Annotated in this window: 44 protein-coding genes, 1 tRNA gene and 1 pseudogene (1 of these 46 running past the window's edge); 25 read left to right on the top strand and 21 right to left on the bottom strand. The window is 45.1% G+C overall.

Translation table 11 applies throughout. From position 1 onward, the window contains the following. The 7 genes and pseudogenes from DSM107010_RS12110 to DSM107010_RS12080 form a co-directional block, all read left to right on the top strand. Positions 1–77, top strand: partial view of an ATP-binding protein gene (locus tag DSM107010_RS12110; protein ID WP_127023041.1) — the 3' portion only. 3,271 nt of this gene lie to the left of the window's left edge; only the last 77 of its 3,348 coding nucleotides appear in the window; the start codon falls outside the window, past its left edge; its stop codon occupies positions 75–77. Positions 78–90: 13 nt separating this feature from the next. Continuing rightward, positions 91–507, top strand: coding sequence for a XisH family protein (locus DSM107010_RS12105; protein WP_106166573.1), 417 nt, complete (start codon positions 91–93; stop codon positions 505–507). After that, positions 495–833: a XisI protein gene (locus DSM107010_RS12100; RefSeq protein WP_106166572.1), complete on the top strand. Its 339-nt coding sequence runs from the start codon at positions 495–497 to the stop codon at positions 831–833. Before DSM107010_RS12105 ends, DSM107010_RS12100 begins: the two co-directional genes overlap by 13 nt. A gap of 215 nt (positions 834–1,048) precedes the next feature. After that, positions 1,049–1,201 carry a hypothetical protein gene (locus DSM107010_RS38360; RefSeq protein WP_158631775.1) on the top strand — a complete coding sequence of 51 codons (153 nt, stop codon included), beginning with the start codon at positions 1,049–1,051 and terminating at the stop codon, positions 1,199–1,201. Positions 1,202–1,212: 11 nt separating this feature from the next. Beyond that, a pseudogene (locus tag DSM107010_RS42925) lies at positions 1,213–6,945 on the top strand (ATP-binding protein). A gap of 50 nt (positions 6,946–6,995) precedes the next feature. Continuing rightward, positions 6,996–8,237 (top strand): CheR family methyltransferase, encoded by a 1,242-nt coding sequence (locus tag DSM107010_RS12085; RefSeq protein ID WP_106168977.1) that lies wholly within the window; start codon positions 6,996–6,998, stop codon positions 8,235–8,237. 80 nt (positions 8,238–8,317) lie between these two features. After that, the gene (locus tag DSM107010_RS12080; protein WP_106168976.1) at positions 8,318–8,803 is read left to right on the top strand and encodes a sensor histidine kinase; all 486 of its coding nucleotides are present in this window, start codon (positions 8,318–8,320) and stop codon (positions 8,801–8,803) included. 257 nt (positions 8,804–9,060) lie between these two features. On the opposite strand, the gene DSM107010_RS12075 is transcribed toward DSM107010_RS12080, so the two are convergent. The 3 genes from DSM107010_RS12075 to DSM107010_RS12065 are packed head-to-tail and all read right to left on the bottom strand — an operon-like array spanning position 9,061 to position 11,002. Beyond that, a complete protein-coding gene (locus tag DSM107010_RS12075) occupies positions 9,061–9,801 on the bottom strand; it encodes a hypothetical protein (protein ID WP_181246454.1) in 741 nt (246 codons plus the stop codon). Then, entirely contained in the window at positions 9,801–10,571 is a 771-nt protein-coding gene (locus DSM107010_RS12070; protein WP_199755503.1) for a P-loop NTPase family protein, read from the bottom strand. Before DSM107010_RS12070 ends, DSM107010_RS12075 begins: the two co-directional genes overlap by 1 nt. Positions 10,572–10,585: 14 nt before the next feature. After that, the gene (locus DSM107010_RS12065) at positions 10,586–11,002 is read right to left on the bottom strand and encodes a hypothetical protein (RefSeq protein ID WP_106166419.1); all 417 of its coding nucleotides are present in this window, start codon (positions 11,000–11,002) and stop codon (positions 10,586–10,588) included. Positions 11,003–11,372: 370 nt separating this feature from the next. Between DSM107010_RS12065 and mobF the strand changes: the two genes are divergently transcribed. Together mobF and DSM107010_RS12055 are read left to right on the top strand one after the other, a co-directional pair. Continuing rightward, positions 11,373–14,375 (top strand): MobF family relaxase, encoded by a 3,003-nt coding sequence (mobF, locus tag DSM107010_RS12060; protein ID WP_106166420.1) that lies wholly within the window; start codon positions 11,373–11,375, stop codon positions 14,373–14,375. Between the two features lie 232 nt (positions 14,376–14,607). After that, on the top strand, positions 14,608–16,200 hold the full coding sequence (locus DSM107010_RS12055) for a type IV secretion system DNA-binding domain-containing protein (RefSeq protein ID WP_106166421.1): 1,593 nt from the start codon (positions 14,608–14,610) through the stop codon (positions 16,198–16,200). A gap of 36 nt (positions 16,201–16,236) precedes the next feature. On the opposite strand, the gene DSM107010_RS12050 is transcribed toward DSM107010_RS12055, so the two are convergent. Beyond that, the gene (locus DSM107010_RS12050) at positions 16,237–18,099 is read right to left on the bottom strand and encodes a tetratricopeptide repeat protein (protein ID WP_106166422.1); all 1,863 of its coding nucleotides are present in this window, start codon (positions 18,097–18,099) and stop codon (positions 16,237–16,239) included. Positions 18,100–18,384: 285 nt separating this feature from the next. After that, positions 18,385–18,813, bottom strand: coding sequence for a helix-turn-helix domain-containing protein (locus tag DSM107010_RS12045; protein ID WP_106166423.1), 429 nt, complete (start codon positions 18,811–18,813; stop codon positions 18,385–18,387). A gap of 650 nt (positions 18,814–19,463) precedes the next feature. Here DSM107010_RS12045 and DSM107010_RS12040 point away from each other — a divergent pair. Together DSM107010_RS12040 and DSM107010_RS12035 are read left to right on the top strand one after the other, a co-directional pair. After that, the gene (locus DSM107010_RS12040) at positions 19,464–19,772 is read left to right on the top strand and encodes a hypothetical protein (protein WP_199755501.1); all 309 of its coding nucleotides are present in this window, start codon (positions 19,464–19,466) and stop codon (positions 19,770–19,772) included. Between the two features lie 313 nt (positions 19,773–20,085). Beyond that, positions 20,086–22,818 carry a DUF3987 domain-containing protein gene (locus DSM107010_RS12035; RefSeq protein ID WP_127023036.1) on the top strand — a complete coding sequence of 911 codons (2,733 nt, stop codon included), beginning with the start codon at positions 20,086–20,088 and terminating at the stop codon, positions 22,816–22,818. Positions 22,819–22,975: 157 nt separating this feature from the next. Here the strand turns inward: DSM107010_RS12035 and DSM107010_RS12030 are convergent, their stop codons facing one another. Together DSM107010_RS12030 and DSM107010_RS12025 are read right to left on the bottom strand one after the other, a co-directional pair. Then, positions 22,976–24,169 carry a site-specific integrase gene (locus DSM107010_RS12030; RefSeq protein WP_106166425.1) on the bottom strand — a complete coding sequence of 398 codons (1,194 nt, stop codon included), beginning with the start codon at positions 24,167–24,169 and terminating at the stop codon, positions 22,976–22,978. A gap of 176 nt (positions 24,170–24,345) precedes the next feature. Beyond that, positions 24,346–24,416 (bottom strand) — tRNA-Gly (locus DSM107010_RS12025). A gap of 212 nt (positions 24,417–24,628) precedes the next feature. On the opposite strand from DSM107010_RS12025, the gene DSM107010_RS12020 reads away from it, so the two are divergent. Continuing rightward, positions 24,629–25,315 (top strand): GNAT family N-acetyltransferase, encoded by a 687-nt coding sequence (locus DSM107010_RS12020; protein WP_015154079.1) that lies wholly within the window; start codon positions 24,629–24,631, stop codon positions 25,313–25,315. A 467-nt stretch (positions 25,316–25,782) separates the two neighbouring features. Beyond that, positions 25,783–26,346, top strand: coding sequence for a hypothetical protein (locus DSM107010_RS12015; protein ID WP_015154078.1), 564 nt, complete (start codon positions 25,783–25,785; stop codon positions 26,344–26,346). A gap of 95 nt (positions 26,347–26,441) precedes the next feature. On the opposite strand, the gene DSM107010_RS12010 is transcribed toward DSM107010_RS12015, so the two are convergent. The 5 genes from DSM107010_RS12010 to gorA all read right to left on the bottom strand — a co-directional run bounded on the left by DSM107010_RS12010 (position 26,442) and on the right by gorA (position 32,418). Next, positions 26,442–27,587 carry a histidinol-phosphate transaminase gene (locus DSM107010_RS12010; RefSeq protein ID WP_106166426.1) on the bottom strand — a complete coding sequence of 382 codons (1,146 nt, stop codon included), beginning with the start codon at positions 27,585–27,587 and terminating at the stop codon, positions 26,442–26,444. Then, complete coding sequence (locus tag DSM107010_RS12005) at positions 27,587–28,234, bottom strand: YqiA/YcfP family alpha/beta fold hydrolase (protein ID WP_015154076.1); 648 nt, start codon at positions 28,232–28,234, stop codon at positions 27,587–27,589. The genes DSM107010_RS12010 and DSM107010_RS12005 overlap by 1 nt, the downstream gene beginning before the upstream one ends. 144 nt (positions 28,235–28,378) lie before the next feature. Further along, a complete protein-coding gene (locus tag DSM107010_RS12000; protein WP_106166427.1) occupies positions 28,379–29,227 on the bottom strand; it encodes a DUF4388 domain-containing protein in 849 nt (282 codons plus the stop codon). A 303-nt stretch (positions 29,228–29,530) separates the two neighbouring features. Next, positions 29,531–30,910, bottom strand: coding sequence for a glutathione-disulfide reductase (gene gor / locus DSM107010_RS11995; protein WP_015154074.1), 1,380 nt, complete (start codon positions 30,908–30,910; stop codon positions 29,531–29,533). A gap of 158 nt (positions 30,911–31,068) precedes the next feature. Then, the gene (gene gorA / locus DSM107010_RS11990; protein WP_106166428.1) at positions 31,069–32,418 is read right to left on the bottom strand and encodes a glutathione-disulfide reductase; all 1,350 of its coding nucleotides are present in this window, start codon (positions 32,416–32,418) and stop codon (positions 31,069–31,071) included. A 414-nt stretch (positions 32,419–32,832) separates the two neighbouring features. Here gorA and DSM107010_RS11985 point away from each other — a divergent pair, with 414 nt between their 5' ends. After that, on the top strand, positions 32,833–34,635 hold the full coding sequence (locus DSM107010_RS11985) for an ABC transporter ATP-binding protein (RefSeq protein WP_106544766.1): 1,803 nt from the start codon (positions 32,833–32,835) through the stop codon (positions 34,633–34,635). A 91-nt stretch (positions 34,636–34,726) separates the two neighbouring features. Next, positions 34,727–35,107 carry a DUF2237 family protein gene (locus DSM107010_RS11980; protein WP_041462987.1) on the top strand — a complete coding sequence of 127 codons (381 nt, stop codon included), beginning with the start codon at positions 34,727–34,729 and terminating at the stop codon, positions 35,105–35,107. A 16-nt stretch (positions 35,108–35,123) separates the two neighbouring features. Here the strand turns inward: DSM107010_RS11980 and DSM107010_RS11975 are convergent, their stop codons facing one another. From DSM107010_RS11975 to DSM107010_RS11960, 4 genes are all read right to left on the bottom strand, one after another. Then, positions 35,124–35,864, bottom strand: a complete 741-nt coding sequence (locus DSM107010_RS11975) for a DUF4079 domain-containing protein (protein WP_015154070.1) — start codon at positions 35,862–35,864, stop codon at positions 35,124–35,126. A gap of 207 nt (positions 35,865–36,071) precedes the next feature. Next, positions 36,072–37,124 (bottom strand): DMT family transporter, encoded by a 1,053-nt coding sequence (locus tag DSM107010_RS11970; protein ID WP_106168985.1) that lies wholly within the window; start codon positions 37,122–37,124, stop codon positions 36,072–36,074. 40 nt (positions 37,125–37,164) lie between these two features. Then, positions 37,165–37,548, bottom strand: coding sequence for a hypothetical protein (locus DSM107010_RS11965; RefSeq protein ID WP_015154068.1), 384 nt, complete (start codon positions 37,546–37,548; stop codon positions 37,165–37,167). Positions 37,549–37,702: 154 nt separating this feature from the next. Continuing rightward, positions 37,703–38,452 (bottom strand): DUF7482 domain-containing protein, encoded by a 750-nt coding sequence (locus DSM107010_RS11960; RefSeq protein WP_106168984.1) that lies wholly within the window; start codon positions 38,450–38,452, stop codon positions 37,703–37,705. Between the two features lie 289 nt (positions 38,453–38,741). Here DSM107010_RS11960 and DSM107010_RS11955 point away from each other — a divergent pair, with 289 nt between their 5' ends. Further along, positions 38,742–41,015, top strand: coding sequence for a glycosyltransferase family 2 protein (locus DSM107010_RS11955; protein WP_015154066.1), 2,274 nt, complete (start codon positions 38,742–38,744; stop codon positions 41,013–41,015). A 79-nt stretch (positions 41,016–41,094) separates the two neighbouring features. Here the strand turns inward: DSM107010_RS11955 and DSM107010_RS11950 are convergent, their stop codons facing one another. Both DSM107010_RS11950 and sufR read right to left on the bottom strand, forming a co-directional pair. After that, positions 41,095–41,352: a hypothetical protein gene (locus tag DSM107010_RS11950; RefSeq protein ID WP_015154065.1), complete on the bottom strand. Its 258-nt coding sequence runs from the start codon at positions 41,350–41,352 to the stop codon at positions 41,095–41,097. Between the two features lie 140 nt (positions 41,353–41,492). Then, the gene (sufR, locus tag DSM107010_RS11945; protein ID WP_015154064.1) at positions 41,493–42,179 is read right to left on the bottom strand and encodes an iron-sulfur cluster biosynthesis transcriptional regulator SufR; all 687 of its coding nucleotides are present in this window, start codon (positions 42,177–42,179) and stop codon (positions 41,493–41,495) included. 207 nt (positions 42,180–42,386) lie between these two features. Here sufR and sufB point away from each other — a divergent pair, with 207 nt between their 5' ends. From sufB to DSM107010_RS11915, 6 genes are all read left to right on the top strand, one after another. Further along, entirely contained in the window at positions 42,387–43,826 is a 1,440-nt protein-coding gene (gene sufB, locus DSM107010_RS11940) for a Fe-S cluster assembly protein SufB (RefSeq protein WP_015154063.1), read from the top strand. Between the two features lie 79 nt (positions 43,827–43,905). Continuing rightward, positions 43,906–44,694: a Fe-S cluster assembly ATPase SufC gene (sufC, locus tag DSM107010_RS11935; protein WP_015154062.1), complete on the top strand. Its 789-nt coding sequence runs from the start codon at positions 43,906–43,908 to the stop codon at positions 44,692–44,694. Next, the gene (gene sufD, locus DSM107010_RS11930; RefSeq protein ID WP_106167640.1) at positions 44,694–46,097 is read left to right on the top strand and encodes a Fe-S cluster assembly protein SufD; all 1,404 of its coding nucleotides are present in this window, start codon (positions 44,694–44,696) and stop codon (positions 46,095–46,097) included. The genes sufC and sufD overlap by 1 nt, the downstream gene beginning before the upstream one ends. A gap of 105 nt (positions 46,098–46,202) precedes the next feature. Continuing rightward, entirely contained in the window at positions 46,203–47,465 is a 1,263-nt protein-coding gene (locus DSM107010_RS11925) for a SufS family cysteine desulfurase (protein WP_106167641.1), read from the top strand. Positions 47,466–47,514: 49 nt separating this feature from the next. Further along, positions 47,515–48,162 carry a Uma2 family endonuclease gene (locus DSM107010_RS11920; RefSeq protein ID WP_106167642.1) on the top strand — a complete coding sequence of 216 codons (648 nt, stop codon included), beginning with the start codon at positions 47,515–47,517 and terminating at the stop codon, positions 48,160–48,162. 177 nt (positions 48,163–48,339) lie between these two features. Then, positions 48,340–48,603, top strand: a complete 264-nt coding sequence (locus tag DSM107010_RS11915) for a hypothetical protein (protein ID WP_015154058.1) — start codon at positions 48,340–48,342, stop codon at positions 48,601–48,603. A gap of 149 nt (positions 48,604–48,752) precedes the next feature. On the opposite strand, the gene DSM107010_RS11910 is transcribed toward DSM107010_RS11915, so the two are convergent. Continuing rightward, positions 48,753–50,222, bottom strand: coding sequence for a response regulator (locus tag DSM107010_RS11910; RefSeq protein ID WP_015154057.1), 1,470 nt, complete (start codon positions 50,220–50,222; stop codon positions 48,753–48,755). Positions 50,223–50,821: 599 nt separating this feature from the next. Between DSM107010_RS11910 and DSM107010_RS11905 the strand changes: the two genes are divergently transcribed. The 3 genes from DSM107010_RS11905 to DSM107010_RS11895 all read left to right on the top strand — a co-directional run bounded on the left by DSM107010_RS11905 (position 50,822) and on the right by DSM107010_RS11895 (position 54,674). Beyond that, positions 50,822–51,496, top strand: coding sequence for a vWA domain-containing protein (locus tag DSM107010_RS11905; RefSeq protein WP_015154056.1), 675 nt, complete (start codon positions 50,822–50,824; stop codon positions 51,494–51,496). 231 nt (positions 51,497–51,727) lie between these two features. Continuing rightward, positions 51,728–52,549, top strand: a complete 822-nt coding sequence (locus DSM107010_RS11900; protein ID WP_015154055.1) for a PP2C family serine/threonine-protein phosphatase — start codon at positions 51,728–51,730, stop codon at positions 52,547–52,549. Positions 52,550–52,556: 7 nt separating this feature from the next. Further along, a complete protein-coding gene (locus tag DSM107010_RS11895; RefSeq protein ID WP_127023033.1) occupies positions 52,557–54,674 on the top strand; it encodes a tetratricopeptide repeat protein in 2,118 nt (705 codons plus the stop codon). A gap of 158 nt (positions 54,675–54,832) precedes the next feature. Here DSM107010_RS11895 and DSM107010_RS11890 read toward each other — a convergent pair whose 3' ends face one another. After that, positions 54,833–56,668, bottom strand: coding sequence for a TolC family protein (locus tag DSM107010_RS11890; RefSeq protein WP_015154053.1), 1,836 nt, complete (start codon positions 56,666–56,668; stop codon positions 54,833–54,835). A gap of 784 nt (positions 56,669–57,452) precedes the next feature. Beyond that, a partial coding sequence (locus tag DSM107010_RS40905; RefSeq protein ID WP_206751825.1) for a hypothetical protein occupies positions 57,453–57,671 on the bottom strand: 219 nt, incomplete at its 5' end.

Raw genomic sequence — 57,671 nt, 5'->3', positions numbered from 1 at the left:
ACCACGGTACGATCGAAGCAGCGAGCGAGGGAGAAGGACGCGGGGCAACCTTTACCGTCAAGCTGCCATTAGTTTGACAGTGTAGGTAATATGGCAAAAGACATTTTTCATGATACCGTCAAGCTCGCACTGCAAAAAGATGGCTGGATAATTACCCACGACCCCTATCGCCTGCGCTATGGCATTGCCGATATTTACATCGATCTTGCGGCAGAGGAAGCGATCGCTGCCGAAAAAGCAGGGCGTAAAATCGCAGTTGAAGTGAAAAGCTTTGTGTCAGGTTCAACAATCTCCGAATTTCATACTGCCCTTGGACAATTCTTAAACTATCGCATTGCCTTAGAAGCTTCAGAAGAGCCAGACCGCATTCTTTATCTAGCGGTTCCCAGGGATGTATATCAAACTTTTTTGCGCTTCGAGCCAGCCAAAACAGCAATAAACCGCTACGACGTTCGGTTGATTATTTATAATTCAGATCGGGAGGCGATCGAGCAATGGATCGAGTAAACCAATATCGCCAAATTTTACGTGATTTCTTGCAAGATTTTGCCGCTGACGATCCGGAGGCTCAATTGATTTTTGACGAGCAGCGCGATCGCTATCTTGTCATGCACAATGGTTGGCGCAACGACTACCGCATCTATGGTTGTGCCATGCAGCTAGACCTGATTGAGAGTAAAGTTTGGATTCAGCACAACAGCACTGAAATTGTCATCGATCGAGAACTAGTTCAGCGTGGCATTGCACCCCAGGATATTGTTTTAGGATTTCGAGCGCCTAAAGTGAGAGAACGCCTTGCTGCTTTACAAAAAAATATTGGCAGCAAGCCTTGAGATAAGGAGTGATGTTAAATCAAGAGTATGTGAATTAACTGAATGAGTTAGCAAACAGGCAAATTGAGAAAGCAATTTACCTTTTTGCTTGCGGAAAACACAGAAATGAATGCGCAATTTACCTAAGTGAGAAAGCAATTAGACAAATTGAGAAAGCAAGGAGTCTTTTTGCTAAATGCTATTACAGTTTACGTTTAAAGGAAAGGTAGTAGAAGTTGGTTTGTACTACTTTTGATTTTCAAGCGTCCAACAGTAACGGAGATACAATTGAAGTAGCAAGCGATGGAGAAGGGTGCGGCGCAACTTTTATTGTCAAGCTGCCGTTAGTAGCTTCTGCCGAATCGAACGATAACGCCCAAACACTGTAGCAGTAAGAACAATGCAGCGACCTCGACCGGAGACAGTGACGCTAGATGATATTTTAATTACCGAGGAGATATCGCGGCGATCGCCCCGTCCCCCTAATTGGCAGGCAGAAGCCCAGGCGATGCAACCGCTGGCACGGCAGATGGCGCGCGATTCGGAAAGCCTGCTGCAAACTTTGGTAGAAATCACCCTGGAGCTATGTCTGGCGGGGACAGCAGGCGTGAGCTTGCTAGAAACGAGCGACGAGGAAGAAGTCTTTCGCTGGAGTGAATTAGCTGGAAGATTCACACACGATGGCTTGATTCCCCGCAACTTTAGCCCTTGTGGGGTTTGTGTCGATCGCGGCACACCGCAGTTTTTTTCTCATCCTGAACGGTATTTCACGTATCTTCAAGATGCGAACACCCCGATCGTTGAAGCCTTACTCTTGCCCTTGATTGCTGATGACCATGCGTTCGGCGCGATTTGGATTATGTCGCACGACGAGCAACGGCATTTTGACGCAGAAGATGTGCGGGTGATGACAAGTTTGGCAGACTTCACCGCCGCAGCCCTACTCTTGAAACAGCAACAAACGAGGGAATTGCTGGCTATCAACGCGGCTTTGGAGGCAAAAGTTGAGGAACACAGACAGGCAGAAGATCGCGCACGGGCTTTAATCTCGAATCTTCCTGGTGGGGCTGCTTTTGTTGTCGATCGCGATCTCCGCTATTTGCTGGCGGAAGGAGAAGCTTTATCCGCAGCCGGATTCAAACCCAAAGATTTCATCAGACGAACAATTTTCGAGGTGTTGCCGCCCGAATTAACGACGAATTATGAGATGTTGTACCGTAAGGCTCTTGCTGGCGAGTCGTTTGAGCACGAACACAACGCTCACGATCGCTTCTATATCTCACGAGGAAAACCGCTGCGTTCTCCAAATAACGAAGTATATGCAGTGCTTGCTGTTTCTTATGACATTAGCGATCGCAAAATTGCCGAAGCAGCGATCGCGGCAGACCTTAAAGATACACAACTGTTGCGTGATCTGAGCGCACGGCTCGTCACTGAGGATGACATTCAGGCGATTTATCAAGAGATTGTGGCAACGGCGATCGCCCTCACCCGCGCAGATGCCGGATCGATCCAAATTCTGGATGAAGCGACACAAGAGCTGGTGCTGCTGACTACACAAGGCTTTGAGCGAAATATGATAGATCGCTTCTATCGCGTCAACGCGGGTTCAAACACGCCTTGCGGTATGGCATTGACAACGGGTGAGCGCACCTTCGTGGATTTCGATGTGCCAGAGAGCGAAGACCCGCATGCGGAAATGCGACTGCACCGTGAGGAGGGTTATCTCTCGGCACAGTCCACCCCGCTGATTGCCCGTTCGGGCAAAGCGATCGGCATGGTTTCGACTCACTGGCGCAAACACCATCGACCGAGCGATCGCGAACTACGGTTTCTCGATTTACTTGCCCGCCAAGCCGCTGACTTGATCGAGCAGCGACAAGCGGAAGCCGCCCTGCGTGAGAGTGAAGCGCATTTCCGCGCCCTCGCCAACGCCAGCTCGGACATTGTGTATAGAATGAGCGCGGATTGGTGCGTCATGTACCATCTCGAAGGCAAGCAGTTTATCGTCAGCACCGTAAATCCACAGCGTACCTGGCTCGATCAATATATTCCCGAAGATGAACAGCCGCAGGTGTGGGCTGCGATTGAGTCAGCCATCCAAACCAAAAGCAATTTTGAACTAGAACACCGCGTTTTTCGAGAAGACGGCACGATCGGCTGGACGTTTTCGCGTGCCATTCCGTTGCTGAATCCGCAGGGTGAAATTATTGAATGGCTCGGAGCCGCGAGTGATATCACTGAACGCAAGCGAATGGAAGCCGCATTGCGTGAATCGGGGGAAAAGTATCGATCGCTGTTTGAGTCGATCGATGAAGGCTTCTGCCTGTTTGAAATGATTTATGACGAAACCGGAAAGGTGGTTGATTGCCGTTTCTTGGAAGTCAATTCGGTCTTCGAGCAGCAGACGGGACTCGAAAACGTGGTTGGCAAGCTGGGTAGTGAGATTACCCCAAACACTGAAAGCTACTGGTTCAAAACCTATGACGAAGTAGTCAAAACGGGCAAACCGCAGCGAATTGAAAATTACAACCAAGCGACCGAGCGCTAGTATTCGGCTTACGCTTCGCGGGTTGGCAGTGTGGGCAGTCGTCAAGTCTGCACCGTTTTTAACGACATTACCGAGCGGAAACAGGCAGAAGCACAACTGCGCCGTGCTGCCGAACTCGATGCCTTTCGGGTGAAGTTGTCGGATGCTTTGCGATCGCTCTCCGATGCCGTTGAAATCCATGCAGCAGTGACGCGCATCGCCCTGAACTTCTTTGGGGCAGACCGATGTTACTACTGCGAAATCATTGACGGCAACGCCATCATTCGGCGAGATGCTGCCCGCGAAGGTTTGCCCTCCGTTGCGGGGGTCTATCCCCTCAGCGACTTCCCTATCTTCAAAGCGGTAATCGATGCGGGTCGTCCTTTGGTGGTTGAGGATGCCCATACGACAGACGTACTGGATGAGGCGTTGAGGCAACTCTGTTGTGAGATGCAGGTGATTTCCTTTCTAAATGTGCCTGTCATCAAGGAGGGCAAGCCTGCTGGTGTTCTCTGTATCACCCAATCCACGCCGAGAAACTGGATCGCATTGGAAACGGAACTGGCGCAAGAAACCGCCGAGCGGATCTGGGCTGCCGTCGAACGCGCCCGAGCCGAAGTAGGGTTGCGCGAATCCGAAGTGAAATATCGATCGCTGTTCGAGTCGATGAACGAGGGGCTGGCGATCAGCGAGCTTGTCCGTGACGAGAGTGGTCGCGCTGTGGATGCCCGTTATCTTGAACTCAACCCAGCCTATGAGAGACAGACAGGATTTGACCGGAGCAGCGCCCTCGATCGCTTAGTGAGTGAAATCTTTCCAACCTACTACTGCACCTGGTTGGAGAATGTTGAGCGCGTCCTTAGAACTGGACAGCCGGAACGCTTTGAACAGTTCGTTCCAGACAATCAGAAGTGGTTTGCTTTTCACGTCACTCCTTTTGGCGGAGCAGACGGTTTCACGGTGCTCTACGACGACATTACTGAGCGCAAACGCCAAGAACAAGAGCAGGCGTTTCTGCTCAGGCTCAGCGACGCATTGCGCCCGATTGCCGATCCGGTCGAGGTGCTGCGAACCGCAATGGACCATGTGGCGGATCATTTCGAGGTCGATAGCGCGGTCTATCACGAGTTCGATGCGGACAGTGAATGCGTTGTGACGCGGGAGGGACGCACGAACTCGCGCATCGTGATGCCATCCCTGTGGCGACTGCAAGACTTCGGATTTTATGATGATTTGATTGCCGGACGGACGATCTATTACGACGACACGGAAACTGATCCACGGTTGCAAGACAGCCGCGAGTCTTATCGCGCGGCGAGAATCCGCGCGGGCGTGGGTGTCGCCTTGATCAAACGCGGACGACTGACCGCTATGCTCGGAATCACGCACAGCGAACCACGCCACTGGATCGATGCCGACTTGCGGCTGCTCGAAGAGGTTGCCGAGCGCACCTGGGCGGCGGTCGAACGCGCCCGCGCCGAAGAAGCGCTGCGCGAATCGGAAATTCAGCGAGTTCGAGAACAATCTGCCCGCGAACAAGAACGCCAACGCGCCGAAAATCTAGCAGAACTCGATCGCGCCAAAACCCTCTTCTTCAGCAATGTTTCTCACGAGTTCCGCACCCCTTTAACGCTATTGCTCGCGCCCTTGCAAGATGCCTTGAGCGATCGCGTCAATCCCGTTGCTCCCCCTCAACGGGAACGACTGGAACTGGCGCATCGAAACGCGATCAGGCTGCTGAAACTGGTCAATACCCTGCTCGACTTCTCGCGCATCGAAGCTGGACGCATGGAAGCAGTCTACGAACCGACCGATTTGGCAATGTTCACGACGGAGCTAGCCAGCGTATTCCGTTCTGCGATCGAGCGGGCAGGGCTGCGGCTAATTGTCGATTGCCCACCGTTGCCAGAACCCGTGTATGTCGATCGCGAGATGTGGGAAAAAATTGTCCTTAACCTGCTTTCCAACGCCTTTAAGTTTACCCTAGAAGGCGAAATCGCCGTTAGACTGCATCAGGCTGATAGCGATCGCGTCCGGTTACAAATACAAGATACAGGCACAGGAATTGCGCCGGAAGAACTGCCCCATCTGTTCGAGCGATTCTACCAGGTACGAGGAGCACAAGCACGGACACATGAAGGATCTGGGATTGGTCTAGCCCTAGGGTATGAACTAATTCGACTGCATGGTGGCAGCGTAGACGTAAGCAGTGTTGTGGGACAAGGAACCTGCTTCACCGTCACAATTCCTTTAGGCACAGCGCACCTGTCTAGCGATCGCCTACGTCGAGTCGTAGGCGATCGTAACACAGCAACACGCACTCTAGCATCAACCGCGATCGGTGCAGCACCCTATGTTGAAGAGGCAGAGCGTTGGCTACCAGCAGATTCAGCTCCCCCCCAGCCCTCCGAAGAGCGGGGGAAAAATATAGTAAAAGTCCCCCTTGTCAAGGGGAATTTAGGGGGATCTCTGGGGTTACAGACAGATGCTACATTCCCTTCTGCTCGCATTCTCCTGGTCGATGACAATGCCGATATGCGCGATTACCTGACAAGAATATTAAGCGAATACGTCCAAGTCGAAGTAGTTGCGGATGGAGCAGCGGCGCTGGCGGCGGTTCAAGAACGAGTGCCAGATCTGGTGCTGAGTGATGTGATGATGCCAGGACTAGACGGCTTTGCATTGCTAAAAGCATTGCGTGCCGACCCACAAACCAGAGAGATTCCCATCATTCTGCTTTCTGCCCGTGCCGGAGAAGAATCGATCGTAGAAGGGTTGGAAGCGGGAGCGGACGATTATCTAATCAAGCCCTTCTCTGCTGCTGAATTAGTGTCCCGCGTGAATGCTCATCTCCAGATGGCGCAACTACGAGGAGAAGCACTCCGCCAGGAAAGAACCACCAGCCGCAGAAAAGATGAGTTGTTGTCAACCGTTTCCCACGAACTGAATACTCCCTTGGTTGCCATTCTCGGTTGGACGCGGTTATTACGCGGCTCACCACCCAGTCAATCTATGTTAATGAAATCGCTAGAGACGATCGAGCGCAATGCCATGCTGCAAGCCAAACTGATTCAGGACTTGCTAGATATTTCCCGCATTACAGCAGGTAAAGTGCGTTTGAGTCTTCAGCCTGTCGAACTGCAATCGGTAATTGAAAACGCGATCGCAGCAGTCAAGACTGCTGCGATCGCCAAAGACATTCATTTACAGTGGCAACCAACCGACCGCAATCCGAGTGTTACTGTTTTGGGCGATCGCGATCGCCTGCAACAAATTATCTGTAATCTCCTGACTAATGCCATTAAATTCACTCCAGAATCAGGCAGCATCACTGTTCAATTGGTAGTGAAGGAGAGTTGGGAATCAAAAGTAGCCGAGATCGGGATTACAGACACGGGTATTGGCATTACTACTGATTTTCTTCCCCATGTGTTCGATCGCTTCCGTCAAGCTGAAGGAGCAGATTCAGCTAAGGGATTGGGACTGGGGTTAGCGATCGCTCGTCACCTAGTCGAACTCCACAATGGCACGATCCATGCCGAAAGTTCTGGAGCAGGGCTTGGCGCAACCTTTACCGTCAAGCTACCGATTCTACAAGAGTGATAAATTCTTTGTTATAAGCTGAAATTGGAGGATAAATCTCAAACCTTTCCATGAGTCTACCCCAAGCTGTACCAGAATTTGAAGCGTTATTAGAATACCTCAAGTTCAATTGCGGTTGCGATCTAACTGGCTACAAACGCTCTAGTTTGGTGCGGCGATTGCGAGTGCGAATGCAGAGCATCAACATTAACAGCTATCAAGACTACTTACAGTATTTGCAAAGCCACGACCAGGAGTGGATGGCGCTGTTAGATACCGTTCTGATTAACGTCACTAGTTTCTTTCGCGACGCTTGCGCTTGGGAGTATTTAGCACATGAGATCGTTCCCAAAATCGTTGCCAGCAAGCAACCTGATGAATCAATTCGAGTCTGGAGTGCGGGTTGTGCTGCTGGACATGAAGTGTATAGCCTACTGATGTTGTTTGCCGAAGCTTTAGGGATCGAAGCTTGTTTGCAGCGAGTCCAATTTTATGCCACAGACGTGGATGAAGCTGCGATTGCACAAGCGCGTCTTGCCACTTATGACTCCAAAGAAGTTACATCAATTCCTCCCCAACTGCTGGAGAAATACTTTGAGCCAACTCCTGATGGTTATGTGTTTCACCGACAAATGCGCCGCCAGATCGTCTTCGGTCATCACAACCTGGCTAAAAATGCGCCGATGTCCAAAATCGATCTCTTATCGTGTCGTAATGTACTAATCTATTTCACCCCAGAGACACAAGCATCGATCTTTGTTCGCTTCCACTTTGCGCTGAAAAACACTGGTTTTCTCTTCCTGGGTAATTCAGAAACATTAGTCAACCACAGACAAATTTTTACGCCTATCAGTTTAAAGCATCACGTTTATGCAAAAGGGCTAAATCTGGAACTGAATGACCACCTATTAATTAACCCCAAATCTAGTAAAGAGCAAGTCATCGATACAACGACAAGCCAAATTCAATTTTGGCAAACTGCTTACGAAACAAGTCATGAGGCTCAACTAGCAGTAGACAATCGTGGTTGTCTAGTCGCTTCCAACAACCAGGCAAATATCCTATTCGGATTAACCTTAAACGATTGGCATCGTCCCTTTGAAGAACTCGAACCTGGAAAGTTGGTGGGTTCTCAGGCTTCGCTTCAAACATTTTATCGTAATCGTCGTCGAGTCACTTTGAAAAACATCGAGTGGAACACTTCAAAAGGTACAAGTTACTTTGATATTTCCATCGTTCCCGTTTTCAGTCAAAAAAAACATTTGCTGGGAGTCAATTTGACATTTCATCGATACTGGCTCGTCAACAACTAGCCCAAGAGGTTGAAAAATAAAAAAAGGAAATACCCCATAAAACAGGTTGATAGCTTAACATTCAGCAGGTTGACGTAGGAGTGGCGATTGATGCAACAATGGACACGGTGCGCTTGGTAGCGGAGTCAAAAGAGATTTGCCTTTACAAGGTTCTTGCTCCTGCAGCTGGCAGTATAGTAGGCAATCCCAATTGCATACAGCAGATCGTGTGGAATCTTCTCTCTAATGCCATTAAATTCAGGGATAAGGACGGTAGCGTGCAAGTGGTTCTAGAGTGTATAGACTCTCGCATTACCATTAGTGAGATCGATACAGGAAAAGAAATTGACCCTGATTTTTTGCCCTACGTGTTCGATCGATTTAGACAAGAAGATTCTTCCACTACGCGCAAGTATGGAGGCTTAGAGCTGGGGCTAGCGATCGTCAAGCACCTAACCGAATTGCACGGCGGTAGAGTGAGTGCTACGAGTGAAGGCATCGGCAAGGGTGCAACGTTTACCGTATCGTTGCCAATTGGAGCGCTCCCCACCCAAGAAAAGATGCGATCGGGCGGAATATCCCTATAGTGTACCCCATAAATCGGACAGAGAGTTAAGATGGATAAAGATGCAGTGAACCAGAGAAGGTGCTCATCAAGTCTTACAAATCAGGGCAAAGATGGAAAGTCAAGAATGGAAGCAGCAATGGCAAGCAACAGTGCTATCTGCCCTAGGAGCAGCAGGTTAGAATTAGCAAAATAATACTCTTTTGTTACGCTTTCATAGCGCGATCTGCTTAGAAATTAAACGTCTTTTTACACTATTTAGAGATTGCTGTACTAAAACTACTCGGCTACTTTTTGTTGTCCAGCAGGAATTACATATTCAAAACCAGGGCAGTTTCTCACAATTCCATCACCGCTAGAATTCATTTTCTTGGGATTTGCCAGGTATTGCTGCTGGCAGTTTTTTCTCACGCGCAATGCTTGACTAGCTAGTACGCGATTATTGACAGCATCGGCTGTGTTGTATTCATGGAGCTTGCCAGCAAAGAATGCTAGAGTTCCCCACACCAGTAACGTCACTATTGGAATCGCGTAGGCAAGTTTAACCGAATTTATGGCAATTTTCTTCGCTGCTTGGGTTCTTAGTAAGACTTGCTTTTGTTCTTGAATCAAGCTAGAAGTTGCATCGACCAGACCAGTTGAGATCGTGTTTATGTTTTGCCGCTCGGTAGCTAGACTTGCGATCGCCTCATCTAATTTTTGCTCTAAACTGCTATGGCGATCGCCGATCGCGTTCAGCCTGTCTTCAAGCAGTTGCGCCGACTGTTGGATCTCTTCTTTAGCTTGTACGATCCTGCCATCTGACCTGCCCAATTCTTCTACTGCCGCAATATTTTGAGCGACGCAGAAATAGAAATCAAACAACTCGTTATCGAGAAAATATTGGTTGTTACTCAACCACTGATATACGCGCTGTTGGGTAGCGGCGGACTCACTCTTGAGTCTTTCGGCAAGCAAAGCTTGTAACTGGGCTTGTCGATCGCTTAGAGAAATTTTATTTCGACGACTGATTTGATTCATCAATTATTTACCCTGAGATTTTCCACGCTAAAGTCAGCTACAGCTAAAACATCGTAGGCGCGTCGGAGGTATGCTCGTAACCCAGCTAGTTGAGCCGTACTAAATCCTTTGTAGCGACGTGCCTCTGTAAAACTCAAGGTGTTTTTATAGATTTCCGTCGCCGTATCTTCTCTCAGCCTTGGTAAATCGATGACTCGTAGATCGAATTGCTGTAGCAGTTGTGGTGTGATAAAGCCATCGAAGCTATCCCACTCCTCGCACTTACCTAAATTTCTCACCAGGATATGCTTGACTCGATCCTGCATGAATTCTAGAGTCCGCAAAAAACCCTCATAACACTCCTGCGAATCATCGAGTAAATACCAGTTCTGAATCTCAACCCCCAGATCGATCGCGGCGGCGAGAATATCTCCAGCATTCAACCAGTGATTGAATCCTTCCTCAACGTTGCCAGGTAAATCTAGCAACACCAGCTTTTCCAATGCCAAATCCAGAATGCGATCGGGAATCTTCAGATGGCGGTCGAGTTCGCTAAACCTCGTCGGTTGGACGAACTGGGGATAAGCTTTAATAAAACTTTCTTGGCGATCGGCATCCACTGCATAGCAATCTAACCCTGCTTCCAAACAGTAAGCGGCTTTTAGCTTTGAGAGCAAAGTTTTGCCAACCCCGCCCTTTTTACAGTTCGATAGATGAATAGCAGGACGAGTCGGAACGATCGCATCCGTTTGCTCGGACTCCACGACTTGGGATTGTCTAGCTCTAGCCACAACTTCTACCTCTTTTATTTATTGGAGAACAATCGCTCGGCAGCTTCTTGCTTGATGTTTGGCAGCATTGCAGCAGGCTGAGTGTTGGCATCTTTATTCACCACCTCTGGTTTCCTAGGTGCTGGTGCAGGCACGGCAGGAGGAAGAATAGAATCAGAGCTATCGGAGTTCTCCCCTGCTTCTTTCTCCAACTGGCGACGATACTCCGTGTGGTATTGCTTCAAAGTCGCAGCACTGATCTTGACTCCACTTTCGGCAATCGATTTTGCTAGATCGTCATATTCACAACCTCTAGCCAAAGCCGCTTCAATTCTCAAGTGCAATTTGGCGACTAATTGTCTTAAATAACCAGGTTGGGTAGCTTTACTTTTCGTTTGGTCAATCTTTTTGGCGATCGCCTTTTCTAAGGGGCTGAAGTCCGTCTCATTCATGTCGTATTCCCCAAGACTAATTAGCTATGGTAGTGGATCGACAGCCAGTCAGGACGCGGCAAGAACGGCGTTTTGGAGGCACCCTAGCGGGTAAATCGCACTCGGACAAATTCAGCTATATACGCGGAAAATCCCACACCTGATGCACCCTTACAGAGTGTGAAATAAAGATACTACCATCCCCGGATAAAGCTACAAAATATTGATTTTGGTAAAGAAATAGTAATACAGCAATCTCGAATGAAAACTTCATTTGGGCAAGCGATCGCCTAGTAAGCAAATACTGGTGTCCAAGAACGATGTCGAGCGGTAATTAATTCGATCGATCGCCGTAAATTTAGCAGTCGTTATTCCCCCCCACATTCTTAATATGGTTTGTTCAATTGGTAGGCTCTATGCCAAAGTCGAGGACTATACCCAAAGCGATAGTTACTACATCAAGGGTGGAGGTATCAACCAGTCAGAATGGTATGGCAAAGGTGCGACTCAACTAGAATTAAGCGGCACGGTCAAGCCAGAAGACTATCACAAAGCATACAAAGGGTTAGATCCAGAAGGTAAAGCTTTACGACAGCAGCAGGCAGGCAAGAAGCAAAATCCAGGTAGAGACATCACTCTATCCGCGCCAAAATCGGTTGCTCTGATTGGTTTAGTCAAAGGCGACCGACAAGTACTGCTAGAGCATAAAGCAGCAGTCCGCACCGCGATGGACTACGTAGAGCGCAACTGCATATTTACTAGAACTGGTAAGGGAGGGAAGCAGCGCGATCAAACAGACAACGCTTTATTTGCCATCTTCCACCACGACGACAACCGCAACCAAGATCCGCAAGTTCACAGCCACTGCATTGCATTCAATCAGACAGCAGGAGCGGATGGAAAGTGGCGTTCGATGGATAACCGCGAACTTTACCAACAAAAGATGACGATCGGCACGATCTATCATCACGAGCTGGGTAGAAGACTAAAAGCATTAGGATACGAGTTGGAGTGGAATCGCGACGGCACGTTCGAGATCGCCGGCTATACACAACAACAGCTAGAAGTTTTTAGCACTCGCCGCTCAGAGATTGTTGCCGCTGTCGGCATGGACGCGAGTGCCGAAGTTAAAGCCCAAGCTTGCACGACAACGCGCAAAAACAAGACTTATAAAACAGCAGAGGAGCGAGAATCGCTAGAAGTCACTTGGCAACAACGGGCAGAGGCAGCAGGAATCGAGCATCCGCAGCCAAAACTGCGGCAAAACCTCGAAGAATCTTATCACCACTCCTCGCACCCAGGTAGTACAGCCGAGCTGTTACGCAGCGCCATCGAAGTTAAGTGCGATCGCGCTGTTGCGTTCCACCGTCACGCACTACTGAAAGAAACTCTAATACAGTCGCAAGGTAACTACAGCTTGGAGGAAATAGAACGGGCAATCGATCGCGAGCCGAATTTACTCAAAACTAAAGACGGACGGATGACCACTGCCCAGGCGGTAAGACGCGAAACAGATATCCTACAAAAAGCTCAGGTTCGTAAAGGTGGCGATCGCGCCCTAGCGACTGCCCAAGCTGCCCAAGAAAAAGCACGAGAGTTTGGCTTAAACGCTGCCCAGGAACGCGCCTTATCGCACTTTGCTACGAACCAAGATGCGGTCATGCTTTGTCAGGGAGATGCAGGAGTCGGGAAGACGTATACGCTCAAGGCACTACACGAGATCGTCCCAGATGATCGGTCAGTACGAGGCTTAGCGCCCAGTGCCGCTGCTGCCGAAGTCCTACAACAAGATGCAGGAATTCCTTGTCAAACTTTGGATGCTTATCTGATGTCTCCACGCCAGTCTTTACTCCAGAACGAGTTGATTGTGGTAGACGAAGCTGGAATGGTGAGTAGCCGTCAAATGCAGGCTTTACTGGAGCGTTTGCAGCAGACTAACTCTAGAGCAATTCTCATTGGTGACACCAAACAACTTTCGGCAGTACAGGCTGGCTCTCCGTTTAAATTACTTCAGCAACAAGCTGGGCTTCCTATCGTACAGATCGATTTGAATGTCCGCCAGCAAAACCCACAGTTGAAAGAAACGGTGGATCTACTCGCTGCTGGCAAGATCGAGCCAGGTTATCAACAATTGCAACAGCAGGGCAACATCAAGCAAATTCCGATTGACAGTAAGCGGTTTCAAGTAGCAGTCAACGATTACTTAACCAGGGATGGCAAAACGCGAGCCAAAACTCTCATCCTAGTTGGTACTAATGCTGAAAAGCAGATCGTTACAGCCCAAGTAAGACTTGGATTGCTCGCACGCGGTCAGCTTGGTGTAGAGACGCAAGAAATTACCGTTCTCAAGCGCAAAGACTTAAGTTCGTTCGCGATCGCCCAAGCTAACAATTACGAGCCTGGTAATGTAGTCAAGTTTCACCAGGACTCTACCAAATTCAGTCGGGATTTGTTCTACCGCGTCGATCGCGTCGATGCTAAAACTCAGTCAGTTATCCTTAGAGACAAATACGGTTCTACGCAAACACTAGAGCTAAGCAAGTATAAACAGCGCGAGGTTTTTCAGGCGGAAACTAGAGAAATTCGTGCTGGAGAACAGATGAAGTTCACGCGCAATCAGTATAAGCAAAACCAGGTGAACGGGCAACGCTTTACCGTCATCGAGTTGAAAGATCATGGTCAGATAATCGTTCAAACTAAGGGCAAAACTCAAACTTTAAAGCCCGATGCCCTATTGCACTGTGATTATATCTACGCAGACACAGTACATAGCAGCCAGGGTAAAACTGCCGATCGCTGTATCTACGTCGCCAGCTCAGGTAATTCACCAACCGTTGGGCGAGAAAGTTTTTATGTAGCTGCATCGCGGGCGAGACAAGAATTTATCGTCTATACTGCTAGTGCTAAAGACTTGGGGCTATCGGTACAGCAATCTAGGGGACAAGAGAATGCTTTGCCACTAGTTGTCAGCCATCCCAGCCAAAGTAAATCTCAACCAGTAGCGTCACCTAGCCAACCAATATCTTCATCTATCGAGCCACAACCACCCTTGCAGGATTCACAAATACTAGTACCATCTCCTACAAGGGAGCAAGAATTTCAGCTTTTGGTTCAATCGAAATATCTGGTTGAGGAAAAAGGAGAACGAAACCCACAAAATTCCCAAGAAAAAATTTACAAATCGGCAGATGGTACGGAAATAAAATTGAGTGGCGATCGCCTGAGAATTAAGCAGGGAGGAGCGGAACTAGAATTCGGTCGCGACAATGCGACTGTAAAAAATACTTTCTCTTGGCAGCAAATGCAGGAGCAAATTCAAGCTCGTACTGCCGAAGCAAAACAACTCATTGGATTAAATCGCTCTCGCGATCGCGGACGGGGTATTAGTCGATAATCGGTTTTCCGGCAATCGAATTGAGAGGATAAAATCAAAAAAATCAGGATTTTACACATCTTCATCTTTCCTTGAAAACTTGTCATTATCAAAATTCGTGCTGCAAAATAAGGTATTACCATAGCAGCAGGCTATCCGCGTTTGGTGAGGGTTAAGGCGGATTAAGGTTTGTATTGCTGGAATAATGAGCTTCAATGTCATTGCTTAATCAACTGTAATAAGGCATTTCCCAATGACGAAAAGAAACCTCAAGTCAAACAGTTCGCTGTTGGAAACAGTACTCTTTTTAAGTGGGTTGCTTGCGCTCTGGTGGGCTGTCCAAAATCAGAACGTAGCTTTATTTTTGCTTCAGAATCCTCATCTGATCTTGCCCTATTTAATTCAAGAGTTCGGGCTGTTTTGGCTGGTAATAGGAGCAGTAGGCATTTTGGCTCTATTCTGGTTGCTAATTGCGATCTCTACATCCAACTCATCGAACGTTCTGCGGGGAGCCAAGTTAGTGTCATCGGGCAAACTCAAAAGTATTTTGCAGCAGCAGCCCAAGCTCCGCAACCAACCCCAACTTAAAATTGCGGGAATGCCTATTCCATCTGCCTACGAGAATCGAGGATTTTTTGTTGTTGGTTCTCCAGGGAGCGGCAAAACTAAAGCGATCGAGCAATTAGTTGCAATCTTAAAACAACGAACTGATTTTCGCGCAATTGTTTTCGATCGCGGTGGCGAACTGCTAGAAAAGTTTTACGATCCCACTCAAGACATCATCTTCAATCCTCACGATGCCCGCAGTTGCCACTGGACGCACGTTTGCGAGCAAGCTCAACCTGCGACAATTGCGGCTGGTTTGATCCCGATGGAATCAGCCCGCGAACCTTTCTTCTCCAATGCAGGGCGAGCTGTGATGACAGAATTATTTCGTAAAACTAGAAATAATGCGGAATTGCTGGAGTTACTTCGGGGCAATGTAGAACAGCTCAAAACTTTTTTAGCAGGTACTTTAGCTTATCGGTATTTGGAGGAAGCTAAAGTAGCGACCTCAGTGTTGTCAACCGCAGCCAACTACTGTCAGTTTTACGAATCCCTACTGACACCACAAGCAAAGGCACTGAGCTTTTACCAGTGGGGAGCTAGCGATAGCCCTAGATGGATTTTTATCACTTTGAATGAGGATGATACAGAACTATTCAAGCCCTTGTATAGTCTTGCTTTTGAGTTGATGCTTAAGGGGCTGCTTTCCAATCAGCAACACAATCGTAAAACGGCGATCGCGATCGACGAGTTAGGTGCGCTCAACCAGCTGCCCAGCCTGGGTCGATTACTCAGCGAAAGCCGCAAATTCTTAGGTTGCCCGATCCTGGGAACTCAAACTGAAGCTCAGATTACTAAAATCTATGGCAGAGAAGATACTCGCATCTTGCTCCAAGGTGCGAAAACAAAGCTGATCTTAAATTGTGCCGATCCCCAAACTGCTGAGACAATGGCGCAAGTGATTGGCAAGCAGGAACGAGTAGATTTCACCAACACCCGCAATCGCAGCCAGAATTACTCAGGCAGAGGAGCGGGGCATGGCAGCAGTTATGGCGAGAGCGAGCAAATTCGCGAGACTTATGCGGTCATGCCTTCCCAGTTACAAGATTTACCCGATTTAGCGGGCTATTTGAAAATCTCTGGACTACCAGCAGCTCCCGTCCAAGTTAGAATTCAAGACTTTTCTGCACGAGCTGAACGCTTCATCCCCCGCTCTCAAGTATCAACTTCGCCTGCCGCAGCTCAACCAGTCAAAAAGGCGCAAAGCATTCAGGAGCAGTGGGAAAATTTGCGATCGTAATTTTTCAAAATTCCATAAAGAGAGCATTAGTAATTTTTACGGCAAGTATCTCCTACATAAATCCGCAACTACCTGAATATTTCCAGCCGACCACTCTTCAGTTATAATCTGGACTATTTCCATATCTTCTTGTGAATAAGCTGATAAACTAAATTCCCCGTTTCGATAAGCAAGAGTCATGTTGCGTAAACTACTCGCTTGTGCTGAATCTAGTCCTTTTTCTTGCAACTGAGCCAAAATAGAATCTAATTCCCGTTCGTATTCCTCTTCGGAATTTGGTTCTATTCCTACTTTCGGATCTAACCCGATCTGATCGAACGACATAAGGTACACAATTCTATGGTTAGGAGCAATAACTAAAAATTCCTGGTCTAGATCGTATTCATCAACTAGATTTAGAAGCTCAATTGGCATATCATCGCGACGTGATATGTAGCGAGGATTGTCACCCTCAAACCAGACAACACCTCGTCCAAAGAGTTCACGGTTAGTTAGAGCAACATACCCAGCTTGCCACATTAAATCTGCTTCATTGAATTGATGTGATAAATTCTCTATACCTAGAAATGACTGAAATAAACTTTGTTCTTCCACTGAAAGTTCTAGCAATATACTTGGATCACCTTTTGTCTCACGGTAGTAGACAGCAGTATTTAGAAGACGAAGAAAGGCTTGAAATTCCAATCGTTCACCTACTAAATTTTGCCAAATATCTCTCCATGTTCTTGCTATCTCTACGTTAAAATACGGTAACAATAGTTCACGAATGCTTTGTACAAGTTCTTGCTCTAACAATGAGGTAAATCTATACTTTTCATAAACTTCGAGCAAGGTTTTGGTACACAATTGCCATGTAGATACTTCTAGATTGTGTGTTCTGCAAAGTAGATTACAAATAATTGTCTTTGTGTCTCTATTATTCAGATGACCGATGCAAGCATATCTGTTAAGTGCATCATCTAAAACTACAATACCCTCATCCCATTGGTTTAGTGCTAACAGAATTTTGGCACGGTTCAGAAAGACGGCGGCATCTTGATTTCCCAGTTTTAACGACCGATCGCAGACTGATAGCGCCTCCTCATATTTTTCTAGTTCGCAAAGTAATATGCTTCGACCCAACCAGGCTTTTGCATTATCTGGAGCTAACTCAATGACTAGATCGAATGCAGTCAAGGCTTCATCATATCTGTCAAGGTTAGACAATGCTATACCTTGACCGAGCCAAGCCTCTAAATCTCTCGAATTTAACTCAATTGCTCGATTGTATGAGGTCAACGCTTGCTTATATCTACTGAGATTTGCTAGTACTATGCCTTGATAGCGTAAAGCTGCTTGATCGTTAGAATCGAGCAATAATGCTTTTTCAAAAGACTCTAGTGCCTCCTCATATCTCCGAAGGCTTCCGAATGCTAGTCCTCGGTTTCTCCAAGCTATCTGAAAGTTAGGTTGTATCTGAACAACTATATTTAAAAACGATAAGGCTTCATCATGCCTCCCACAATTATTCAAGACGATGCTTTTATTAAATAAAGTCTCTATATTATCAGGTTCTAACTCAAGTGCTCTATCTAAGATAATCAAAGCCTCGTCATATCGCTCTAATTCACCCAGCAATCCGCCTAAATTAGTCCAATTTACAATATCATCAGGGTCGATATAAATTGCTTGAGAAAAAGAGACTAAAGCTTCTTTATAAGAGCCAAGAATATTCTGACAAAATCCCAGAGCAGACCAATCTTGAGCAGAACCTCGAATTACTACTAATTCTTGTACTACTCGTAAAGCATCCTTATACTCACTCCTCTCAATATAACTGTCGTAAGCATCCATTAATGCTATTGTACGAGTAGCTTTATCATGATTTTCATAGTTTTGCATTTGTTCATTTAGCTCCATTATACGCACCAAAAATTTTAGAATCAACGCTTTAGAGATTACCGTTTACTCTCTATTAGATTGCTGTTGATACTAGATATTGCCGGAAGATAAAAAATAGAATGTTAAGTAGCAATCTACTTTTAGACTAAGAGTTTTTTCTAAAGAATGATAACTATGACATGTGAGATTAATTCTATTTATACGAAGACTGCTTTCAGTAACAGATCTTTTTTGTAACAAAAAAATGAATGAGTTTTGCTAAAATATAAAACGTATATATTTATTAAGCAATCTAATTCATTGTTACGATCTATCGCCTGGGAAGCTAGTCACTGCTTTTAACGCATGTTCGTAAATATCATACTGAGCTGGCTTTTCAGATTCTGGCAGCTTTTCTAATTTCTGATGAAGCGCTTTCACAAAGGATTCGATAGTGTTCAACGTTAAATTTACTACATCATCATTTTCCTCATATATAAGTTTTAACTTATTCTCAAAGACCAGTCGGCACAACTCTTGTTCTGACTTACCTAGTACTTGAGCTAAACGTGGTATCGTTCTTTTCCCTGGGTTTCCGTTTTTCAGACAAGCGATTCTTAATGCGGCGCGAGATATACCTATCTGTTCCGCCATTTGAGTGAATGTCAACTGTCGAGCTTTAATGTACTCAAGAACGAGAAGCCCTATACCTGAGCACTCTTCTGGGTCTATTTGCAAATGGGGAGCAGCCATACGAAAAAGTGAAACTTTTATTCAAGTTTAGGTTGCACTTTTTCGAGTGCAGCCTTAGAATAACATCAAACTACACTCGATTGTACCAGCCCATAGCTTATTCACATAGAGATCGTCTATGTGGCGATTTAGCGTGCAAAAGTTTTCCAATTTGAAGTTAATGAGGTGGAAATAGTGACTCAAATAACTCAGTTAACTAAGAATAAGGCTACAGTTCTCACTCCTATTTGTTGTGCAAGATTTGTCGGCTGAGGTATTCAGCAACATCTTCACATACATCTATCAAAAGCAATTCTCTAAAGCGAAATAGCATATTGAAACAGCCTCTCTCTTTTCGTCAAAAAAGCTAGGGCATGTGACCGCTATTTTGTGCCTAATTACACCAATACATTCGATTCACTCGACTATCCAATCTAACTCAACTTAGTCACTTGACTTCCTGTAAATGCCAATAGCTTGTGACAGCAACCTGTCTCGGCTACAGGAGGAGATTATGCTGAGGTTTTTCATCAACAATACCCAAGTAGAAAGAAGTCACATGAGTATAGAGAAAAGTTTACCTAATTTTATTTCAAGACAAAATAGAAGGTCTACAACTAGCGAGAACTTCATAAGAGTTAGCCCTAACCAGACCTTAATTGGAGGGTAGTATGAAGAGCCATTCGTGTAATACCCCAGGAGAGAGCAATTTAAATGATGCTTTGTGGATAGACAAACATGCAGCGGCTGCATTAATAGGAATTTCAAGCGAAACTATTAGGACATATCGAAAACGCTACTGGGAAGATGGGTATCAATACCAAAGGTATAATTCCCGCACGATTCGATATCATCGGGAATTGATATTAGATTGGGTTGCTAACCGTTCCAGCCCAGAATGCCATCAGCGAGCAATTGAGGCTTACCTTGCTTCTCTTCCATCCAATAAACCCAAAACTCGCGGTCGTAAGCCAAATTAATACCCACTCCGCTACAAGGAAGCAGCAGATTCACATAGTCTTCTCGATCTACTGCTTCCTTACATACTGCTTTGTCAAAGCTATTAGCAAACTTTAGATCGGTAAAAGAGAAAAAGCTCGGAAACCCTTATCTATCTGGTTTAAATCTGATCGTGCTATGAGCGAGACGATTCGATCGCTACCATCAAACTCTCAGCTCAGTCAACAGAGTGCGTCCGAACTAAACTTCTAATATCAAGTTAGCACGTCAGCTACCAGGAAAGAGAGTGCCGAGATACCTCATCTGTGAAAATCTCAAAACTTACGTACTCTCATGAATGACAATTTTCCTAACAATCAATCCGCATCCTTCAAGCTCGCTCGCACCCAAGCGATCTCCCAACTTGCTGCTCTGAGCTACAAAGACGGCGATCGAGTATACCTGCGCTTTTTCGTCCCCGATAGAGATCCACGTAAGGGAGAGGATAAAGGGCGCAAGCTTGACGGCGTATTCCCAAACTTGCCCTGGCATCACATAGAACAACTCCAAGCCGAAGGACGCGGCTGTTACTTTGTCGTTAACGGTGGCGGTCACTCAGATCGAGATGTCACGCAAGGTCGGGCTATCTTCTTCGAGCATGACAATTTAGATAAACAATTGCAGCGAGAGTTATGGAAAACGCTAGGACTACCAGAGCCAACCGTTCAAGTAGATACAGGTGGCAAATCTATCCACACGAAATATGCCCTCTCCACTCCCTGCTCCGTCGAACAATGGCCCGAACTCCAAGCAGACTTGCTAGAGTTTGTGGATGGCGATCGCAAGCTCAAAAATCCCAGTCGAGTCATGCGCTTGGCTGGAGCTTATTACATCAAGCCTGGACAAAATCCAATTCAAAGTCAGCTCATCTTAAATACAGGCAAAACCTATTCCTACGAGCAATTAAGAGTAACTATCCCCAAACAGCAGCCAATAGTAGATCGAGGCAAGCGTATTAGATGGCACGAGTTCGAGCAGAGTTTTCAGTTGCCGATTCCTGAAGCTGTACCACTTTATGAGTGTTTAACCAAGGAAAACCGCTATGAGATCGATCGAGGAGTTGCACAGGGCGAGCGCAATACTCAAGGCTTTACTGTACTGGTCAATGTAATTGCTACTGCCAATTACTTGAATAGTATCGGGCAGCGTTACGAGGGTACGCCCGAACAACTATTTGAGCAATTTCGCTTCAAATGTACCCCGCCAATCGATCGCCACGAAGTTAGGTCAATTTGGAAGTCAGCTCAAAAGCGTGCGAGGACGACTAGTTTATCGCCGGATGCGATTGAGAACTGTATTAAAGCTTGGAAATGGAGGCAAATTCGCGGTGAAAAATCGCCACCAACAGCACCCAAACAGGTACAAAGTCATGTAGCGATCGCTCAACCCCTTACAGAATCAACTTCACTGCGCGATCGCGTCTTGGAGATTTTGGCTCTCCATTTAGAGCCATCTCAACAAAAAGAAGAATTCATTAGTTTATCGCGTCTGACGAATTGCCCGCTCTCGGCAATCGAGCAACTAGCAGACATGATAGAAGCTGAAGCCGAGCGATTGGAAAGTCGCGATGAAACTGTGGCTGAACTCGATCTCCTGCTGGAGGCAACAGAAGCATCTGTCGATATCCAGTCAATACTACCTGCGGCTTTGGCTATCCCACTTTGTCAGTTAGCTAGCTGGTTGAATCTGAAACCAGAAGTGTACTTAACAATCTTGCTAACAGTTGTCTCTAGCCTTCATAAGGTTGGAACGGCGATCGTTCTCAATCAAGATTGGGGGTTTGAAGTCACTCCGAATCTATTTAGCGCCATCGTCGCTGACTCCAGCCAGAAGAAAAGCCCGCCTTTTAAAGCTTTAGTTCACAAGCCATTGAGTTTACTTCAAATGAGAGCAAAAGAGGATTATCGGGCGGCGATGCTTCAGTACGAACGCAATTTAGAACGCTATGACAGCTTAAAAGGAGACGAGCGTAGAGATGCTTTTCCTGATGGTAGACCAAAGGAGCCACGCCAGAAAGTCTACTATTTCAGTTCTACCAATGGTGAAGGACTTGTCGCACAGGTGCAAGCGCACCCGCAACAGGGCATCTTGTACGTTCAAGACGAATTAGCGGCAATTTTCAAGTCACAAAATCTGTACCGAGGTGGGCGCGGTTCGGATGAAGAAGATTTGTTGAAGTACTATGACGGGCAAGGCAGCACGGTATTAAGGATTGATGGCTTGAGAGTCGATTTGCCAAGCTTGTTGCTGTCAGTGCTGGGGGGTATACAACCAAAAGTTTTGCAATCGTTTATGCGGGATTGCTCAGATCCCAATGGCAAATGGGCAAGGTTTATCTTCGCTATTCAGCCCCTAGCAGCTTCCCAAATGCACGAGGATAGTGGCAGCTTCAGTATTAATCCGCTGCTGATCGATTTGTACCAAAAAGTAGACGCTTTACCACCAACAACGTATCGATTGGAGCAAGCGGGGTTTAAATTCTTCTGCCAAAGCTACAATCGCATCGAACAGCTCCGCATCCAAGAACCTTTCGAGGGGATGCGAACGGCGTGGGGTAAGACTGAGGGGCGAATTGGCAAACTGGCTATAAACCTGCACGTCATTCACGAGTTAATGGCTGGCAGGCAACCCTCGGAGATAGTACCCAAAGCCAGGATTGTCGAGGCTGTAAAGCTGACCAAGTTTTATATTCAGCAAGTTAAGGCTTTATATATCCAATTTGCTGATGCTGATACCCTATCTAACCATTTGGCTAAAATAGTAGCACTGTCCCATAAGAAAGGATGGATCAAAGTCCGCGATGCTCAACAAGGGTTTAATGCTAAGTCGCGCCCAAAGCCTGAAACTATCCGCTCCTGGTTTATGGAACTGCAAGCTATGGGCAAAGGTGTAACTCGCGGTAACGAGCGCGCTTTGGAGTTCAATGCTCAAGTTGTGGAACCTGTATCCACACAAAAGTCCACAGATGAAACGATTACAGAACAAAGCTTTCAAGCTAATGTGGACTTTGCGGACGTTGTGGAGTAAATACCTAATTTTGATTTTTGTTTGCCGAGCTGATTGGCAAGTTTAGCCCAAGCTAAGTTCACAAAGTCCACCTTGCCCACAAACTCCTAAAACGCTCTGGAGGTATACATTCTAGCGGTGGACTTTTCTGTGAACTTAGCTTCCACAAAATACGCACTTAGAATTCAGGGACGGATAACTCCCGCTTGTACTTGGCATAGTGGCGATAGATTACCTCTGGAGAATTGCCTACTAGTCTTGCCACATCTTTGACATCAAGTTTATGTTCTAAAGCTAAGGTGATAAACGTATGTCTTGTCTGATAAGGCTTTCGATACTCAATTCCTAAACCTTCTAGGACAGGTTTCCAAACATTTTTGCGAAACGATCGCGTGTCAAGATATCCGCCGCAATAGCCAGGGAAAATTAGAGGCTCAGGATCGTAATGCTCTGGTTTAAGCGACTGAAGTAGGTTTTTAAGTTTTTCATTACAGGGAAAACGCCTGCGCTCTTGGGTTTTGAGTCCGTCTCGCACTGACTTACCATTTTTAGTCTCGATAATTGCCTGCTCAAAACTGATAGACCTAAAATCGTTGCTAACGTGTTTCCATTGAAGTGCGATCGCTTCACTGGGACGGCAACCAGTCAGAAACAAAAACTCAATATATGTTTTATAGTGACTGTGCTTGAAAGCTGAATGCTTTTTACAGAAAGTGTTGTTGGCGATCGCATCAATGATGATATCCCGTTCCATCACTGTGAACGGATAAATGTCTTCATCTTCCGTACTCTGCTGAGATTTTGGTGGTTTAATTTCATTTGCCATTCCAATAAATGGATTTTCAGCAATCAAACCCGACTGCATCGCCCATTTACAGCAGGCATTGAGTCTAACGAGAAACCGCTTACATGACTCAATCGGAAATGTTTTGAGCGCATAGTCTCTAATCTCGCTAGCTTTGCTGAGATCGCGAGTAGGTAATTTGTATAGATACTTTGTAAAGTGTCCGTAAGTAAAGAGCATTGTATTTTCCGAGCATTGTGGTCTTTTATACTCCACGAACTTTTCCCATAACTCAGCCAATGACGGATTTACTGGGGTAGAGATTGGGGTAACAGTGCTAACAGTCGAAAGTGTTGTCTGTGGTTTGTACTTTGCTAGTGTTTCGTCAAAGTTACCGGAGATCAGATCCAGCTCGATCTGATTTACTCTCATCTGCGCTAGCGAGCGTGTAGTTGGCGTATCGTCAAAGCCAAGTGAAAGATAATGACGTTTACCACCATAAGAGAAAACTAGCTGTAGCCGACCATTAGAGTTTTTGACCCGAACGGCTCCTTTGGAAGCCTTATGTTTCCAGCTTTCTGAGTACATATATGTTTTGGGGTAAACGCCAATACTTTACCCCAACTTTACCCCAATTTTCACTCTAAAAGCACCTAAACTACCCCAATTTTTGGCACGAATTTAGAACTTTTGTACTACTAGCTGGAATGACATGAAATTGCAAACTCCCTGAAACTATTGAGTTTCAGGGGTTTTACTCAAAAAGCGGGCAGCGAGAATCGAACTCGCATCAATAGCTTGGAAGGCTATGGTTTTACCACTAAACTATGCCCGCACGCCGTTGACGATACAAGATGTCGCTACTGGACAACTCAATTAGAATAACATAGATTTTATTGAGTTTGCACGCAGTTACTCAGCAATCGGGAAGTAGGGAGTGGTGAAGTGGCTAGCGCTCGTGACTTTTTGTGCTGACCTCTGATTTCCGAGCGGTCTTCCATAAGCTATTCTGGTCTTAGCTGTAGCGATCGTTTAGGATATTTGGCAGTGGGCAGCTTATATGTTTCAAAATCTTCCTCTTTGACTCCATCTAATTTTCAAGTGCCGACATCGCAACCAGGCGATCGCAACTTCCACTGGCAAGTTCGTCCTGCCAGACTGGAAGATGTGTCAAGTGTGGCAGAAGTTCTAGCAGACAGTTTTCACTCTCGCGAAGGATTTTTTGGTTGGACTTACCCGTTGTTGAGAGTGGGTATTTATGAAGACATTCGCCATCGCATTCATGCTACTGCCCCGCATCACGTCTGTCTAGTTGCAGTGGAAAAAACTGCACAAAACGAAAATACAGGTATGTATTCCCATGACAGTACGTTGGGTATAGCTGGAACAGTAGAACTGGCATTACGTACAATCCCGCTTGGAACCACTTGCAGCTTTACTTCCTATCGCCAAGGCTATCAATATCCCTATCTTTCAAATCTAGCGGTTCATACAACTCGTCGCCGCCAAGGAATAGCCGGGAAATTACTGCTTAGCTGCGAACAAGTTGCTAAATCTTGGGGTTTTGACGATCTATTTCTCCATGTCTTAGAAAATAATCATCAAGCACGACAACTCTATCTAAAATTGGGATATCAGTTAGAACAAATTGATACAAGTTGGAGTCATTGGCTATTTAAACAACCTCGGCAGATGCTATTACACAAGCACCTCAAATCCAGCAATAGTAATTGAATGCGATTTTGGTACTGACAGCTAGATCGAAAACTTGACACTGGAATGACGATCTCTGACCTTGAGCGGTGCAAAGCTGTCTATCCCTTTCAGGTCGCTCTATCGATCCCACCGCTAGCAAAAAGGATACAAATTGTAACTGCTGCCAAATAATTAAGTAAACGTTAAAATATTCAAGCAATACGGTATTAATTATTGCTTAAATAGATATTAGCCTCTTCTCAGCCTATAAGATTTATGAATTTAATCTTTATTAAGGCTTTAAACTTACCTCATAGTTACTTTATATCAGCCTTTGCTAGATCAAATAGAATATGAAGCAAAATGGGTAACCAAAGACAAAAATCGCGTTTTTGTTTGCTCTGTCGTCATGTTTTAGATTGAAGGGAAGGCAAAGCAGTTGGATTTGACTCCTAGCTACTCTTTATACTTACAAACCCACAGAAAACTTATCTTGAGTAGGAAAAATGGATAGTAGAATCCAATCGTATTACCAACCTGCTCTACTACTAGCCCAAACCCCTTGTAGCAGTATCGGCATTACCGATTCCTGTGGTTCTAGCAGCATGACACATATTAACGAAAGTCAGAATGCTTCAGAAATTCTACAGCTGCTGCACAACGGGCAAGTACTGATGGTCAACAGTCGCCGCAGAAATGGCTTGATCGTGATTAAGCGCTTTCATGCAGAATTTGCCGGACCTGGAGCCGCAGTGGGGGGTTTTTACGATCGCGATTGTCAAGCAGCAATACCAGTCGGGAATCTTTCTTTAGTTACGCCTGAATCCCATGAAGACTGTCAGAAAGCTTACTTAATCCGACGGCAGTGGATTCGGTTGATGAAGCAAATTACCGAGAAGACAGTTCCCCAGCAACGAGTGCAAAAAATTCTCGAACAATTTGAACAGTATTTTGACACGGAAACTGTAAATCGTGTTTCAGACGAGGCTTTTGCCCTGCTAGTTGGCATTCTGCCCCAAACTGTTGCTATGGTACGCCGACCGAGTAGCATTGAGCGCCGCCGAATTTAGGATGCGGAGTTGAGGGGTTAAGACAAGACAAGGGAGACAAGGGAGACAAGGGAGACAAGGGAGACAAGCGGGACAAGGAAGCAATTCTGGTTCCATCAGCCACTCAGAACTGATAAAAGTCTCTCTAAAGTACGAGCATTTTCCTCTGGTGTGCCGATAGTAATTCGCAAGCCGTTGCTAATCTGTCTGACTAACGTACCGCTAGCTTGTAACTGTTGATGTAACTTGTTAAGGGAATCGCTTTCTAGGGCGATCGCATCCTGCTGTAACTGAATAAAAATAAAATTAGCCATACTTGGATAGACTTTGAACTGAGGGCAAGCGGTTAAAGCCTGCATTAACTTGCTTCTTTCAGATAAAATTTGGGGAATTGCGCTCAATAAGGTGTGACGATACTGAAGAGCAATCGCGGCTGCTGCTTGAGAATATGTAGGTAAATTATAAGGGAGACGAATTTTTTCCAAAGTCATAATTAATTCTGGATGCCCGATCGCATAGCCTACCCGATGTGCTGCCAAGCGAAAAGCTTTGGAAAATGTCCGCAGTACAATCCAATTCGAGCGGTGCAATAATTCGCTGGCAACAGTTGTTTGACTAAACTCGAAATAAGCTTCGTCAATGACGACTAAAATCTCCTGTGGCAAACTACGCAACCACTCCAATTCCGCTGTAGTTAAAGCATTAGCTGTAGGTGAATTGGGATGGACGACAAACACAACGCGGATGGGAGGATTTTGCTCGTTCGCGATCGCCAATTTTGCCGCAGTTAGATCGATCTCGAAGTTGTCGGGGTTTCGCGCCACAGCGATCGCAGGAATACCCAAAGTTTGAGCTAAAATTCCATACATCGAAAACGTAGGATTGGCAACTAAAATCGCTCCTTCTCCCTGCAAGCAAGTTGCAATCAACAAAGAACGAATCAGTTCGTCCGAACCATTACCGACAGAAATATTGGCGCTGGTAAAACCAGCATCAGCTAGTACCGCTGACTCATTGACATACTGGGCGATCGCGCTTTTGAGCTGAGTGTGTTCTCCATCAGGATAGCGGTTGCTCTCTAGTGCGTGCTGATACATCCAGGCAAGCTTTTCTTTCAACTCCTGGGGTAGATCGAACGGACTTTCATTTGTATCTAAGCGATCGAGCGCAATTGACGACTCAACAGCTTTTCCAGATGGACTATTGGGATGGGGTTTGTAAGCTGTGAACCGAGCCAGGTCTGAGCGGATGAATGGCAGCATTACTTGCCTGATAACTGACAGAAAGCTTTAATTATATCCCAAATCTCAGGCAGGACATTAGCTAAAGCGTGGTCGCTATCTAGCTCAATTAATTGTACCCAAGGGCGGTGACGCGCAAAATCGCGGCTGGATTGCACTGGAATCACTTCATCGTGAATTCCGTGAAGAATAAGAGTGGGGAGAGGGCGGGATAGTTCTGTTTCTCGATACTGGGCGGCATCGAGGACGAAATCATAATCTAGGGGTAGCAAGCAGTTTTCGCCGTAGTGATAGGTCTGTAGATACCTATCTGTCTGCCATTGCTGAAGCTGTGCCGTGCCTAATCGCGGCAGCCAGTGGGTGAGAAATTCAAATGCAGGTGCGAGTAATACTAACCGTTGAATTTGTTGGTAATTCTGCCCCAACCAAGCTGCGGTTAGCCCACCTAAACTAGAACCAACAACTGTGACAGATGTAGGAAGTGGTGGTAACAGAGTACCAACTTGATGTAACTGCCGCGTGATTGTTAAATGTGAAAAATCGCCCTGATTGAGATCGGGAACGCATAAAGATAGACCGATTTGGGCAAAGCGATCGCATAGATAGACAGCCTTAGCTGACTGAGGGCTAGAGGCAAAACCATGTAAATAAATGAATTTGCTGCTCAAGTGTCAATTTGTTGTTCAAGCGGTTGACAGTTGACAGTTACTATGCTATCCGCAGATAACTAACAAAACATGAATCTTCTTACCCATAAATTTAACGCTTTAACGTTAATAAATTCATCTTGACAAATGCATGTTGAACCAGCATCAGACAATTTTAGTATTGAGTAAGTTGACTAAATTCTTGACTAGCGAAGGATTAGCTACCGCAGCACCATTCGCTCCTACACCGCTATCAGTCACTATTTCTTCAGTTGTCTCCCCAGACATGAGAGAGGTAGAGACAGAGCCTAATAACCCAACGACCTTCATCCGAAAAGCGATTTGTTGGATGGATTCTAATGGTTGTTGCAACTGCTTGGCGATCGCTTCAATTGAAGTTTTACCATTAACGAGTTCCCATACTTGCCTTTCTTGGGCATCGAGTTGGAATCGTGGCTTAGCAACAACATTCTTATTTAAAATGTCAGATGGGGTTGGCAGTTTTGCCGTAAATGGCTTCCAGTCTCGCAATACCCGCAAACCTAATAAAGTTGCCTCTGCTACTGGTAAGCTCAAACCCGTCATTTCGATTTTCGGTAAAGTCGCTTGCGAATTAAAGCTAAAATGACCCCGCGATAATTTAAATAAAGCGCAGACAGGCTGAATGACTTGAGCGTGAAACAAAACCTGTAATTGTTCGGCATTCAACTGTCCATTGGTTTTCAACTCAACTCCCAGAGGATGTTCTATGCCATTTGGCTCAGACAAGATATTGAGTAATTCTGGTGCAATCCAGCCCCGCTTATCGATCATTGAGAGCAAGTGCTGGTTATCGAGTTGCTCGACTATTGCAACAATACCACCTGCTTGAAACCAGAGATAGCAGCTTTTTCCTAGTTGAGAGTCGTCACTTGGTTCAGGCTGAAGCGAGAGCAAGCCCGTTTGGTGAAATTGCTCGATGAAATGAAAAATATTCAGTAAGGAAAATTCTAATAATTGTCCGGTAATTTCCATAATTGGCTGTTCTCGATTTGATTCCCACCCTTGCCAAGTCTTGTGATGTTATTTACATCTTCACTGCTATGAATGCTGCTAGATAAAAAGAGCTAAAACTTTTATCTAAAAATAGTACAAGCCATTTATAACAACTGTAGTTGTCGAAAATATCCGTGAAATTATTGATATTTGCGATCGCGCTTGGCAGGCTTACGCAGATTGTCCACAATAATATGGCAAAAAAAACAAGCTAGCCGTAATGTGACTAGCTACGAATAAAAGTAGAAATGAATTCGACGGAAACAGGGAGTAGTCTTACCATCAACGCATAGTGACGAATTCTTCAGCGGTAGAAGGATGAATGCCAACAGTAGCATCGAAATCTTTTTTGGTTGCGCCCATAGTTACGGCGATCGCCACTCCTTGAATAATTTCCGCCGAGTATTCTCCTACCATATGCGCTCCCAAGACTCGTTCGGTCTGAGCATCGACAACTAATTTCATCAGCGTCTTATCAGCAGCACCAGTCAAGCTGTGAAATAGGGGACGAAAACGGGCGCGATAGATTTTGACTCCATCTTCACTCAGTTGGGCGATCGCGTCATCTTCTGTCATGCCGACAGTGGCGGCTTCGGGAGTAGAAAATACGGCTGAAGCGACGATTTCATGGTTAAAAGCGCGGCGTAGATTACCAAATTCTGTATCCGCGAAAGCACGACCTTCACCAATGGCGACAGGAGTGAGGTTAATCCGGTCGGTACAATCACCGACAGCAAAGATGTGTGGCTGTGAAGTTTGACTAAATTCGTTCACCGCGATCGCCTTAGTGGTACTGTAGCCTGGACCTTCTAGGGAACTGGGAACTAAATCTATACCTGCATTTTCTAAGCCAAGTCCTTCAACATAAGGAGTACGACCAGTTGCAGCTAAAACCACATCGGCAACAACTGGTTCTCGATCTTGGTCAGAGAGTGTTAGCTTTAATCCTTTGGGGACGCGATCGATCGCCTTGACAACATTATCAGTGATGACTTGAATTCCGTGATGAATCATGCCTTGCTGAATTTCATTACGGATGTCGCGATCGAATCCTCGTAAAATCAAATCTTTGCGAATAATTTGGGTAACTTCGCAACCCAGACCGCGCATAATACAGGCAAATTCCACCCCAATGTAACCAGCTCCAATAATCGCTATGTGTTTGGGTTTTTCGGGCAGGTGAAACATTTCATTCGAGGTAATGACATGTTCCATACCCGGAATGTCTGGTTTAATCGGACGACCGCCAACGGCAATTAAGATTTTTTCAGCCGTGACTTTGCGCCCATCTACTTCGATCGTGTGGGGATCTATCAAAGCGGCGCGACTGGGAATTAACTCGACTCCAGCTTTTGCTAAAAAGTTGATATGCAACTGAGAAAGACGGTTCACTTCGTTATCAATAACAGTGATGAAGTGTTGCCAATCTAAACTCGTCTCGCCAACGTGCCAGCCATAACCCGCAGCATCGTGAAACAAAGCCGGAAAGCGAGAACCGTAAACCATGAGTTTTTTCGGAATACAGCCTCGGACGACACAAGTACCACCAACGAGACTTTCTTCTGCGATCGCTACTTTTGCACCGTAGCTAGCTGCCCGTTTAGAAGCTGCTAGCCCTCCAGATCCAGCGCCAATAACAAATAAATCGTAGTCGAATGTCATGAGTCAATATGTTCCTATGGTAGTTGGTAGTTGGTAGTTGGCAGTTGGTAGAAAAATTATCTATCACCTATCAACTGATTTGGTCGCGATCTTCAAGTTTGTGGTGAGATATGTTGGAATAGGAGGGGATTTAACAGGCGTACTGTACGGGTTTAAATTTAATCTAACAAGAAGAATTCCTCTCCGGTGGTTGGATGGATGCCAAGGTTTGCGTCAATATCTTGTTTAGCAATGCCTTTTTGGATCGCAACTGCCAGACTTTGAATAATCTCAGCAGCATTTTCGCCTACCATATGAGCGCCTAACACGCGATCGCTGCGCCGATCTACTACTAATTTCATCATCGCTTGCTCGGAGCGATCTGTCATGCTGTAAAACAGGGGTTCAAATTGGGTGCGGTAGCATTGCACGGCATCGCCGAATTTTTCCCGTGCTTGCGCTTCTGTCAATCCTACAGCAGCAACTTCAGGACGGGCAACGACAGCGGTAGGAACGAGAGTGTAATCAATTTGTGGCGATTGCTGGTCAAAAATTGTTCGCGCTACTGCCCGACCTTCTGTTCGGGCAACTGGAGTCAATTGCTTGCGATTGGTACAATCACCTACAGCAAAGATATGCGCTTGGTTCGTGCGACTATAAGCATCAATCGCGATCGCGCCTTTTTCATCCAATTCTACCCCAGCATTTTCTAAACCTAGATTTTCAGTGTTGGGGCTTCTGCCTGTGGCAAAGAGTACGGTGTCGGCTGTGACGATCTGAGGATCGTTGCCTTCTAAAACAACCTGCAATCCTGTAGCATCTTGTTTGATTTCTTTTGCCGTTGTGTTGCCGAGAAATTGAATTCCTCTTTGACTCAATCCCTGCTGTACGACAGTACGAACATCGTCATCAAATCCCGATAAAATTGTTTGATCGCGATCCATTAATGTCACTTCAACGCCGAAGGCATTCATCATGCTAGAGAACTCCACGCCAATGTAGCCGCCACCAACAATTGCTAAACGTTGTGGTAGTTGAGGAAGTTCAAACATTTGACGGGATGTAATTGCATATTCGATCCCTGGAATTTTTGATGGTTTAATGGATTTGCCACCCACAGCAACGATAATTTTGTCAGCCGTGACTTTGCGTCCGTCGATTTTTACGGTGTGTGGATCGATAAAAGTTGCTTGACCTCGAATGACATCAATTCCTGCCTGTTGAAACTTGTTTAAAAAAGACTGGCGGCGCTGTTCGAGCTGTTGATGGACGGAGGCGATAAAATACGACCAGTCAAACTGACGATCGCATTTACTCCAGCCGTAACTTGCAGCTGCGCGATCGTGTAAGGCAAAATCAGCAGCGTAGACGATAAACTTTTTAGGGATACAACCACGATTGACACAAGTACCACCAACTGCCTCTCGTTCGGCAATTCCAACGCGGACATCGTAAGTTTTAGCTTGTCTTGCAGCGGCTACTCCCCCAGGACCAGCGCCAATGATAAACAAGTCATAATCGAAAGCCATAGTGAATTTGAGGAAAAATTTAAGCACAAAGCTCTAAACTTATCGGATTCTCTGTTTTATTTCCTCTCTCTGCGGTCTGCTTTTTCTTCCGCTACCCGCATGACAGATTTGCCACAACCGTAGTTACAAGCGGTAGAAACAGCAATTGCTCAACTATCAAGCGATCGCATCTCTCATATCTTATCCCACGAACCCCTGTGGAGTCTAAGTATCGATCGCCTAAAATCTCGGTATAACAGTAAAGTGACTTTTCGGCATATTTAAGCATTTTTACGTAAACTCACTATTTTGATATATTTGTTTTTACATAAACCAAACAAAATTTAAAGATTGAGTAAAATTACAAATTGTTGAGTAGCCTTTTTAACTTACTTAAACTACGATTGTGGCTGACTATAGCTAACTTATCTCTACATGATCGGCTACTTATCTAAGTTTTTTTATATCCTTGCAGGCAAGAGAAGACAACTATTTTTCCTAATATTCTTCTTTCTCTTGACTTCTCTGATGGAAGCAATAGGAATTGGACTAGTTGGACCATTTATTGCCTTGGCAAGTAATCCGCAGGCAATCTATCAAAATTCCTGGCTGCATTGGTTTTATACTCAGTCTGGATTTCAAAACGACAAACAATTTTTATATTTACTGAGTGCAGCAACTATCGGAATTTTATACTTCAAGTCTGTCCTAAGCTTTTACGGTCAGAAGTATGTGTTCAAATTTTCCTTTAAGCAGCAAGGTGAACTCTCAGCCAAGTTACTCCACTCCTATTTAGCAGCACCCTACACTTTTCATTTGAATCGCAATTCAGCATTATTAATTCAGAATGTTGTCAACGAAACCGATAAATTCTGCACTCATTTTATGCTGCCTTTCCTTACATCTTTAGCCAATATCACTGTAATATTAGCTTTGATTTTTTTGCTATCAAAAACGAACTTAATAGCAACACTAAGCGTAGCAGCAATTCTTTTACCAGCCTTTGGGTTAATTTACTTTTTTAGATATAAAATTTCGCAATGGGGACAAGAAGCTTCGGAATCTAATACAGAAATGATTCGGATTATCAATCATGGACTAGGAGGACTAAAAGAGACACGCATTATTGGCTGTGAATCTTATTTTGAGAATCAAATGAAAGCCCAGATTGATAAATTTGCTTTTGCACTTAGCTCCTTTCAAGCATTCTCAATTTTACCGCGCATCTTACTAGAAGCTATTCTAGTAACTTTTTTAGTTGGATTTACAATTATATTTTTACTATCCAATCAGAATGCAGAAAACTTAACTTCTGTTTTGGGTGTGTTTGCAATGGCTTCAATTCGCCTGCTGCCATCAGTAAGTAATACAATCTATGCTTTTGGCATCATGAGAAATAGTACTTATTCAGTTGATAAAGTTTATTACGATTTAAAAGAAATAGAAAATCTAGAAGTCGAGCGGGGTCAAAAAATACTAGACGAGCGAAGCTTACGTAAGTTATTTGATTCAAAAAGCTATAGCAAATGCTGTCTGCCATTCGAGCAAGAAATTATTTTAGACAAAATTACTTATCGCTATCCTAGCGCCACAGAAACCAATCTCAAAGAAATTTCTTTACACATCAAGAAAGGTCAGTCTATTGGGATAATTGGTAAATCTGGAGCAGGTAAGACAACATTAATTGATGTCATCTTGGGACTTTTAGCACCGGAAACAGGAAATATTAGAGTTGATGGTAAAACAATTTACAACGATCTGCGCTCCTGGCAAAATTTAATTGGCTACATTCCGCAATCTATTTTTCTGATAGACGACACAATTGAGAAAAATATTACTTTTGGTGTTCCAGACGATCTGATTGACAAGCCAAGATTAGAGAAAGCCATTCAGTCGGCTCAGTTAGAGGAATTGATCGAGCAACTTCCCGATGGAATCAATACAGTTGTTGGCGAACGGGGAGTACGCCTCTCGGGAGGACAACGCCAGCGAATCGGAATTGCTCGCGTCCTCTATCACGAACGGGAGATTTTGGTGCTAGATGAAGCGACTGCTGCACTGGATAACGAAACTGAAAGTCTTGTCAGCGAGGCTATTCGCTCTCTCAGCGGGACTAAAACCATGATTATCATAGCTCACCGTCTTTCTACTCTCGAACATTGCGATCGCGTCTACTCGATTGAAAAAGGTCGAGTCGTTAAATCGGGTAGTTATCAAGAAGTTGTTGCGTGCGTGTAGATTCTGAAAAGAGCTAGCGATCGAGCATTTGTCTTAAAATAGGAGATCTTTATAAAGCAAATAAAGAGAGACTCTTGGAGAGATGACGATCGTGGCACAGGCTAGAAATGTTCTCGGTAGCGAACTGAAAACTTGTTGCAGCGCTCCTATGACTGGGTATTACCGCGACGGTAAATGTAATACTGGTGCAGGCGATTATGGAGCGCATGTCGTTTGCGCAGAACTAACGGCAGATTTCTTGAATTTTACCAAGTCGCGGGGAAACGATCTCAGCACACCCGTACCTGAGTTTAACTTTCCTGGCTTAAAACCAGGCGATCGCTGGTGCTTGTGCGCTTCTCGTTGGAAAGAAGCTCTAGATGCTGGTGTCGCACCGCCCATAATTTTACAGTCAACTCACGCATCGGCACTAGAATACGTTTCTCTGAGCGAACTCAGGCAACACGCTCTCGATCGCGATACAACTGAATAAAACGTCAATCTATTCTCTACTCTTTTGCAGTGCGCCACTCACCAGTCATAGAAGTTGGGGTAGGACAAGTCTTTTGATTAAAATCACACTTGTAGATGAATGGTTCCTGCCAGTGTAAAGGAATTTCTAGTAAGTCCCGCACCCCAGTCATTCCCTGTCCGACAAAGAGTAATAGGGCGATCGAATTTAAAATAGCATGGACGATCCGCCAGCGATGGGAGCGATCCTGATAGATATCTTGCATAATCGCTAAGGAAAAAATCATCAGCATTGCTGCCGTCAATCCGATATAGAAATGAGATACAAACCATTCGTTATCACGACGGAAGACACCTTCTTGGAAACCCAGAATCACTAAACCCATTCCTGTCAAAGTGGCAAACACTCCCCGCCAAAGTTTTTGTTTGGCTTGATAAAGCAACACCAAAGAGGCGATGGTTGCACCAAACATCAAGGTGATAAAGATAACTTGAAAAGGGTTTTTACTCCAGACTTGGTTAGTTGCAATGTGGTAAAAAATGGGACGGGCAAGCCCTACAAGTGCTAATCCTACTACGCCTCCAGCCAACCACTTGCCAAATTTATTATGTTCCACGCCAACTGTCGGGGGAATTTTACTTTTCTCACCCCCTTTAGCTTGCAATCGGCGCTGGCGTGTCTGCCATGCGAAGTTAGCCACGATCCCAATCAAAGGGAAGATGAAAGTAACGGCGATCGCGGGATGCAAAAGTCTCCAAGCATCGAGTAAGTCTACCATACAAAACCTCTGCAACAATAATGGGTTTAATCTGCTAGTCCACTAAATTACGTAAATTTCAATTTATCTGGATGCTGGTGGCAAACAGGCAATGAGTTAAATTTACAACAACCTTCTCTAAATCAGAAGTACGCAGATGGTTGCTAGTTACCACCCCCTCAGTTGTGCGATCGCTTCAAGAATTCGACGTTCTCAGCCAGCATTGACTTATATCCCTTTAAATCCCATATTACTTTCGATTTCTTGCTGTTTTTGAATCGAAGCGTTCCGTGTAGCAGCACGAATTGATGCTTTTTGCCGGATGCCGATTTGACTTAGAAAAACTCCCATAACTATGACACTGCTACCCATATACTGCGCCAGTGTTGGAACTTCTCCTAAAATGAAATAAGCTGCGAGAATCCCTGCAATGGGAGTAAAAGAGCTGACTAAAGAAGCTTCAGATGTAGAGGTAGCTCTTAAACCAGTAATCCAGAAAGTCTGACCGAGTACGACAATAATAGAACCATAAACTAACATCCATTCCCACAAGAAAGGAGAAAATACATCCATAAAATGTCCTCTGCCGTAGAGTAGTAAAGCAGCGAAAAAGAAAATAACTGTTCCCCAAGCGGTGCGAAAAATGCTGTAAATTCCTAAAGAAACCCGAGAGAGGGTTAGCTTACCAAGAATTGTGGCTGTTGCTAAAGCTACGGCAGCAGCAATAGTGAAAATTTCACCCATGCCTAGCATTAAGCTTATATTATTTACTCCTTGTAGAATTGGAAACAAAAAAATAATCGAAATTACTCCCGTAAAGGCAATAGATGCACCCAAAATTTCCCAAAAATTAACTCTTTCAGACAATAGCCAGACAGACAATAGCAAAGTTAAGGGTGGCTCTAATCTTCCCAAAAACACTACAGTATTGACATTAGTAACAGCTAGTGCCTGAAAAATTAAACTCGGCGCGATCGCTCCTGCTAAAGTTGATACGACTATCAATCCCAACCACTCTCGTCGAGAAAGTCGCTTTAACATAGCTGGTTGGATTTGCCGTCGATAAATAATTAGCAGTACCAACAAAGCGCAGAGATTGCCAACAAATAAAACATTGCACAGAGAAATGGGATTGCGATCGTTCTGAAAATGTCTCGCACCAATTTCGGTCAGCTTGCGCGTGACTGAGTTAGCTGCACCAAAAATAGAAATAGCTAGCCATAGATAAATCTGTGGCTTAACTTTAAAAAGTAATAATCGGCATATCCCAATCTGTAACAAAGCTTTTCCTCATGCGATCGCGACTAGAATGACTTGACTATTACTTCACTTCACTCGGCTCAAACTTCGTCACTCTGCCTTTTCTCAATGCCACGACCACATCGTAGGTAGCACAGTAAGCAAATGTATAATCGTTAGCTTTGTTATACAGCAGTACGACCATACCCGCACCACCAGGCTGCACCGCTACTGGCAGCAGATCGCCAAAGAAATAGCGCCGCAGTTCGTCACCACCACCTAGCTGACCTTTGTGCGCGGTTATCAATTCAATTTTCTTTTGGATCGGTATATCAGTTGGACCTTTCATTTGCATCTCTTGGGCAGACGCTTGACCTGACTGAGGATCGATCGCTCTCAGTGGTACATCTGTAACCGTCACTAACCCGACTAAAGCAAAGCCCGCTAAAACAGACGTAAGTTTCACTTGATTCACTCCTAAGAATTTGAGAATAAACAAAAATTCGATAATTTCAGCATCTATCGCTTACCTAAGTTACGACTGATGAATTTATGAGTTTTTCCTGAGAAAAACGTAAGAATTAGCTCTTAATTCGGCTTTGAGTTCGTGCGTCGAGAAATTACAATAGGCGAAATACGATCGGGCAGTTGTTGATGATGCCTGTCGAGCCAAACTCGAAACCATTAGGACCAGTGAGGAAACCAGATTCAACTAGACCTAAGATGTGAAATTCTTCGCGTAGCTGGGTGCGATCGCCATTATTTACTGCATCCTGCGTCCACTCGTAAAGGTTGATATCCCAAAGTGGGCTATAGTCATTCGCGATCGTCGGGATACCACCCAAAACATTGTTGGGGCGATAGCCATCAGTTAAAGCTGCATACAGCCTTTGGTGTTGTGGATTTTTACAACCATTTTGCGACAGTCCATTTATGGCAATAAAAATCCGCTCGACAGCACTACTAAAACTATCGTCGCCACCTACTTTTATCTTCTGTAATACTGGAGCAGAAGTTACACCTTCGATCGCAGCCACCGTTGGATCGCTGGAATCCATTGAAACGTACCAAACTGGACGACCGAAACTGAAACCGTTGACCAAGTTGAAGGTGACAGTCATTTTCTCAGTATCGATCGCCACGACCTCGTCGTGTACTAGCTTGTAGTCGGGGTTGCCAGTAGGAAAATTAATTTTGTAGCAATTCTCGATTGCGTGCGTGACATTTGTAGGGGCGCTTTCTCTGTGCGCCCCAGAGAGAGCGTGTATTTTACCCAATTGAAAACTGCTATCAGCCGATCCTCGATCGCGATCGAGATTGAGATGATTTTTGATACAGCGTAATTTGCTACTGTTGTTGCGATAGGGCATCTAGGGGCGATTGGACAATATAACTACCCATGAGGGAACTTCAGCTATTGCTCTACGGTCATAGAACTATCTGAATATCTGTTTTAGTCTTCTTCTATGGCAATACATCGCGTTATTGCTAGCAGATTTCTATTGGGACAGTTAGGAGCAAACAAAATTTCAACTACTAGCTAAAAGTTGACATAATAAACGATAATAAAAATTATAATTATTTTACAATTGTGTTACCTAACATGGATTGCTAACAACAATCCAGTGTATTTGTTAGGAAAATTATTGGGTAGTAGGAATGACAGTTTCTCAGATTAAAAGTCAGGGGATAGAGCAGAGAGAACTCAGGCGCGTGAGGCGATCGCGTCTCGCTACGCTAGTTATGCTGAGTATCGTGGCATTTTCTAGCCTGATAGTTGGGGGATGGTTTGCCGGAGAAGGCAGAATTACTTCGATTTTTTTACAAATACAAAATTTTCAGAATAATCCTCCTTTTTGGTTAGAAGTACCAACGTTGTCAGGAGGATATTTACTAGCTCCCACAATTGTTTTACTACTAATTGTGATGCTAGTCATGCGAATTTCTCCCCAACCGAAACGATGGTCGCGGCAAATTGTAGTAGCAATATTACTGCTTTTGACTATTCGTTATATTATTTGGCGATCGCTAACTACGCTCAATCTTGCTACTCCCCTTAATGGTGTGTTTAGTCTGGGATTATTGTTCTTAGAGTTTCTGGTGTTAACTAGCAGTACAATTCAATTATTTTTAATGTTGAATGTCAAAGACCGCAGCCGCGAAGCCGACCGCTTTGCTGTAGCCGTGCTTGACGGTAGTTTTACCCCAAATGTTGATATTTTAATTCCTACTTATAACGAGCCTACTTTTATCCTCAAACGGACTATTATCGGTTGCCAAGCACTGGAATATTCACATAAAAAAATTTACTTACTTGATGATACGCACCGAGCAGAAGTTAAAGATTTAGCTATAGAATTGGGTTGTAAATACTTAACTCGTCCCGATAACAAGCACGCTAAAGCAGGTAATTTAAACCACGCGATTGCCAAAACGCAAGGTGAGTTAGTCGTTATTTTTGATGCAGATTTTGTCCCAACCAGAAATTTTCTAAATCGAACTGTTGGCTTTTTTCAAAACGAAAAAATTGCTTTAGTTCAAACACCTCAAAGTTTTTATAACGCCGATCCAATCGCCCGTAATTTAGGGCTGGAAGATGCAGTTACTCCTGAAGAAGAAGTTTTTTATCGTCAAATTCAGCCCATTAGAGATGGAGCTGATAGCGTTATTTGTGCTGGTACTTCTTTTGTCGTCAGACGCAAAGCACTACAAGCTGCTGGCGGTTTTGTCACAGATTCTTTGAGTGAAGATTACTTTACTGGAATTCGTTTATCGGCGCAGGGTTATCGATTAATTTATTTAGATGAAAAACTAAGTGCAGGTTTAGCAGCCGAAAACATCGCCGCTCATGCTACACAGCGGATCAGATGGGCGCAAGGGACGTTACAAGCATTTTTTATCGACGCAAACCCTTTAACTATCGAAGGATTGCGACCTTTACAAAGAATTGCACATTTAGAAGGATTATTGCATTGGTTCACTAGTATTTCCCGGGTTGGATTTTTAGTTATGCCACTTGCCTATTCATTTTTAGGAGTGATTCCACTCAGGGCAACGGCAACTGAATTATTATTTTTCTTTTTGCCTTACTATTTAGTTCAAATCTCAGTCTTTGCTTGGTTAAATCACCGCTCTCGCTCGGCTTTACTATCAGATATATACTCTTTGGTTTTATGTTTTCCCTTGGCTTTGACAGTAATTCAAGTCATGTTAAGACCGTTCGCCAAAGGATTTAAAGTTACTCCAAAAGGACAACAACGCGATCGCTTTTCATTTAATTGGAAACTAGCTTCACCTTTAATTATTTTGTTTGCGATCACAGCTATTAGTCTGTGGCGCAACTTAGGAATGTCTATGGCGAAAGCAGAATGGGCAACAACAGTACCATTAGAAATTGCTCAACAGATTCGAGGTATTGGTTTGGGTTGGCTGTGGAGTGGCTACAACTTAATTATGTTGGGTATTGCAATTTTAATTCTGCTCGACGCTCCCAAACCAGATGTTTACGATTGGTTTGCTCTCCGGCGAACAGTAAGGTGCAATATTCAAGGGGAAAATTATTGGGGAGTCACGACGATGATTTCTGAAGTTGGAGCGGAAATTGCTCTGACACAAAAAGCAGTTATTTCAGCCGAGGAAATGCAGCCACTCACGTTAGAAATTATGGAAGAAGGAGTAGAGTTAACTGGTCAAGTGATTCGGACTGGATTTCAAAATGAATTTCCTACAGTCAGGGTTATGTTTCAGCAACTCAGTCTCAGTCAACATCGCTGCTTAGTGGAAATGTTATTTTGTCGCCCCGGACAATGGAAGCGCCACAACACGCCAGGGGAATTCAAATCGATTTTACTGATTTTGAAAATTCTATTCCGACCGCGAATCATATTCGATCGCAATATAGATGTCAATGCGACCGCAGTGTCTCAAGGGTAAAAGAGTTATTGGTCATTCGTCATTCGTCATTTGTCGCGCACCACTCTCCACTGATAACTGATAACCGATAACTGAATAGCTACCATTTCAGAAAAGCCGCCTCAAGTCCTTGTTCGCGTCTAATCTTGCCATCTTTCTCAAACCAGGCTACCACTTGCTCTGCGGTTAAATCTTCCATCTTTACGCCGTAGTCTTCGGCTATATGTTTCAACAGCCGTAGCGATGAAACTGTCAGTCTGGTTAAAAACTTTTCTGGAGAAGAAAGCAAGGCTGCATCTACCTTGGCTGACTCTTCCGCCGAGAGAAATTGCATTGAAGGTTGCATGTTATTTGTCATTGGTCATTGGTCATTTGTACGGACGGGTTCACTCAAAAAATCAACTTCGACTACAATTTTTGGTATTTCCCGACAATTTTTGTACGAGCAGGTTTACCAAACAACTCTGGCTCCGACAAGGATTTCGGGTGAACCCGCCCCTACAGCTTTCCCCTTTCTCCCGTGCTTCGTACTAAATACCCACATCGGTGTTCGCCGTCAATAATCCAGTGGGTACGCTCAACTTGACAATCAGGTAAAACTGTGGCAAACATTTCCAATTCGTGTCCGCAGACTACAGGGAAGGATTCAGCAACGTTGGCAATGGCGCAATTATGTTCGGTAATGATAAATCCTCTAGCTGAATTCTCTTCGTTGACAAAATACCATTCTGCCATGTAACCTTCAGCTTTCCTCAATTCTACCAAGTTGGCGACTCGCTCTTGCAGCGAACCCTCGCCGACGCGATCGCGGTATTCTAGAGCTTTACGCTCCCATTGCATTCGTAAAATCGTCCCCATTTGTTCTCGCCCCACTGTTTGGGCGAGGGTATCGAGCAGGGAAACGGCAAATTGTCCGTGACTGTCTCCCCCTCCATCGTTAATAGTACGACGCAGGCGATCGCGCCCGCGATCGCTTAGTTTATATACGTGCTGCGGTCGCCCCATGCCCAGATGAACTGCTTGATATACAATGAGTTCCTCTGCTTCTAAATCCTTTAAATGGCGACGAATCGCTTGTGGACTGACATCAAGCTCTGTGGCTAGCTCCTGCGCCGTGGCTTGCCCCTGCTTCATTAAATATTGCAGAATGTCCTGCTTGGTCGAGGGCTGCTGCGTTGTCACCATTGTCATTCCAAAGTTTTCAGCTGAAAATTTTACTTTGACAACATACCTGTTGTTAATGTAGCGTAAAATGGAGACAGGTTAAACAACAAGCGTGTTGTTTTAGTTACGATTTTTACAATGAGGAAGGTGGGAAGGGGTTAGACCACCCGTCTTTCATCCTTAAAGAGCTACTTCGAGCATTTCAGCCCAACCGAGAGAACACTACCAATGAGTGCAACTGTCAAAACCATCGTCAACCAGCCTTACAAATACGGCTTTATTACCGACATCGAGGCAGATATTATTCCTCGCGGTCTGAGTGAAGACGTTATCCGCCTGATCTCTGCTAAGAAAGAAGAACCAGAGTTCATGTTGGAATTTCGTCTGAGAGCTTACCGTCAATGGCTGAAGATGACAGAACCTACTTGGCACAGTGTCCAGTATCCTCCCATCAACTATCAAGATATTATCTACTATTCCGCGCCGAAAAAGAAGCCCAAGCAACTGAATAGCTTGGAAGAAGTCGATCCCGCATTGCTGGAAACTTTTGAAAAGCTTGGTATTCCCATATCAGAACAGAAGCGTCTATCTAATGTCGCAGTAGATGCCATTTTTGACAGCGTTTCTGTAGCTACCACCTTCAAGGAAAAGTTAGCTAAAGAAGGTGTAATTTTCTGCTCGATTTCCGAAGCTTTACGGGAATATCCAGAGTTAGTTCAGAAATATCTGGGTAGTGTCGTGCCAACGGCAGATAATTACTTCGCGGCACTCAATTCCGCTGTATTCAGTGACGGTTCCTTCGTTTATATCCCCAAAAACACCAAATGCCCGATGGAACTGTCTACATACTTCCGTATTAATAGCGGCGATACAGGACAGTTCGAGCGGACTTTGATTGTAGCCGAGGAAGGGAGCTACGTTTCCTACCTAGAAGGCTGTACCGCACCGATGTACGACACTAATCAGCTACACGCGGCGGTGGTGGAACTTGTCGCTTTGGACAATGCTGAAATTAAATACTCTACCGTGCAAAACTGGTACGCTGGCGACGAGAAGGGTAAAGGCGGAATTTACAACTTCGTCACCAAGCGCGGTTTGTGCCAAGGAGTTAATTCTAAGATTTCTTGGACGCAGGTAGAAACGGGTTCGGCAATTACTTGGAAGTATCCTAGTTGCGTGTTAGTCGGCGATAACTCTGTCGGTGAGTTTTATTCTGTGGCGCTGACGAATAATATGCAGCAAGCCGATACAGGAACGAAGATGATCCATGTTGGTAAGAATACTCGCAGCACGATTATTTCCAAGGGAATTTCTGCCGGGAACTCTAGCAACAGCTACCGTGGTTTGGTGAAAGTTAACCCGAAAGCACAAGGAGCGCGGAATTATTCTCAATGCGATTCAATGTTAATTGGAGATAATGCGCGGGCGAATACATTCCCCTACATTCAGGTACAAAATAACACTGCCAAGATCGAGCATGAAGCTTCGACTTCTAAGATTGGCGAAGACCAATTATTCTACTTCGCGCAGCGGGGTATTTCTTCAGAAGATGCAATCTCGATGATGATTAGCGGTTTCTGTAAGGATGTGTTTAACCAGCTACCAATGGAATTTGCTGTAGAAGCCGATCGCCTGCTGAGTCTGAAACTGGAAGGTAGTGTGGGTTAATAAAATAGGGTGGGCAATGCTCACCCTCAATCAAGCAATTCGCAAGTGAATAGAGAGAGCGCAGAGGACGTAGAGAGTAATGATTATTGAAAATAGTGAAATTTTGCTGTCGGTGAAAGACCTGACAGCTGAAGTTGATGGGAATCCAATTTTAAAGGGAGTGAATTTAGAGGTTCGCGCTGGAGAAATCCATGCGATCATGGGACCGAATGGCTCTGGTAAAAGCACTTTTTCTAAAGCCTTAGCAGGACACCCAGCTTATGAGGTGACGGGTGGCGAAGCAATTTTTCAAGGTAAAGATTTGCTGGAGATGGAAGCGGAAGAACGAGCTAGAGCTGGAGTTTTTCTGGCATTTCAGTATCCCTTAGAAATTCCTGGCGTAAGTAATTTGGATTTCTTGCGAGTTGCCTATAATTCTCGCCGAAAAGAGCAAGGTTTAGAAGAATTGGATGCATTCGATTTTGACGATTTGATCCAAGAAAAATTGGATGTTGTCAAGATGGATGCGGCTTTCTTAAACCGCAGCGTGAATGAAGGGTTTTCTGGCGGCGAGAAGAAGCGGAACGAAATTTTGCAAATGGCACTGTTGGAACCAAAAATTGCAATTTTGGATGAAACAGATTCAGGATTAGATATTGACGCGCTGAAGATTGTTGCTAATGGCGTGAATCAATTAGCCAGCCCTGAAAATGCCACAATTCTAATTACTCACTATCAGAGATTGCTCAACTACATCGTCCCAGATTACGTCCATGTTATGGCTGGGGGACGGATTATTAAGAGTGGTGGTAAGGAGTTAGCACTGGAATTAGAGTCTCGGGGTTACGATTGGGTGTTGGAGCAAGCTGCGACTGAGGTAGGAGTGTAATGAATATTCAAGTTTCTCCGACAGTGACGAATGGCAGTCATGGTAGCGTGTCGGGTGGGGATAACTACCTGATAGAGTTGCTGCAACAGTGTCAAAAGGGTGTAGAAACATTACATGTAACGTCTCTACGGGAAATTCGCGATCGCGCTTCTTCCATTATCCGTCAATCTACTCTCCCTACTACCAAAATTGAAGAGTGGCGGTTTACCGATTTATCTGCTTTAAAACAGTTTAACTTTCAAGTGGCGGCTCCCACCGGATTACCAGCAGCACTGGTGACACCACTCACCTTCTCAGAAGCAGCAAATAGTCGTTTGATATTTATCAACGGGGTGTATACGCCAGAACATTCTGCAATCGGTGATTTACCGAAAGGTGTAGTAGTTAGCAATTTATCAGGATTACCAGCAGAATACCGCGATCGCGTTTACAACTACCTGGCAAAATCTGAGGCAGGACAAGACATATTTACCGCCCTGAATACGGCTGCAATTACGGATGTTGCTGTCGTCTGGATTCCTAAAAATGTTGTCGTAGAAGCTCCAATCCACTTGCTATTTATCGCTAATTCCTTCCGCACGCCGACGATTCAACAGCCGCGCTGCTTGGTAGTCGCGGAAACTGGTAGTAGCGTCACGCTGGTGGAAGACTACTTAAATCAATTTAATATTGAAGATCCTGAAGAAGGCGAAGCCGAAGTTAGAGAGACGGTATACTTTACCAACGCTGTTACGGAAATCTGGCTGGGAGAAAATGCCCAAGTTAGTCATACTAGAGTTGAACGGGAAAGCGTAGAAGCATTCCATATTGGTAAAACTGCGATTACTCAAGCACGGGATAGCCGTTACACCTGCAATGCAATTACTTTAGGGGCAAAACTGTCGCGCCACAATTTAGACATCTACCAGACAGGAGAACAGACAGAAACAATTCTCAACGGCTTAACTATAATAGCAGGGCAACAAACAGCCGATACCCATAGCGCGATCGCACTAAATTATCCTTATGGTATGAGTCGTCAACTCCATAAATGCATTGTCGCCGATAAAGCCCACACTGTATTTAATGGGAGAGTCTTTGTTGCTAAAGCCGCTCAACTTACGGATGCAGGACAACTGAACCGCAACTTACTCCTGTCTCCCAAAGCTAGAGTAGACACCAAGCCTCAACTGGAAATTATTGCCGATAACGTCAAGTGCAGTCACGGTGCTACTGTCAGCCAGTTGGAAGACGATGAGATTTTCTACCTGCAAAGTCGCGGAATTAACGCTGCTGACGCTCAAAATTTGTTAGTTAACGCCTTTGCTGCTGAGATTATTAACCAACTACCAATTCCCTCTTTACAACAAACTCTGCTCAAAGCTGTTACCCGCGAAGCTACAACATTAAATCTGGCTGATTGACCGAAAGTGAGGACGGGTTTACCAATATATTTGGTTACAAGTAGAGAACTCTGGTGAACCCGCCCCTACAACATTTGCGTTCTGTTCCTTCTCTCGACTTGAACCATGACTTTTACCCAAGCAAGAACCCTCGCCGATATCGTCCGCGCTGACTTCCCAATCCTGCATCAAGAAGTCAATGGCAAACCCTTGGTGTACCTCGACAACGCCGCCACCTCCCAAAAACCTTTACTCGTCCTCAACACCCTACGGGATTATTACGAGCAATATAACTCCAACGTTCATCGCGGCGTGCATACCCTAGCGGCTAAAGCAACCGAAGCTTACGAAGGGGCGCGGGATAAAGTAGCTGCGTTTGTCAATGCGGCGCAGCGAGAAGAAATTGTGTTTACCCGTAATGCTACCGAAGCAATTAACTTAGTCGCTTACAGTTGGGGTAATAGCAACATCCAACGGGGAGATGAAATCATCCTTTCCGTGATGGAACACCACAGCAACTTAGTACCTTGGCAACTCCTAGCCCAAAGAACGGGTGCAGTGTTGAAGTTTGTCGAACTGACTCCAGAGGAAGAATTTGACTTAGAACAATATAAGTCTTTAATTTCCGACAAAACCAAGCTTGTCGCCGTGGTTCACGTCTCTAATACATTAGGATGCATTAACCCAATACAAGAGATAATTGCGATCGCCCATCAACACGGTGCGAAAGTTTTGATCGATGCTTGCCAAAGCGTACCACATATGCCTGTTAACGTACAGCAAATGGACTGCGATTGGTTAGTAGCTTCCGGTCATAAAATGTGCGCTCCTACCGGAATTGGATTTTTGTATGGAAAACTAGAATTGTTGCGATCGATGCCACCGTTTTTAGGTGGTGGTGAAATGATCGCCGACGTGTATTTAGACCGTTCTACCTACGCCGATTTACCGCACAAATTTGAAGCAGGAACCCCAGCAATCGGAGAAGCGATCGCCCTCGGTGCAGCTGTAGACTATTTAGGGGCGATCGGCATGGATAAAATTTATGCTTACGAATCGGAATTGACGCAATATCTGTTCGAGCAACTGAGTCAAATTTCTGAAGTCCGCACCTATGGTCCATTACCTAAAGTAGCAGGTGTGGGTAGAGCTGCATTAGCTTCATTTACGGCTGGTGATGTTCACCCTCACGATTTATCTACTCTACTAGATCAAGCTGGGGTTGCTATTCGCGCCGGACACCACTGCACGCAGCCTTTACATCGTTACATCCACGCTCAGTCTACTGCACGGGCAAGTTTATCTTTTTACAATACCCGTGAAGAGATTGACATATTTATTGTTGCTTTGAAGGAAGCGGTAGAATTTTTTGGTAGTATCTTCGGTTAAGGTAAAAGGGTGGGCTTAGCTCACCCAATTGACTCTAAAGCCAGTGGATATGATTACTTCTTTAACTCCAGCAGAGTCTAGAGTAGTGCTACATAACATTAGCTGGGAAACCTTTGAAGCCTTACTCAAAGAAACAGGTGAAAACAGAGGTTCCCGCTTTGCTTATGACTGTGGCACGATGGAAATTATGACTCCACTTTTTGAACATGAAAGCTACAAAAGCAATTTATGTAATTTTATAATTGCCCTAGCTGAAGAACTCAACATTGAAGCTAGAAGCGCTGGTTCAACAACTCTAAAACGCCAAGTCGCTAATTGCGGTATAGAACCAGATAATTGTTATTATATTCAGAACGAGTCAGCAATTAGAGGCAAGCTCAAGTTAAATTTAGAAACCGATCCACCGCCTGACTTAGCAATTGAAATTGATATTACTAGTAGTTCTGTAAATAAACTTGGTATTTATTCTGCTTTAGGTGTTCCTGAACTTTGGAAATACGACGGAAAAGAATTAAAATTTTATCAACTAGAAGTAGAGGAATATAGAGAGCGTGATGTGAGTCTTGCTTTTCCTCTTATATCTGTTGAAGATATGAGTAATTTTATGCAACAGATTCCCATGCAGGGAGAAGTAGCTTTACTCAAATCTTTTCGAGCTTGGGTAAGGGATAAAGTTGTTTATTTGACCAATGAATAGCAAGTTTACTGAAGTATAGATTTCATGCGATCGCTTTATCTTCTATCCTAACTCAACTCCTCAATTAGGTTATGGATAGCATTCCATACTATACAACCGTGCATAACTCGTCTCAATTGTGGCTAATAAACTTTAGCGCTCCAGCAAGCGCACAAAATAGCTGCGAGGAATGCATTTATGAGAGAGCATACAAACGATTGGCAACTAGATAACTCAAAGGAAACGGGTAAGCGATCGCTCGTACAGAAATATTTACAAAATCCTTTTTCTGTTACTTGGTCAAAATTAGCTGCTTTGTTTTCTACAGAAGTTTCAACCAGCGAATCTGTTGAAGAAACAGAGCCAGACGATTCACCCTGCGATCGCAGCTTGTATCCTCGGTTTACAGATCGGGTCGATCCTTCACTTTACTACACGGTTTTTTTTCCTCACCAACGCTAGGGAGCAGTTATCAGTTATCAGTTATCAGTTGTCAGTTATCAGTGAAGAAAGGGTGTGGGTGTAGCGAGTTGTACGTGGTGCGTGACTAATTTCTCCCTTGTCCCCCTTGTCCCCCTCAGCTTCCTCAGCTCTCTTTCCTCTGTTCCTTTCTAAGTCAAATGCCTAAATACCATTTTAAGAATATCTGGCTGGCTAAAAGGCTTAGTTAAGTAACCTGAAGCACCGACAACTCTAGCTTTGACTCGGTTAATAATTCCTGTATTTGCCGTCACCATAATAATCGGCGTGTCTTTAAATAGAGAATGATTGCGGAGCAAACGACACAATTCATAGCCGTCAATTCCTGCCATATTTACATCTAATAAGATGAGATTTGGCTTGACTTTAATAATCTGCATTAAAGCTTTAACAGGATTATCAATTGTAAAAACTGAAAATAAGTCGTCTTCTAAAAACTTTTTCAGTTCCTGTAACATTGCTGGGCTATCGTCCACACAAACAATTTTATACTTATTTCTCGTAGCTGGAGCATCGGGAATAACAGTCGGTGGGGATGTGGGAGTCTCTATATGCGTGGGAGGAACTGGGGGTGTCGTCCGCGTAATCGGGAAGTTAACTGGTGGTTGAGAGCTATGCTTGACTGGCTCTGAGTTTGGCTGCGGAGACTGTGTGGGGAGAGATTCTTGCTTTGTCGTAGGGAACTGCGTCTCTTTGACTGGTTCGCGCTCGAAAGCTTTTGGAGTTGCAGCCAGCCGGCGATCGCTAATGTGGCGATCGCGGATATCATCTAACGGTAAGGGGACTTTTTCCGGTATGACAATTGGTGTTGTTGATGGCGATGCAGTCTGTTCAAAGGTTCTTGGTAATTGGTCAAATGGTGCATAGGGGTCTTGCAACAAAATTGTTCCTGCTGCAATATACTGGTGTAGGTTTTGCGCCAATTCAAGTTCGTCTTGATTTAATAGAATTGCCAGATGACGAAAACTGAAACCTTTGAGAATCGTACTAAACTTTTGCTGAATTTCCTGGGGAATTTGCTGTTCTAATTTGTGACGGTTAGAAAAATAAAGCCGCTGGTAGGGTGAGAAAATTTCTGGTGCTAGAGCTTGCCACTTTTGCAGGCGCTTTTGACATAGATCGACAATCGGTTGTAGTTCGAGCCGACAAAAAACTTGCTCTAAGTTTGAGTTGCTGCTAAAGTCGTACTGCCCCGATTTAACTAATAAAAACGACTCGATCGTTTCTCCAACCAATTCTGCAACTAATTCTGCTGCTTGTTCGGCATTTAAATATTGATGGTTAACTAACCAACCAATTGCTTGATATTCGGGATTAGTATCTGACCGCTGTTCTGCTTCAGTTTCAAAAATCAAACTTAATTGCGCTCTAGTTTCACTTGTCAGCGTCGGGACTTTATAACTGAGGCGATGCAAATGACAGTCGAGGCGATCGAAGGCAGCAATTGAATGGGAAGCATAAGTAATCTTTCCCTCTTCAAGATAGACCGACCATGTAACAGCACCGCTAGTCACCTTTAACAAGGCACTATCATAACAACTAGACAAGTGCGCCAATAAACTCAGCGGACTTAACTTCTGAAAGGTTCCACAGCTAGCCATTTAGCACTTAAACCTTTTTCCAAGCGAGCGAATACTTTAACTGACAATGCCTATTTAGCAAAGCCTTAATTTCGAGCAATTTGAGTGTTTCTGTCTGAATCAATTGAGGTAAGAGGATTGAGATAACCTAGTTAAGTTTATTAAAATATTGTAAGCTGTATCTGCTCTTACACCGCTAGAACCCCTGCAAATCATAAAAAATTGACGAAAGGCTAACAGTTTCTATTGACTATAGCGCAATCTATAAAAATTAACCATCCAGTTTACAGTTTTTAGCTATTGGCGTATGACAAAGGATTTGGACATATAGAAAAACAATCTGTGGGAAAGTTAAGTAATTTGTCGCCTTGGTCTTGTATGCGTAGTTAACTGCAATGATTGTCTGAATTTGCTCCTGATTTTTCCCTAGTGAAATGAATGTGAGTAAAATACCGGACTGACGCAGCTGAAACTACAGAGATAAAAGAACTAGTAAAGTCAAAGCTGAACTATCATAGATAAATTGTTGTCAATGCCAGCAGCCCATCTACTCAGTCCACTAGTGAGTAAAAGCTACCACATATGTCAAGTAGCTAAGTCTCCCACCTAAATTGTTAAGTATGTCTGACCAATTAAGACTTGATGAAGCGGTAGAGTTTGCTGAAAATCCAGAACCTCGCTGTCCTTGCGTATTACTTCTAGATACTTCGGGTTCGATGCAAGGAGCAGCAATAGATGCTTTAAATGAAGGGCTGCGGGCATTGCAAACAGATTTATTACAAAACTCTCTCGCTTCCCGACGTGTTGAGGTGGCACTCGTGGTTTTTGATAGTGATGTCAGAGTTATACAGGATTTTGTCACTCCCGACCAACTCGATCTACCAGAGCTGACAGCGCAAGGCTTAACCTGTATGGGAACTGGAATTCATCGCGCCCTAGACATGATCCAGTCTCGCAAAGCTACATACCGCGCTCACGGGGTAGCTTATTATCGTCCCTGGATATTTTTAATTACAGATGGAGAACCCCAAGGAGAATCAGAGCAATTAATCGAGCAGGCAAGGCAGCGAATTGAGACAGATGAAGTTAACAAGCATGTAGCTTTTTTCTCTGTAGGTGTAGAAAATGCTAATCTGGAGCGGCTCAAGTACATATCTGTCCGCACTCCACTCAGACTTCAAGGGCTGAGGTTTACGGAAATGTTTCTCTGGTTGTCTGCTAGCATCACAGCCGTTTCCCATTCTCGTCTCGACGAACAAGTAGCATTACCACCTGTGGGGTGGGGAGCAACTTAAACAGTGACCAGTTATCAGTTATCAGTTATCAGTGACCGACCAATTACCCATTACCCATTACCCATTACCAACAACTCCTGAGTACATAATGAAAGTGTAAAGAGATGAATGAGTAAATTGACGGAACCCTACACATTACCGTATACAAAAGGAGGATTTGTCGAGCGATGCGATCGCTCTGATTGTCCGTTCACCTAAGATAGGCTAGGAATCAGTAAGGAATCACGATGAATGCGTAACGATGCCCACGATGAGCTATATACAACAGGACAGTTAGATGCTCCTGCTGGAATCCGGCAATGGCGAGTCGCATCCGCCTCAGTTCGAGGTACGAGCCACGAAAAGGTCGGACAGCTTTGTCAAGATGCTCATCATTGGGAAAAGTTGCCCACGGGGGTTTTGGTAGCAGCAGTAGCTGACGGGGCAGGAAGTGCAGCTTTAGGCAAAGTCGGGGCAATTGTCGCCGCGCAAACGGCGGTAGAGACGATTTGTGCTGAAGGCTCTAGACTGCATTTGGTTGACGACGAGCAGGGATGGCAGCGAATTCTGACTCAAGCTCTGGCAGCAGCAAAGACAGCAGTAGAAGCAGAAGCAGCCGTCTGTGGCAAGCAGGCGCGGGAGTTAGCGACGACGTTGATTTTAGCAGTTGCTACCCCAGAATTAGTTGCAGCGGTGCAGGTAGGTGATGGCTTGGCAGTAGCGAGCGATCGCGACGGTCAGATTTTTGCTCTGACTGCCGCTCAAAAAGGAGAATATATCAATGAAACAACTTTTCTAGTTTCCCCCCAAGCCTTGGAGACAGTCCAAGTCAACGTTTGGCGGGGAACGACGACACATATTGCCGTGTTTTCAGATGGGTTGCAGATGCTAGCTGTGAACATGGGCGATGGTTCACCCTACAAACCATTTTTTTCTCCCCTGTTTCAATTTATGGCAGGTGTGGAGGATGAGAGTGAAGCTAAAGAACAACTGGCGGCGTTTTTGCGATCGCCAAGAATTACGGAACGGACGGATGACGACTTGACTTTACTATTGGCGACGCTTGTGAGTTAATTTTGCCATGCGGTTGCAACGAAGCTCCAACAACCAAATTATCACGTTGGACCCCAACTCTAGTCTCGGACATGGGGGAGAAGCCCGTGTCTTTACTGTACCGCAGAACGAGGCACTAGTAGCAAAGGTTTATCACAAGCCTAGAGAGATTCAGGCATCTAAGCTCACAGCAATGCTTGCTAACCCGCCAGATAACCCTATGGCGGGGCAGGGACATATTTCGATCGCTTGGCCTGAAGAGTTGCTGAGGTCAACTGATGGCAGCAATCGGGTCGTCGGCTTTCTGATGCCGCGAGTCAAAGGGATGCACTCCCTACTCGATTTTTACAATCCCAAAACGCGACGGCAAAAATGCCCGTTCTTTAACTACCTCTATCTCCATCGAACTGCCCGTAATATTGCCGCTGCCATGGGAGCGCTGCACGCACGCGGGTATTGCGTTGGAGATGTGAACGAATCTAACATCTTAGTCAGCGATACGGCTCTCGTCACCCTCGTAGATACGGATTCGTTTCAAGTCCGCGACCTACAAACAGCAGCTATTTATCGCTGCGGTGTCGGCAAGCCAGAATTTACGCCGCCAGAACTGCAAGGAAAGAATTTCGGACAGATCGATCGCGCCCCAGAACACGACTTATTTGGGCTAGCAGTCCTGATCTTCCAACTGCTAATGGAAGGGACTCATCCTTTTTCAGGAATTTATCAAGGTAGTGGCGACCCCCCACCCTATGCAGCACGGATAGCGGCAGGACATTTCACCTATGGCAGCAAGCCAGTACCGTACAAGCCTACGCCGATTGCACCAAACTGGGAGATTTTACACCCTAGTTTGAGGCAGTTATTTGTCAAGTGTTTTGATGCAGGTCATTCTCAACCCAATCTCCGTCCCAACGCCCAAACCTGGCAAGCTGCCCTCAAAGAAGCAGAAAACGCTTTGACAACCTGTAGCGCCAACAATCAGCATCGCTACAGCGATCACCTGCAAAGCTGTCCTTGGTGCGAGCGGGCAGTAAAATTAGGCGGGCGCGACCCGTTTCCGTCCTTGGAGGCAGTCAGACAGAAAAAACACCTCCAACCTTTGCCACCTAAGCGTACTCCTCCTGTATATCGACAGTATCGAGCGCTCGATCGCTCCGCCGCTTATTATTCATCTGCCACGCTCAGCAAACACGCACCACTATTTTTAACACTGCCAAGAAGTAGAAGGCTGAGCCGCAGAAAGTTCAACCTGATGATGATGGGTACGTTTAGTCTAGGAGCTGTGAGCTTGATCCTGTTGATGCAGGTGTTAAGTGACGTGCAACTGCCCTTTGACAGCCGTTTTAGCGTTACCTCCATCCCCGAACCACCAAGTGACGGTAAAGTGGCAGCAAAAAGCGGCAATAATTTTGTTGCCTACTACAAGCAGGGCGATGCTTATTACAAAGTAGGAGACTATGAAGGGGCAATTGATAATTACGATCGCGCCATCAAGCTCAATCCCAAGGATGCTCAAGTCTATTTAAACCGAGGTAACGCCCTCTACGAAGTTGCCCAGCATAGCGGCGACCCCGACCGTACCTATCGCCGAGCGATTGAAGACTTCAATCGTACTCTGGGACTCAAACCCAACCAAGCCGAAGCCTATCTCAGTCGCGGCATGGTACGTTATGAAATTGCTCAGTATAGTAAAAATCCCGAAAAAGAATATCAGCAAGCAATTCAAGATTTCGATCGCTCTTTGCGGCTCAATCCCCGTGCTGCCAAAGCACTGGTCAAACGCGGCATCGTTCACTACAAACTGGCGCAGTATAAAGGGGACTTGAGTACGGGCTACAAAGCCGCAATTGGAGATTTTAACCGAGCGCTCAGTATCGACTCCCAAGAAGCAGAAGCCTATCTCAAGCGGGGAATTGTTCGCTACGAGCTAGCTCAATATAGCGGACAGAGCGATCGCGAAGCAGTAGAAGATTTACAAACAGCCGCTAAACTGTTTCTCAAACAAGGCAATATCGAAGAATATCAACTCGCTATAGGTAACATCTGCGTTGCTCTTGACAAGAATTGCGATTCCTTCCTGAGAAACCCAGAAAAGTTTATTCTTTCTACCCCGCAATCTCTCCCTGGAGAGGGAAAGCCTAAATGAGGAGTGAGGAGCGAGGAGTGAGGGAAAGAGAGTGGTGCGTGGTGTGGGAAGTGTGGGAGGACACTCAAAGAATTTTCGAGAGCGCTCTCCCCCATCTTCCCCCTCTCCCTTGTCTTCCTTGTCCCCTCACTCCTCACTCCTCACTTCTTGCTCCTAGTTCAGCGTTGCTGACCAGAGCTAATCGATCGCTGAATCTGGGCTAAGGCGCGGTTGTAGTTTAGAATCGCATTGACTCTATCGCCTTCCGCTTGAGTTAAGTCATCCTCAGCATCAATTACTTCTGTTTGCGTCCCTACACCTGCTTGAAATCTGAGGCGTGCCAATCGCAGCGCTTCCCGAGATTGTTCTAAAGCAACAGAAGTTGTTTGAATGTTTTCCAAATTAGACTGCAACTGAGAGAAAGCTTGTTCTACTTCAAAGCGAATTTGGTTACGCTGTCCGGCAAAATTGGTTTCAGCGATCGCGATATCTGCCTCTTCCTGCCTAGCTCTTGCTCTTGCCTCTCCACCGTCAAATAAACTTAAGTTTAAGTTTCCTCCTAAAGAGTAGCCATCTTGAAAGTTTGTGCCATCGTCAAAGGTATCGTTCAGGTTATATTGAGCAGCAAGACTGATTTGCGGTCCTAATTGAGCTAAGGCAGCACGTCGTTGTTGTTCGTTGATGTTACGCTGTGCTAACTGCTGTTCTAGTTCGGCACGATTTCTAAAAGCCAGTACGATACTGTCTTCTAAGGAAAAGTTCCACTGTCCAGCAACTGCTACCGGATCGGCAGCCGTAACCACGATGGAGTCGTTTAAATTAATTCGCGTTGCAATTTGACGGCGGGCAATTCGTTGCTGGCTTAAGGCATCGGTTAATCTTTGGGTAGCCTGCGCTAACTGTACTTGAGCTTGGAGGACGGCAAAGCGAGTTCCTACCCCAGCTTGTTCTAGGGCTTGGGCATCGCGTAAACTTGCCTGAGCATTGTTGACAGAAGATCGCTGAATCCTCACGTTCTCATCAGCTCGTTGCAATTCGTAATAGTCATTGGCAACGTTGAGGCGCAGTTCTTCTTGCGTCCGTTCTAAATCTAACTGATTAAAACGCAACTGTTCTTCAGCAGCGCGAATGTTAGCAGGACGTAAACCAGAAGTGAATAAATCGTAGCTTAGCGATAGATTACCAGTCACTCGGGTATTATTGGTATCAGTTTGACTGCCAGTTAATTGCTGGAGAAACGATGGTTCCGGTTCTTCGCTAAAAATATTGTTGCCTGTATTAGTTACACCCGCACCCAGATTCAAGCGTGGATATTCTGCTGCTAAAGCCTGTCGCAGTTGTGCTTGACTCCGTTGTACGTTCAGCCTTGCTTCTCGCAGTTGCGTGCTGTTACGCTGTGCTAGGTCTAACGCCTGCTGGAAAGTAATTGGTTGAGCGCCTACAACCTGTACTTCTTCTGGTTTTGTGGGAAATCGCAATGGATTGGGATTGGGATTGAGATAACTAGGTATTTGAGCCTTGCGATCGTTTAACTGAGAATTAGCAGGCGGCTGGGCTGGTTTAGGTTTGGTTGTTGGTTGTTGGCTGACAGTTGTTGGTAATTGGTGGTTGACGGTTGATGGTTGACGGTTGCTGCTTTTAGTCTCCTTTGCTCTCAACTTCTGACTCTCGTACGGGCGGGTTTCCAAACCCGCCCCTACCGACTCCCGACTCTCGTACGGGCGGGTTTGGAAACCCGCTCCTACCGACTCTCGACTCCCAATTTCCTGTTTTGACAAGAGAACCGAGGCTTGGGAGTGACGAAACGAGCTTTTTGCTTGCAGGTAACCTTGTTTGGTAGCTTTAATTGACTGAGTTTTACTAGGTTCAGATTTCATCGCGATCGCACTATCAACAGATGGAGTTTCGCTCGCGATCGCTGGTGCTGGTTCAATCTTAATTAGCTCAGTTGCTAAGAGTGCTACAGCTAGACTCGAACAGAAGTTACGCACTAGAAATAAATGCTGTTGTTTCACCGCACTTCCTCACACGAAAATTTCAGATACCGAAAGCGACAATGACTCAATCGGTCGCTCCGTAAAAATCATAAATAAAAAATCAGAGCGTAAATATTAAGCTACTATTTGGGGCGCGATCGCCTGTACTCAGATCCGCGAACGAGGGTCGCAGTCGGATCGATACTGGCAAGCCCAGTATCGAGCAAACCAGAGCATTCTACTATATAGTTCGGCATACACCAAAAGGCTTAGCACGCATCAACAGATATTGTGACATGAAACCACAAATTCAGTTGACAGTTATTAGGGAGCAGAGAGTAGGGAGCAGGGGAGCAGTGACCAGTGACCAGTGACCAGTGACCAGTGACCAGTGACCAATTACCAACAAGTAATTTCAAAGAAATACTTAAGAAATTTTCTTTCTCTTTACAATAAGTATTTTGGATTACATAATTAATGAACCCGATCGTGTCAAAAATTCCTCATCTAGAGATCGCGCTGAATTTAGCGATCCGCAAGCCGATAGTTAGCCTTTAATGGAGGAATGATGGGAATTGTAGATTTTTCTCCCTACATGCCGAAACCACGTCTCATCGAGCCTTCTAATCAGAATTAACTTATATGCACACCGTAATAGTACGGGTTCGTTGCTGTTTGTCCCGCAACTGAAATCGGTACTTTCACTGTGGAGGAGCCTGCTGAAGCAGCCTAAAGCGAACTCGATCGCGCCACTGTTGCCACTCAAACTGCTAAAGTTGATGCCGAGCGCGCCTAGGGGTTGTTAGAGGCTGGGAGTGTTTCTTCAGCTACAGCCGAAAAAGATTTTCTCCGCTACGAACAAGCGCAAGCTGAGGAAAAAAAAGCGCAGGCGCTTATAGCTTAAGCACAACAGCGATTTAGAGCTGCTCAAGCCGGATTGCAAATTGACGGTTGCCGCACTTTGAGCTACGTGAGTTCGACGGCTCAAAAAATAGTAGGAGGTAGAGCTGGCAAGCCATGAGGATGGATATCTAAAGACGGC

The sequence above is a fragment of the Chroococcidiopsis cubana SAG 39.79 genome, assembly GCF_003991895.1.
Classification (GTDB): domain Bacteria; phylum Cyanobacteriota; class Cyanobacteriia; order Cyanobacteriales; family Chroococcidiopsidaceae; genus Chroococcidiopsis; species Chroococcidiopsis thermalis.
Note: the sequence above shows the minus strand (reverse complement) of the source record. Positions and strands in the feature narration are given on the sequence as shown.

Excerpts from the sequence above, each read along its gene's own strand:
- DSM107010_RS11900 (WP_015154055.1), top strand. The coding sequence starts at position 51,728 with ATGCGTAACGATGCCCACGATGAGCTATATACAACAGGACAGTTAGAT.
- DSM107010_RS12050 (WP_106166422.1), bottom strand. The coding sequence starts at position 18,099 with ATGGAGCTAAATGAACAAATGCAAAACTATGAAAATCATGATAAAGCT.
- gorA (WP_106166428.1), bottom strand. The coding sequence starts at position 32,418 with ATGGCTTTCGATTATGACTTGTTTATCATTGGCGCTGGTCCTGGGGGA.
- sufR (WP_015154064.1), bottom strand. The coding sequence starts at position 42,179 with ATGGTGACAACGCAGCAGCCCTCGACCAAGCAGGACATTCTGCAATAT.
- DSM107010_RS12035 (WP_127023036.1), top strand. The coding sequence starts at position 20,086 with ATGAATGACAATTTTCCTAACAATCAATCCGCATCCTTCAAGCTCGCT.
- DSM107010_RS12045 (WP_106166423.1), bottom strand. The coding sequence starts at position 18,813 with ATGGCTGCTCCCCATTTGCAAATAGACCCAGAAGAGTGCTCAGGTATA.
- DSM107010_RS12040 (WP_199755501.1), top strand. The coding sequence starts at position 19,464 with ATGAAGAGCCATTCGTGTAATACCCCAGGAGAGAGCAATTTAAATGAT.
- DSM107010_RS11895 (WP_127023033.1), top strand. The coding sequence starts at position 52,557 with ATGCGGTTGCAACGAAGCTCCAACAACCAAATTATCACGTTGGACCCC.
- DSM107010_RS12010 (WP_106166426.1), bottom strand. The coding sequence starts at position 27,587 with ATGCTGCCATTCATCCGCTCAGACCTGGCTCGGTTCACAGCTTACAAA.
- DSM107010_RS11985 (WP_106544766.1), top strand. The coding sequence starts at position 32,833 with ATGATCGGCTACTTATCTAAGTTTTTTTATATCCTTGCAGGCAAGAGA.
- DSM107010_RS11905 (WP_015154056.1), top strand. The coding sequence starts at position 50,822 with ATGTCTGACCAATTAAGACTTGATGAAGCGGTAGAGTTTGCTGAAAAT.
- DSM107010_RS11960 (WP_106168984.1), bottom strand. The coding sequence starts at position 38,452 with ATGCCCTATCGCAACAACAGTAGCAAATTACGCTGTATCAAAAATCAT.
- sufD (WP_106167640.1), top strand. The coding sequence starts at position 44,694 with ATGAATATTCAAGTTTCTCCGACAGTGACGAATGGCAGTCATGGTAGC.
- DSM107010_RS12075 (WP_181246454.1), bottom strand. The coding sequence starts at position 9,801 with ATGAATCAAATCAGTCGTCGAAATAAAATTTCTCTAAGCGATCGACAA.
- sufB (WP_015154063.1), top strand. The coding sequence starts at position 42,387 with ATGAGTGCAACTGTCAAAACCATCGTCAACCAGCCTTACAAATACGGC.
- DSM107010_RS11910 (WP_015154057.1), bottom strand. The coding sequence starts at position 50,222 with ATGGCTAGCTGTGGAACCTTTCAGAAGTTAAGTCCGCTGAGTTTATTG.
- DSM107010_RS12015 (WP_015154078.1), top strand. The coding sequence starts at position 25,783 with ATGGATAGTAGAATCCAATCGTATTACCAACCTGCTCTACTACTAGCC.
- DSM107010_RS11955 (WP_015154066.1), top strand. The coding sequence starts at position 38,742 with ATGACAGTTTCTCAGATTAAAAGTCAGGGGATAGAGCAGAGAGAACTC.
- DSM107010_RS11950 (WP_015154065.1), bottom strand. The coding sequence starts at position 41,352 with ATGACAAATAACATGCAACCTTCAATGCAATTTCTCTCGGCGGAAGAG.
- gor (WP_015154074.1), bottom strand. The coding sequence starts at position 30,910 with ATGACATTCGACTACGATTTATTTGTTATTGGCGCTGGATCTGGAGGG.
- sufC (WP_015154062.1), top strand. The coding sequence starts at position 43,906 with ATGATTATTGAAAATAGTGAAATTTTGCTGTCGGTGAAAGACCTGACA.
- mobF (WP_106166420.1), top strand. The coding sequence starts at position 11,373 with ATGGTTTGTTCAATTGGTAGGCTCTATGCCAAAGTCGAGGACTATACC.
- DSM107010_RS12055 (WP_106166421.1), top strand. The coding sequence starts at position 14,608 with ATGACGAAAAGAAACCTCAAGTCAAACAGTTCGCTGTTGGAAACAGTA.
- DSM107010_RS12085 (WP_106168977.1), top strand. The coding sequence starts at position 6,996 with ATGAGTCTACCCCAAGCTGTACCAGAATTTGAAGCGTTATTAGAATAC.
- DSM107010_RS11975 (WP_015154070.1), bottom strand. The coding sequence starts at position 35,864 with ATGGTAGACTTACTCGATGCTTGGAGACTTTTGCATCCCGCGATCGCC.
- DSM107010_RS12030 (WP_106166425.1), bottom strand. The coding sequence starts at position 24,169 with ATGTACTCAGAAAGCTGGAAACATAAGGCTTCCAAAGGAGCCGTTCGG.
- DSM107010_RS11925 (WP_106167641.1), top strand. The coding sequence starts at position 46,203 with ATGACTTTTACCCAAGCAAGAACCCTCGCCGATATCGTCCGCGCTGAC.
- DSM107010_RS12105 (WP_106166573.1), top strand. The coding sequence starts at position 91 with ATGGCAAAAGACATTTTTCATGATACCGTCAAGCTCGCACTGCAAAAA.
- DSM107010_RS12000 (WP_106166427.1), bottom strand. The coding sequence starts at position 29,227 with ATGGAAATTACCGGACAATTATTAGAATTTTCCTTACTGAATATTTTT.
- DSM107010_RS11920 (WP_106167642.1), top strand. The coding sequence starts at position 47,515 with ATGATTACTTCTTTAACTCCAGCAGAGTCTAGAGTAGTGCTACATAAC.
- DSM107010_RS12065 (WP_106166419.1), bottom strand. The coding sequence starts at position 11,002 with ATGAATGAGACGGACTTCAGCCCCTTAGAAAAGGCGATCGCCAAAAAG.
- DSM107010_RS12100 (WP_106166572.1), top strand. The coding sequence starts at position 495 with ATGGATCGAGTAAACCAATATCGCCAAATTTTACGTGATTTCTTGCAA.
- DSM107010_RS11915 (WP_015154058.1), top strand. The coding sequence starts at position 48,340 with ATGAGAGAGCATACAAACGATTGGCAACTAGATAACTCAAAGGAAACG.